We start from the raw sequence: 57,671 nt of genomic DNA, 5'->3' as shown, positions 1-57,671 counted from the left end.
CTACCCGTCGGCCGACAAGGTGTCCCTGGCCTCCCTGGAAGAGGTCGCCACCCTCGACACCCGGGGCGGCGAACAGGTCCTGCACGACGTGTCCTTCCGCGCCGAACCGGGTCAGATGGTGGCACTCGTCGGCTCGTCGGGCGCCGGCAAGTCGACCATCGCGCAACTGCTGCCGCGGCTGTACGACGCCGACGCGGGCGCGGTCCGGCTGTCCGGGGTGGACGTCCGCGACCTGACCGCCGCCTCGCTGCGCGACGCGCTCGGCATGGTCACCCAGGACGGACACCTCTTCCACGACTCGATCCGCGCGAACCTGCTGCTCGCCAAGCCGGGCGCGACCGAGGACGAGCTGTGGAGCGCCCTGCGCCGCGCCCGGCTGGCCGACCTGATCGGCTCGCTGGCCGACGGCCTCGACACCGTCGTCGGCGAACGCGGCTACCGCCTCTCCGGCGGCGAACGGCAGCGGCTGACCATCGCCCGGCTGCTGCTGGCACACCCCCGGGTGGTGATCCTCGACGAGGCCACCGCCCACCTGGACAACACCTCCGAAGCCGCGGTCCAGGAAGCCCTCACCGAGGCCCTGGAGGGCCGCACCGCCGTGGTCATCGCCCACCGGCTGTCGACCGTACGGGCCGCCGACCTCATCCTGGTCGTCGAGGCGGGCCGGATCGTCGAACGCGGGACGCACGACGCGCTGCTGGCGGCCGACGGGCGCTACGCCGAGCTGTACCGGACCCAGTTCGCCGACGCGCCCGGCGGCCCCGACGCCGACCGGGACGCCGCCCCTGAGACCGGCCACGAGCCCGCCGGGGAAGCCGCGCTGGTGCGCTGACGGCCCCCGGGACCGAACCTCCGCCACGCGGCGGTGCCCCACCGGCGCCGCTGCGTGGCGGTCCGCCGTCCGCAGCCCGCGCGATCTTCGCCGGGTCCGCCCCCTGTCGGTCACCGCCCGACGCGCGCACACTGGCCGTCAGCCGTGAAAATAGGCCGGACCTGCAGGCTCTGCCGAAGGGGAGGCGGTATGCGCACACCCGGTGTTCAGCGGACGTGGCGGATCGGCTCCCGCTGGCGGCGGAGCCTGGCCGCGCTGTGCTGCGGGGCCCTCCCGGCGCTCGCCTTCCCCGCACCGTCCTGGTGGTGGCTCGCCTACATCGCCGTCGTCCCCTGGCTGCTGTTGATCAGGACGGCGCCGACGGCCCGACGCGCGGCCCTGGAGGGCTGGTTCGGCGGCACCGGCTTCATGCTGGCGGTCCATCACTGGCTGCTGCCGAACCTGCACGTCTTCATCCTCGTCCTGGCCGCCCTGCTCGGTGCGCTGTGGGCGCCGTGGGGGCTGCTGGTGCGCGCGCTGCTCGGTGGCACCCCGCGGGCGGGCCGGTGTGCGGCGGCGCTGGTCCTGGTGCCGTCCGGCTGGCTGCTGATCGAACTGGTCCGGTCCTGGGAGACGTTGGGCGGCCCGTGGGGACTGCTCGGCGCGAGCCAGTGGCAAGTGCCGCCCGCGCTGCGGCTCGCCTCGATCGGCGGGGTGTGGCTGCTGAGCCTGCTGCTCGTGGCGGTGAACACCGCGCTCGCGCAGCTGATCGCGGTGGAGCGCGCCCGGCTGCCGGCCGTCGTGGGCCTGCTGGTCTGCGCGCTGGCCGGCACCGCCGCCTGGTACGGCGCCCCGGTCCCCCGCAGCGACGGCACGGTACGGGTCGCGGTCGTCCAGCCCGGCACCGACGGCGGGCCCGACGGACGGCTGGCCCGCAGCGAGTCGCTGACCCGCGCCATGGCGGGCCGTGGCGTGCGGCTCGTCGTCTGGGGCGAGAGCAGCCTCACCCGGGATCCGGCCGACCACCCGCGGCTCGCCGCCCGGCTGGCCGCGCTCTCCCGCGAGACCGGCGCCGACCTGCTGGTGAACGTCGACGCGCGCCACGCCGGGCAGCCCGGGATCTACAAGAGCGCCGTGCTGGTCGGGCCGCACGGGCCGACAGGTCAGCGCTACGCCAAGATGCGGCTGGTGCCGTTCGGCGAGGTCATCCCGTTCCGGCCGCTGCTGGGCTGGGCGACCCGGGTCGGCGATGCGGCGGCCGTCGACCGCAGGCGCGGCACCCACCAGGTGGTGATGCCGGTCGCCACCGCTGACGGGCTGCGCATCGGGCCGCTGGTGTGCTTCGAGACGGCGTTCCCCGACATGAGCCGGCATCTGGCGGCCGACGGCGCGCGGGTGCTGGTCGCGCAGTCATCGACCGCGACATTCCAGGATAGTTGGGCGCCCGCGCAGCACGCGTCACTGGCCGCACTGCGGGCCGCCGAGACCTGGCGGCCGATGGTGCACGCCACGCTCACCGGCGTCAGCGCGGTGTACGGCCCGCGCGGCGAGCAGGTCGGCGAGCGGCTGGGCACCGACCGCAGCGCCGCCGCCGTCTACGACCTGCCGCTCGCCGAAGGCACCAGCCCCTACACCCGGCTCGGCGACTGGCCCGTATACGGCGCGCTGGCGGCGCTCGGCCTGTGGGGCGCGACCGCCGCGCTGCGCCGCGTCAGCCGGACTGGGCGAGCGCGTCGGTGACGACCCGTTCGCACAGTTCGTGGGTGCGCAGCGCGTCCAGCGCCGATGGCCGCACACCGGCCCTGACGTCGTCGAGGAAGGACAGCACGATCTGCTCGATGCCACGCTGGCGGGCGACCGGCACCCAGTCACCGCGCCGCCGCACCGACGGCTGCCCCTTGTGGTCGATGACCTCGGCGAGGTTGACGACCTGGCGCCTGGCGTCCTGACCCGAGACGTCGAGGATCTCCTCGGCTGAGCCGCTGAGCCGGTTCATGGTGCCGATGGCCGTGAAGCCGTCGCCGGAGAGCGTCAGGACGACGTGCTCCATCAGCCCGTCCCTGATCCTGGCGCGCACATCGACATGATCGAACTCGCCGGGTGCCAGGAAGCGAAGGGTGTCGATGACGTGAATGAAGTCGTCCAGCACCAGGGTGCGGGGGTCCTCCGGGAGGCCGACGCGGTTCTTCTGCATCAGGATCAGCTCGCGCGGGTGCTCGCGGCACTGGGCGTAACCGGGCGCGAAGCGGCGGTTGAAGCCGACGGCCAGGCCGACACCGCGGTCCTCGGCGAGATGGACGAGGCGCTCGGATTCCGCGTATTCGTAGGAGACCGGCTTGTCGACGTAGGTGGGTACCCCGGCCTCGATCAGCCGTCCGACGATCTCCGGGTGGGCGGCGGTCGGCGCGTGCACGAAGGCCGCGTCGAGCCCTGTGGCCAGCAGCGATTCCAGGTCCGTGTGGCGCTGCCCGCCGGGCAGCCGGTGGGTGTCGCCGACCCGCTGGAGGGTGGCCGGGGTGCGGGTCTGCAGGTGCAGTTCCACGCCGGGCTGCGCTCCCAGCACGGGCAGGTATGCCTTCTGGGCGATGTCGCCGAGCCCGATGCAGCCGACCTTCACGCGTTCTCCCGGGGTAGTGCCGCGGCCCGCATCGGTCGCAGCGCCGCGTGTGCCGGAAGTTTACGGGGCGGGGGGTGGCGGACGGTCGCCGGTCGGCGATGCGTCCAGGCCGCGCAGGGCACGGAACCGCTGAACGCGATGCCGTGCACGGCCGGCGGAGCGCACGGGCAGCCCCACGGCACGGACGCACCCCGAGCGGACCTCTGCACCGCTCCCGTGCCTCGCGTCGCCTTGCCGCCTCGCCGATCACCCCTGCGGGGACTTCCCCCGCGCGCCTGCGGCCAGGAGAGTGGCGGGGTGCACCGTTTGCCCGTAATGACTGTTCTGGCGGTGGTGGTCGTGGCGACCGCCACCGGCTGCATGACCGTCGCGCCCCGCCCGGCTCCCGACGGTCCGCGCCGTGCCGCGCCGCCCCCGCCCTCCGTGGAACCGACCGGCTCGGGCCTGCCCACGCCGGCCGGGGAACGGAGCGGGCCGCGGAAGCCCGGACCGCCACCGGACCGTCCCGGAGCGAAGGACCGCCGGAAGCCGCCCGGCCACGGCCACGGCGCGCGGGACCGCGGCATGCCCGGCGAGGCCACCTCGCACGGCCACGGACGGTTCGTGCCCGCGCCCGGCGGAAACGGTCCGGTGCATCAGGGCGGCGGGGCGGCCCGGCCGGCACCCACCCGCGCACCGCGGCTCGGCGGGTTGCCGGCCGGTGCGGATCCTTGCGCGCTGGGCCGGACGTACGGCCACTGGCAGCAGGGCGGCGCCGCGAACCGGATCTGCCGTCAGACCTACGGCGGGTAAGGCGGCACGGACAGCGGGTCAGGCTACGACGGCCGTCCCGGGGCGGCGCCGATGCGGCCCTCCAAGTGCTCGATCTCGGCGCGGAAACCGCGCCGGTACGCGCCGTCAGTCAGGGCATCGGCCCACACCCGCGCCCGCAGCAGCTGGGCACGGGCGTCGGCCGGGCGGTCGAGTGCGACGTAGTCGGCCGCGAGATTGAGGTGCAGCACCGGGAAGAAGGCGCGCAGGGCGATGACGGGGTGGCGCGGGCCGCGGCCGTCGGCGACCTGTCCCCCGCCCCGCGTGCCGGTGTCCGCTTCGGGCCGCTGGGTGAGGAAGCCTTCGGCGACCTCCAACGCCCGCACATCCCAGTCGAGTTCGTCCTCCGGGTCGTCCTGGGTGTCGGCCATGTAGTGCGCGAGGGTGCAGCGGTGGAAGGCGTTGCCGTACGGACCGAGCTCGTGCCACAGCGCGTGCAGGCGGTTGCGTGCCTCTTCCCTGTCACCGGCCCGGTGCAGCATGATCGCCTGGCCGATCCGGGTCAGCACCCCGTCATCGGATGTCTCCTCCCGCTGCTGCTCCGTCACCGCTCACTCCCGCGTCGGTCCGCCGCTTGTGCCTCCCGACGCTAACCGCCGGGTGACGCCGCCGCGCGGTGTGCGGGACGGCGCGGGGACGGGCCCGACTCAGCCGATGTCGGGGATCCGCCAGTCGATCGGGGTGTGGCCCTGGGCCGCGACCGCTTCGTTGATCTGGGTGAACGGGCGGGAGCCGAAGAACTTCTTCGCCGACAGCGGGGAGGGATGCGCGCCCTGCACCACCGCGTGCCGCTGCTCGTCGATCAGCGGCAGCTTCTTCTTCGCGTAGTTTCCCCACAGCACGAAGACCGCCGGGTCGGGGCGGGCCGCCACGGCACGGATCACCGCGTCCGTGACCTTCTCCCAGCCCTTGCCCTTGTGCGAGTTCGCCTCGCCTTCGCGGACGGTGAGTACGGCGTTCAGCAGCAGCACGCCCTGCTGGGCCCAGGGCATCAGATAGCCGTTGTCCGGCACCGGGTGGCCCAGCTCCTCCTTCATCTCCTTGTAGATGTTGCGCAGCGAGGGCGGGGTCTTGACGCCGGGCCGCACGGAGAAGCAGAGGCCGTGCCCCTGGCCGGCGCCGTGGTACGGGTCCTGGCCGAGGATGAGCACCTTCACCTGGTCGTACGGCGTCGCCTCCAGCGCCGCGAAGACTTCCTCGCGGGGCGGGTAGACCGGACCGCCCGCCCGCTCCTGCTCCACGAAGTCGGTCAGCTCCTTGACGTAGGGCTTTTCCAGCTCCTCGCCGAGGGCGCCGCGCCAGGACTCGGGCAGCATGTCGGTCACCACGTAACAACCTCCGGTGTGCGTTCCGTTCTCGTGTACAGAACTTACCGGCGACCACTGACAACGCAGGAACGGGTGGGGCGGCGGCCTCTGCGGACCGCCGCCCCACCCGTGCCGGGAAGACCGGGCGCCCGGTCGTCAGACCCCGGCGTTGAGGAACAGACCGCCGTCGACGACCAGCGTCTGGCCGGTGATCCAGCCGGCGGCGTCGGACAGCAGGAAGGCTGCGGCCCCGCCGATGTCCTCGGGGACGCCGAGCCGTGCCATCGGGTACCCGGCCGCCGCCTCCTCCTCACGGTTCTCGTAGAGCGCCGCCGCGAACTTGGTCTTGATCACCGCGGGCGCGATGGAGTTGACGCGGGCGACGGGCGCGAATTCGTGCGCGAGCTGCATCGAGAGGTTGACCAGCGCGGCCTTGCTCATGCCGTAGGCGCCGATGAAGGGCGAGGCGTTGACGCCGGCGATCGAGGCGATGTTGACGATCGCGCCGCCGTTGTCCTTCTGCCAGGCGTGCCAGGTGCGCTGCGCGAAGCCGAGCGCCGAGATGACGTTGGTCTCGTACACCTTGCGGGCGACGGCCAGGTCGAGGTCGGCGATCGGGCCGAACACCGGGTTCGTCCCTGCGTTGTTGACGAGGTAGTCGACGCGGCCGAAGGTCTCCATCGTCCGCTCGACGGCGACGGCCTGATGGGCCTCGTCGTGTGCCTTGCCCGCGACGCCGATCACCCGGTCGGCGCCGAGCCGCTCGACGGCCTCCTTGAGCGCGTCCTCGTTGCGGCCGGTGATGACGACCCGGTCACCGCGGGCCACCAGTGCCTCGGCGATGCCGTAGCCGATGCCGCGGCTCGCACCGGTGACCAGCGCCACCTTGCCTGAGGGCTCGGGGAGCGCGCTGTGCTGCTCGGTCATGTGCTGTTCTCCTGGGTCGGTGGGGCGGTCAGTTGAGCGGGCCGCCGGCGACGTACATGACCTGGCCGGAGACAAAACCGGCCGCCTCACCGGTGAAGAAGGCGATGGCGTTCGCGATGTCCTCGGGGCGGCCGACGCGCTGCACCGGGATCTGGGTGGCGGCTGCGGCCTGGAAGTCCTCGAAGCCCATGCCGACGCGCTCCGCGGTCGCCGCGGTCATGTCGGTGACGATGAAGCCGGGAGCGACGGCGTTCGCGGTGACGCCGAACTTGCCGAGCTCGATGGCGAGGGTCTTGGTGAAGCCCTGAAGACCGGCCTTGGCCGCCGAGTAGTTGACCTGTCCGCGGTTGCCGAGCGCCGAGCTGGACGACAGGTTGACGATCCGGCCGAACTTGGCGTCCACCATGTGCTTCTGGCAGGCCCGCGACATCAGGAACGCGCCCCGCAGGTGCACGTTCATGACCGTGTCCCAGTCGGTTTCGCTCATCTTGAACAGCAGGTTGTCGCGGAGCACCCCCGCGTTGTTCACGAGCACGGTCGGTGCGCCCAGTTCGGCGGCCACCCGCGCGACCGCCGCCTCCACCTGCGCCGCGTCGGAGACGTCGGCGCCGACGGCGATGGCCCTGCCACCGGCCGCGGTGATCGTCTCGACCGTGTCCTTGCAGGCCGCCTCGTCGAGGTCGAGTACGGCGACGGCGCGGCCCTCGGCGGCCAGACGGACGGCGGTGGCCGCGCCGATGCCGCGGGCCGCGCCCGTCACGATGGCGACGCGCTGCTCGGTGGTGGACATGCGGGTTCTCCCTACCCTCGAAACCTCGAACGCCGCGACCAGCGGCTGCCGCACCGTTCCCGAAGGTGAGCAACCGCTTAGTCGCTTCAGCAGGGCTGACGCTAGAAGCCCGGCCACCCGCTGTCAACGCCCACCGCCGCGGCGTTGCCCACCTCACCTGCGCAGGACGGCGGAAGGTGGCCCGATGCGCACGGCAACGAGCCGAAAACGGCCGGGCGGCGCCGCGCCGGCCCTCCAGGACCCCTGCGCAGCGCCGCCCGGCCACCCCCGTCAGCGCACCAGCAGTTCCAGCAGCCGTTCGGCCTCGACGGCCGGATCGGTGGTCAGGCCGGTGTGGACGGGGCCCGGCTGGACCACGGTGCTGCGCGGCGCGATCAGCCAGCGGAAGCGCCGCCCGGCGTCGTCCTGCGCCGCCTGGCCCGCGCACTCGCCACCGTGGCAGATGCCTTCGACCGCGCTCAGTGCCGCCCGCACCCCCTCGACGTCAGCGGCCCGGTCCAGGCACAGCAGCCTGGCCTCGTCCAGATGCGTGCGCGCCTCCACGAAGCGCCGGGCGTGGCAGTACACGACCACCCCCGCATTGATCATCTCGCCGCGCTCGACCCGGGGGACGACCTTCAGGAGCGCGTACTCGAACACGTCGCGCCCGTTGTGCAGACCGCTCACTTCACTGCCCTCCGCGGCGGCTTGCCCGCCAGCCACTCCGGCGCCCTGGAGGGCTTGTCCGGGGTGCGTTCGCCAATGGTGATGCGGTCGCTGATCACCGCCGCGCGGACCAGCAGCGTGCGGACGTACGCACTCCGCAGCTCGTCGGCCGACCCGAAGCCGGGCTCGTCGACCAGCCACTCATCGGGCACGTCGGCCGCGATCTCGGCCAGCAGTTCCTCGGAGATCTGCGGCACGAACTCGTCGGCGGCCAGCGCGATATCGGGATCGAAGGTGGCCAGCACGTGATCCGTGGCGTCGTAGGGCTTGGCGGACGCCTTCTCCGCGCCGGGCCAGTTGTGGTGCCAGATCATGGTGGCACCGTGGTCGATCAGCCACAGCTTTCCGTGCCAGACCAGGAGGTTGGGGTTACGCCAGGACCGGTCGACGTTGTTGATCAGGGCGTCGAACCACACCACGCGGCCCGCCTCACGCGACCCGACCTCGAAGGCGAGCGGGTCAAAACCGAGCGACCCGGGGAGGTAGTCCATCCCCAGGTTCAGCCCTCCACTGGCCTTCAGCAGCTCCTGGACCTCCTGGTCCGGCTCCCCCAGGCCGATCACCGGGTCGAGCTGCATCAAGGCCAACTCGGGCACCCGCAGCCCCAGCCGCCGGGCCAGTTCCCCGCAGATGATCTCGGCGATCAGGGTCTTGCGCCCCTGCCCCGCACCGGTGAATTTCATGACGTACGTACCGAGATCGTCGGCCTCGACGATCCCCGGTAGCGATCCGCCTTCACGCAACGGCGTGACGTAGCGGGTCGCGATGACTTCGGTCAGCATTTCCCCAGGTTATACGGCCCAGTAGCCTGAACATCGAAGGTGTGACGTCAGGCACGTGCGACCCGAGAAGCTCCGCAATCAACCCTGGGGAGAACCTGGGGAGTTTCGGCCGGCGCCCGGCTCTCCCGCTCCCCCGAACATTCCGTCGATCGCGGTGCGCCCCCAGCTCCCGGCCTCCGGCATGAAGTGCGCGCAGTAACCGAGCGTAATCATTGACGACGAGTGTCCGAGCCACTGGGCCAACGTGACCACGGACCCGCCCGCCTCCAGCAGGATCGAAGCGCAGGTGTCCCGCAGCACGTAAAAGCCGTCCTTGGGTGATGCCGCCCACTGCCGGGGCTTCACCCCCACGGGACGCTGCGGAATAAGTCCAGCCTTGGCCAGGGCAGGCTTCCACGTGTTGGTGCTCCACGTATTCACCGCGATGGCGTTACCGAACCACGTGGTTAGCAGCAGCGGGAATTTCTTCGTCGGCCTGTCCTGCCAAGGCCGCTCCCAGGGAAATTCCACGTCCGCCAGCGAATACTTCCACCGGTGGATACTTCTTGATGGGGCTCTTCAGCCCTCCGGGCGGGCAGATCGGAGAGCGGGAGTCGGCAGACGGGCCTCCCTGGGACAGACCTGGACGGTGAGACGAATAGGCGGGATACGGAACTCCTGAGCGGCCTACCTGACTGTCCACCGGGAACCGCATCCACTCGGTGCAGCGTCCACTCCTCCGACGGGAGATGCCGGACGAGTCGCGTGAGGCACGGAAGGGGAGGCAATGATGTGGGTTGCCCTGTCGCTGCTAGCAGGTCTCACCGTCCTCGGGTTCGGCACCCGTGAGGCCGTGATCCAGCACCGCCTCCAACGCGAAGGGATCCGCTCCAGGGGCCTGGTGATCCGCCACCACATGAGTAGAAGTGACGGAGACGGCAGCCCTGTTTACTTCGCGGTGGTCGAATTCGTTGATGCGCAGGGCAGTCGGCACGCGTTTCAGTCCGGGTCATCCGGAGTCAAGGGCCTCCCCGTGGGAGGTCGGGTTCCGGTGCGCTACCTTCCCGACGCCCCGGAGACCGCGCGAATCGACCTCATCCGGAGACGGTTTGGGGACGTCGCGTCTCTTCTCGCGGTCGGCAGCCTGTCCACGGCCGCCGGGATCTGGATGCTCGCCACCGGCCGTTGAGCTTGTTCCTCGGTTGCCGCCCTGAGATGCCTCTGCAGGACCCTTCGTTAGTGGGCGAGAGCCAATGGAGGTGGTACGCGCGGGCACCGACCGGGGCCCCGCCGCCGCGAGCACCGGCGGGGCCTCCGTGCGGGTGGCAGGTGGCCAACGGCCTTTAGCCCACCACTGAAATGTTGAGCGGGATCGGCTTTTACGTACGGTTGGTGCGCTTCGCGCAGTGCTTTTTCTTACCACTCCTTTGACGAGACACACCTTTATGATCACCTTTCTGCCTTCCTTCAGGTTCAGATTCTCCGTCCTGAGCTTGCCCTTCCCGCCAGCCTTGACCGAGCTGATGAACTTCCCATTCGCCGTGTAGATACCTGCCCAGGCGGAATAACCGTCAGACTTCTGGTCCAACACCCGCAGTTTGTCGCCCGATGATTCTCAGTATGCCCTGCCGCCTTTATGGCTGTCCGTGGTCGTGAAACTTACACTGGCGAACGCCGGAGCCGCTCCGGCCAGACCGATCGCGACAGCCGCAGTGACCGCGCCGGCGGCCGTACCCAGCTTCATTAGTTTCAACTCTCTCGACTCCCCTGTTGTTCGGCCTGCACTAATGACGCGCCGTCCTTCTCGCGGCGCTGGCAGAACGTCGGATAAAACACTTTGACACAGCACAAAATGTGGGCGCCTGAGTATTGGCGCTTTGGCGCAAAAATTCCGGATCGACGACCTGCGCAGAACGATGAACTGCAATAATGCGCGGCCCGCAGACCTGGGATGGCGCAAATTAGTCGCTGTTGACGGCGTTACAAGTGTCAGGGTTTGGTGCCGAGTGTGCGGCTGCGCACGAATTCCAGGCTGCTCGACAATGCGGCGGCAACGCACGCCAGGTGCAGCTACTGACCAGCACGTAGATGCTCGCCATTGACCTGGGATGGGGCAATTTCAAGGGTTTTCGGGACAACCGACGAATCCAAAAATCGCCGCGTTCAGTAACCGCTCGGTAGGCGCCAGCCGGTGCACGACGTATGGCCGCGCGCCAGCGCAGCATCGTGGTCAGCCGCCCCCGCCTCGCGGGCGCGGGTCGATGTCCCCTCGTCGCCGGTATCCACCGGCAGTTGATCCTCGCGCTGGGCGAGGACCCCGACCGTCCAGGTCTCAAAGGCACACCGCCCGGATCACGCTGGCCGAGCCCGGCTGACCGGCACCCGGCACCCGGCACCCGGCACCCAGCACGCGGCACGCGGCACGCGGCGAAGACAGGACCTAACGCCGCGTCAGGCCGCCGTCCGTCCGGCGTCCTCGCCACAGCGCCGAGCGTCAAGCCGGGGCCGGTGAGCCCGGCGCACCAGATCGCCGGAGAGTGCGGGGCGCGAGTCCGCCCGCGCGGGCGCCGGCCTGCCGGCGCTCTACTCTCCCCACCGAGGTGCGGCTGTTCTGCACACCCCGGCGAGCATGAGGTACGTCAGATCCGTCGACTCGCCCTCGGGAATACGGGTCCGCAGCACCATGGCCGTGGCATGCAGTGTGCTGCCGTCATCAAGGAACTGGATCATGCAGCCGACCTGCAGGGCGCCTTGGGCGTAGGCTTCGCGGGCGCTTTTGCGCGTCTGCCTGATGAGCGAGTCCACGTGCTCGCGCTTGGCCTGCGTCCCCCTCGCCTGCTCCTCGATGCGGCGCCGGATCGCGACGTCCCTGGTGTTCGGGTCGAGGTCGAGGTGCGCCCAACTCGACGGGTATCTCAGTGTGTAGCGCGCCGGAGCGCCCGACGGCCGCTCGTCGGATGGCAGCAGCCGCGGCTGCGCGGTGCCGTCCTGTGTCTCATGCGAGTTCAACCAGCGCCTTTGCAGACTCGTTGTCCGTGTCGGTGAAGTTGTCGACGATGCCCTGCGTGGCCTTGTTGAACGTGTCCACGTTGTCCTGGACCCGTTCCTGGCCGGCCGACCATGCCTCGTCGAAGTTGTTGACGCCCGCGATCAGACCGGAGTCGCCCACATCGTCCGCCGAACCGACCTTGTCCGACTTCGCGGTCTCGTCGATCCGGCCGCGGATCTCCTTCAACACGTCGATGGTTTTGACGAGTTCTTCCACCGGGATGTGAATGCGCGACATGACGTTCCTCCCCTCCTCTCACCGGCCGGGTTCCGCGGCGCCCGAGCACCGCGGAACCCGGCCGTGGTCAAGAAGTCAGCCGATGACGCCGGACGACTGGACGTCGTGTCGACGAACGCGTCGGCGACCTGCTGGATGAACTGGCTGACGCCCTGCAGGCCCTCGATCGCCTCCTGGGTGCCGCTCTTGTACTCCTCCCAGTACGGGCGGAACTTCGTCTCGGAGCCCGGGGTCGCGTAAGCCGCCTCGACCAATTCCTCCATCTTGGTGTTGGCCTCCTGGAGGCTCTGCTGCATCATTTCCTTCTGGTTCTGCAGCCAGGTGGAGGCCTCCCGCATCTCGTCGGGGCTGATCTTGATGTTTCCGGCGGCCATGGCCGTTCCTTTCGTCGTTCTGTCCGTATCCGTGGAGTGCGTGGCCTGCGAGGCACACGCGCACACCGGGCAGTACGGAACGTCCTGCGGCCTGGTTCACCCCTGTTGCAGAACGGTGACAAATCCAGCTCCGCCCCACTTCCGGCACCGGGGCGCGGGACGGGGCAGTGACGGCAGGTCACGCCGACCGGGAGCCCCCTGCACCTGCCCGACGGCGTGGACCGGGGGGCGGACCGGCCACGCCGGCGGCGCACGGTGTCCCCATGCGGCCCCGTCTCCCGGGCGACGCACGCGTTGGAGCGTCCACGCGCGGCGTGCGGCACCACCTGTGGCACGCACCCACAGTCGGTGCTCGGTCTTGTGGCCGTAGGCCATCTTCTTCAACCGCACGCGCTCGGCGGCACTCGGGGCTACCGGACAGGGGGCGCGGACGGGCACGGCAGGCGACCCGATCGGCCGAAGTGGATCACTGGTAGCCGCGGCCTGCCCCGCCCCAGCCCCCGTAAATGACCGGTGCAGGAAGCCACTTGGACAGGGAAAACGCAACTTCGACATGGCCCGCAGAGGCAGCTACCTTCACCTGGTCTTCGGCGATCACCCACGGTCGCACAGGAGTTCCTTCCGGCTGAGCCACCCGCGACAGGGCGAGTTGGTCACGCCCCACGAATCCTCGCCCCCATGCGTAAGCCACCGAACCGGGTCACACCAGGCACCCCCAACCAGGGAGAGAAGCATGTCTCATCTTGCGCTGTACACATTCGGCGTCCTGAAGTCACCTCTCGCCGATCCCGCACCTCTCACGCGCGAGTTCTACGACAGAGGTGAGGCCGTCTACCGGAAGATCAGTCAGCACCCCGGATACCTCGCGCGTGCCGAAGCGGCAGACGGTGACCGGGGCTCACACTTCGACGCGGACTGGGGTGCATGGGGAGAGTTCGCCGTACCGACCTGGTACGGCAAGGGCCGTACGGTGGAAACCACCGCCCTGGCCGCGACCCTCTCGCTCTGGACCGGCCTGCGCCCCGCCTTCGACGCCATCTACACCGGTCAGCACCGAGAGGCGCTGAACAGGCGTTACGACTGGTTCGAGAGGACAGAACACCCAAATTACGTGTTCTGGTGGGTCTCCGACGGCCTGATACCCACCTGGCAGGACGGGGTTTCCCGGCTGGAGCACCTCCACGACCACGGCGCCGCGCCGCACGCCTTCACCTTCCACCACTCGTTCACCCCGGACGGAACTCCGACCAGGTTCAAAGGCATCGGGCCGCAGAGCGACCAGGTCCGCTGAACCGACGGTTCTTCCTTGGACGTCGCACACGACACTGCCGGCGACGGACACCGGCGCCCGGCAGGGCAACGGAGTTGGATGCCGCGGTGAAGCTCCGCGATTCCCTGGTGTCCTGAGTGCGCCCGCCAAGGAGCGCCCTCACGGACGAGACCACCAGCCCAGCGTCAGCGGGAATCGACCGACGTAGCACCCCTCTCACAGGGCATCGACTTCGGCGACCGGGAAGCCGTAGACCTCAGCGCCCAGCGCGAGCAAGACAATCCCCCTCTCCCACCTCGTCACCACGACCGGCGACTCCCACCGAATCGCCGAGGCCCTCGCCGGCAAGGGCGTGATCCGGACAGCGAGTTTGTCGTAGCGGGTGGGTGGCGACGCTGCTGGCCTGCTTCAACAGGTCTCCCGGGACAGGTACGCCCGGTCGGCCAGGACACGGGCGAGCCGGGTGCGCGGGCCGCTTTCCGGATCCGCATACCAGGTATCACGCCACGTCAATCGTGCAGCAAGCGAACCGGACCAATCTCGACTACGCGATGCCCCTGTGTGACGAGCACGTCCCAGGCACGTCATCCGGACGGCACGGACCCGAAGGGACCAGGTTTGGCCATCACTTCACCGTCGCACATTCTTCCGGTTGCCATTCTCTGAGCGCTCGGAGAATATCGCGGATCCCGATGGATCCGAGGAGTTCTGCTGGTGACGGCGAGACTCCAGGGGATAGGATATCGCGCGCTGCTCGCGATGGCGGTCGGTGAGGTGGGGGTGGGGGCGAAGCACCGTGATTGAGCTGCAAAAACACGCAATTCAGGGCGGTCCCGCCCGAGTTCATGAACGTGCGTTTACTTTTCCTGGCCTGCGGCGCTTTCAACTCACCCACCAATTCCCTCACATGATTACCACAACGCGGCCCACGCAACAGTAGTGGGCCCATTTCCCTTCCGTGACGTTCGCGCCTGGGGCACGAAGTGGACGTGTAGCGAGAAGCGAGTGCTTCATTTTCACGACAAGAGAAGTGTGGAGTGTGATGCCATGAACCGACTCGGCAGAGACTCGCGCCGGTCAGCCCGGAGGCTTGTGGAGCCGCCGGCGCGCATCGCGTTATCTGTTCTATTGCTGGCAGGCGGCGCCGTGGGAGCGACGACTGGACCGGCTGCCGCTTCAACCGCCGACGGCACGCTGACGGTTGAGGTGCTGCGCGACTTCTTCGGCACCGGCGTGATCAACGCGACGATGGACGTGCCACAGCGAGGCATGAAGGTGGAGATCTCCGACCCCGCTGGGCACCTAGTCACCGGCGTCACGGATGCCACCGGAAAGGTCGTGGTGTCGCGGTCGACCGTGCTGAGCGGCGGCCAGTACCGCGTCGACGTCAGCGTCCCGGCGCCGTACAGCGGCCATCTGCAGGCAGCGCCTGCGTCGACGGCGGGGGACCACTTCGACAGCTTCACGTCGTACGTGGATGTGTCGGGCGGAAAGAACGCCTCGGTGGTGACGGGGGTGTGGGATCCGGCCGACTACGCACTGCCGGACTCGCGGTACTTCGTGCCGATCCACAACGGCGCCAACGGGACCGACAACCGGGCGTTGGTGGCGTTCGGGACGAAGACCCGGGGCACGTGTCCCACCGATGTGGCGTGCCCGACCACACTGGCCACGCAGGACCAGGTGGGCACGACGTTCGGGTTGGCGTACGACAAGTACCGGACCCGGCTGTTCCAGAGCGCGTTCGCCCGCCGGTACGCCCCGTACGGGCCGCAGGGCGGGGGCGCGATCCACACGGTGCCGGTCAACGGCTCGGGTGCGCCGGAGCTGTTCGCGCGGGTGCCGGACGCCACGGTGACGCGGCACGACACCGCCAACATGATCAAGGATCCCGGGTTCACCGACGCGCCGGGCAAGGAGAGCATCGGTGGCCTGGCCCTGTCGGAGGACGGCTCCACGCTGTACGCGGTGAACCTGCGGACCCGCAGCCTGGTGAGCTTCGACGCGACAGGGGCCACCGCCGCGGCGCCCAAGTCGACGGTCCCGATCCCGGACCCGGGGTGCGCGAGCCCCGACGACTGGCGGCCGTTCGGTCTCCAGGTCCACAACAACACGCTGTACGTCGGCGGTGTGTGCAGCGCGGAGAGCACGCAGCAGCGCGCGGACCTGAAAGCCTTCGTCTCCACCTACGACGGCAAGCGGTTCACCACGGTGCTGAGCCACCCGCTCACGGACAAACGCGGCAGCGTCTTCGGTTCCGGCGACAAGGCCACCCACTGGAACCCGTGGAACACCAGCCTGGACACGTGGGACGACCGGAATACGGGCAGCGTCTTCATCGATCCGCAGCCGGAGCTGGCCTCCCTCGCCTTCGCCCGCGACGGCTCGATGATCCTGGGTTTCCGCGACCGGTTCATGGACGTGCTCAGTTGGGGAGGGCTGGACCCCCGCCTGGGGAACGACACGGCGGAAAACGGCATGTCCGGTGGTGACATCAGCATGGTCTGCGCCACTCCCACCGGTGAATACCAGTGGGAAGGCACCGGGAGCTGCCCCAACCACGCCACCCCCGCCAACAATGGCGGCCAGGCCGCCGATGTCGTCGAATACTTCCCGGGCGACTCTTACGCCAACGCGCACCAGGAAACCGCGCTGGGGTCGGTGGCCTATATCCCGCAGCAACAGTGGGTCGTCAGCACGGAGTTCGACCCGGTCGTCAACGTCGCGACCTCAGGGACCGGGTACCACGACATCACGACCGGTCAGGGCCCGGGCAACAACCCGACCGCCAACGGGTTCCAGTTCGTCAGCCAGGCACAAGGCGGGTTCGGCAAGGCCGGCGGGCTCGGTGACATCGCGTACGCGGCGGCGAACGCGCCGATCCAGATCGGCAACGTCGTGTGGTTCGACGGCGACCACAACGGGATTCAGGACCCGGGGCATGTGCTGCTGCCGGGGGCGACGATCAACCTGCTGGACGCGGACGGCAAACAGGTCGCCACGACCAGGACCAATGCCGCCGGCGAGTACTACTTCGGTGGTGTCGGCGCCGCGTACGAGCTCACGCCGGGCGCGAAGTACACGGTGCAGTTCGACGTGTGCACCGCGGACACCGGCCAGGTGCCCGAGCAGCCCCCGGCGCGCGAGCTGAGGTTCACGCTCCCGCGGGCCGGTGCCAACCGTGGGCACGACTCCAATGTGACCCCGCCGACCACCGGACCGTTGTGCAACGGCTACGCGCCTGTCACGGCGCCGGACAAGCCGGGCGGGGTCGATCACACGATCGACGCCGGGGTGTACATCCCGAAGGAAACCCCGACCCCGACCCCGACGCCGACTCCCACACCGACACCAACGCCGACGCCGCCCGCGGCCTCCACACCGCCGTCACCCGCGCCGCCTGCCAACCACCCGGCCCCGGCCGGTGGAGGCAGGGGTTCGCTGGCGGACACCGGTACGCACGGGCTGGCGGAGATGATCGGCCTCGTCGGTCTGCTGGTGAGTGCGGGCCTGGTCATCGCGTTCGTGACCCGGAACCGTCGCGCCCGGCAACTCTGAACGAACCGCACAACGGTGATGTGCCCGTCCGCGATCCGGACGGCGCGGACGGGCACATCACGTCTCGGCCAATCCACGAGGGCCTTGCCTCGGCGTGGTCTGCCACCGGACTGCCGAGTGCCGCCGCGAGCCCGCGGCGGCCGGACGGTGTGGTGATCGAAAGGATGAATCGGAGAGTGTCAGCGTCGAACCACGTGCGGAGCGTGAGAATCCGGCAAGCCCCACCGGGTCGTCCGGCTGACCGGCGCCGCTGGCCGCGGTCGCGCCGGGCCGCGGCCTTCATCGGCATCGCGGCCGTCGCGGTGGCCGCGGTGGCCGCGTTCCTGGTCGCCGACGGCGGCGCCGACGCCGGCGGTCCGCGCCCGCTGACGACGGATGAGGCGAGCCGGCTGGCGATCACGCGATTCCGTAACTACCAGGCGCAGGGCCGCGCGGTGACGTTCACCGTGCCGGGCACTGCCGGCGGGCTGACCGTCACCGGGTCCGTCGACTATCGGCGCAAGGTCGGTTACGGCGTGGTGCACGGCACCGGGCGTGACACGTCAAGCGACGGGCTGATCCAGTGGACGCCCACCGCGGTGCATGTCCGCCCGATGACGGACGCCCCGGCGCACGCACCCGCGTCGCCGCCCCGCTCGGGCTGGTACGACCGTCCGCTGCTGTCGTCCGGCAGTTCGCTGGACACCTCCCTGTCCATCGCGCTCGGTCTCGGCGGCGACCGGCCGGACAACGCCGAACTGCTGCCGCAGAACGGCGCCGCCTGGCTGGGACGGGATCAGGTGGACGGGCATCGGGTGGACGTCATGACCGGACCGTCATCCCCTGACCGCTCCGGTACGGCGGGCAACGTGCGCTACTGGATCGGCTCCGACGGCACCATGTACCGGGTCCGCGTCAGCGTGGGTTCGCAGCCGGAGCCGGTAGTCATCGACTTCGACACCCACAAGTACGTTCCGGTCAAGCCGGTACCCGGAACCACCCCGACCCGGTAGCCGCTGTTCAGGACATCTGTACCCGCGCGTTCGCGGCGAGCAGGGACACCGGCGGCAGCCTGATGTCCTCCGTCTCCGGCAGGGCCGGGACGGACGGGACAGCGGTGGCGCCCGCGGTGGCGGCGTCGGGGAACTGCGGCTGCGGGGCAGGCGCCGCGACCTCGGTGAACGGGATGCCACCGGGTGCCGTCGGCGCCGCCCACGTGCCGACAGGCGAGGACGCCCCGGCCGGAAGCGGACAGGCCGCAGTGGTCGCGAGCCGGGCGGGCACGGTGGTGCGCAGATCGTTGCCCCGCAGGCAGTTGCCCCGTCCCCGGGTAGCGGTGGGGAACGTCCAGCCGACGTCGACGCCGTTGCCGGTGAACGTGTTGTCCACGATCTGGTTGCCGACCGGAGGTATGTCGGTGGTCGCGGTGATCATCAGCCCGGCGTTGTGGTTGCCGGCGATGCGGTTGCGGATGAACCGGTTGTCGCTGCCACCGTCGATGCCGACGCCGATGCCCCACCCGCCGTCGGCCTGCTCCGGGGTGGCCGTCTGCTGGTTGGCGGCGATCAGGTTGCCCGCGATGACGGAGCCCTTCTGCGGGAGCAGTTTCTCCTGGTGGTCGGAGTTGGTGGTGAGTCCGACCCGGTTGCCGACCAGGCGGTTGCCGACCACGTACATGTCCTCGCTGGCGTTGGTGCCTTCGTAACCGACCGCGTTGAGTTCGGCGACGTTGTGCCGCACCACGATGTGGCAGGGCTTGCACTGGCCGACATAGATCCCCGAGTCGGCGCCGCCCGACGCGTACGAGTGCTCGATGACGCCGTTCCGGGCGGAGAACGCGTAGATGCCGTACAGACCGTTGCGGGTCGCGGTCACGTGGGAGACCAGGAACGACTTCAGGAAGGTGACGGGCTCGTCGCCGGTGTCGTAGCCGCCGCTTCCCCCCGGCAGGCCGGCGGCCGCCTTCGCCGAACCGGTGACCAGGACCCCGTTCTGCGTGTTGTTCTCCACGGTCAGGTTCTCCACGGCCACCCCGGGCGCCGAGACGACGACGCCGTTCGGCTGCTGCAACCGCCCGTCGATGACGACCTTGTCCCGGGACAGACCGCGAAGAGTGACGCGCGCCGTGTCGACCTTCACCGACTCGTGGTACACGCCCGGCGCGACCAGCACCAGGTCACCGGGCCGAGCCAAGGACACCGCATCCGAGATCGTCGGGGCATCGGCAGGTACTCCGATCGTCACATGCGCACCGGCCGGACGCCGGCCTGCGCCCGATCCGCCATCGCCGCCGCAGCCTGCCACCAGTGTCAGCGTGCCCACTACCGCCGCCAACACGCGAAGAGCTAATCGAGGCATGATCCCAGTCTGGCATGAAGCCCAATTCCCCGCCAGAATCCCGAGGTTGACCGGCACGCGCGATTCGGGTGTGGCACTCTGCCCTCCATGCGCCGAGCCGATCACCGCCCGTCACGCCGCACGTTCCTCGATGTCACCGGCGCCATGATGGCCGCCGGTCTGACCGCCGGGTGCACATCGGAATCCCCCCAGCCAGGCCGGCCCGCCCCCACCCCAGGGGCCACGCCGATGCCGGTTCCGGCGACGGGCCGTCATCAGGCAGGCATCACGCTCCCCCAGCCGGCCCAGCCCCACCTGCTCGCCGTGGTGGCCGACCTCGGTGCCACCGTGGCTCCCGGCCCGTTACTGGCCGAACTCGGCCAGGCCATCCGCACACTCACAGCGGGGACCGACACGCGGCTGCTGGGCCTGCCGCCTGGCGACCTCACCGTGACCGTCGGCGTGGGCCCCCGGCTGGTGCGCACGGCCGGTGCCTCGCTGCCCGGCACGGCCGACCTCCCGCGATTCTCCCGCGAGCGGATCGCCCCGCAAGCACGCGGTGGTGACCTGCTGCTACAGATCTGCGCCGGCGACGCGCTGCTCTTACCGGTCGTCGCCGCCGCGCTTCTGGACCAGGCCGGTGACCGCGTCCACGAACGCTGGCGCCAGTCCGCGCGCCGCGGTACGAACGTGTCCGTCGGCAACGGCCTTACCGCGCCACGCAACCTGCTCGGTTTCATCGATGGCATCGTGGGCCCGCACACGACCGCCGAACAACAACGCGACCTGTGGCTGGCGGGGCCCCCTGCGGTCGCCGGCGGCACCCTTGCCGTACTGCGGCGTATGGAACTCGACCTGCCCCGGTTCGCCGCCCTGTCCGTGGCCGAACAGGAAGCGGTCTTCGGGCGGCGCCGGGCCAGCGGCGTCCCCCTCTCCGGCGGCGCCGCCGCCTCGGGCCCGGAACTCGGAGCCAAGACACCAGACGGGCGCTATCTCGTCCCCGCGGACGCCCACGCGCGCAGAGCACACGCCACCGTGGTCGGGGTCGGGCTCATGCTCCGCCGCTCCTACAGCACCGACGAGCCCGCCCCCGGCCTGCTCTTCATCAGCTTCCAGAACGACCTGCGGACCTTCACCGCCACCCTCACCCACATGGACACGTCCGACGCGCTGCTGCCCTTCACCACCACCACCGCCAGCGCGACATTCCTGATCCTCCCCGGCTTCGACCGGCAACACCCGCTCGGTTCCCAGCTGTTCGGCTGATCACAATCAACTTGAGGGCGGGGAGGCCGCGATGCCTCACACTGCCTGTCGATTCGCCTGCGTCACGGGACCAGGCCGGACACCGTCTCCGTCGGGGCCCGGCGGGCGGCCGGCCACCCGGTTTCGACCGCGAAATGCACCAGCGCAGGCACAAGACCGCATGCAGGATCGGCCTGTTGAAGCAGGCCAGAAGCGTGGCCACCCGCTACGACAAACTCGCTGTCCACTACGAGGCCACCGTCCAACTCACCTTGATACGGCAGGCACTGTGACCACACCTCAAACACGCCCCAATGCCGACCCAGCGGTGATCACCGGCTACAAGGCGGCCCGGAACCGGCCCCTGCCCCTGCCCCGCGGCCAGTAGCTGTCCAACAAGGCACTGGCCGCGGGGCGGGCCCCGGTTGAGCACGGCTTCGCCCACGCAAGACCCCACGACGGGATCAGACGGTGAGGACCAGCTTGCCCTGGAGGTGACCTCCGTCGAGCAGCCGGTGCGCGTCGGCGACGCGCTCGAACGGGAACGTCTCCTGCACGTGGACACGGAGCTTGCCCTGTTCGACGAGTTCGACGAGACCTCGCAGAGCGACCGGATCGGGGTCGACCGCGATGCCGCTGAAGCGCATACCGGCCGCCTCGTACTTGGCGACGAGCTCCGAATCCCCCTCGGCGACCGCCGTCACCAGGTGACCGCCCGGTCGGAGCACTTCGAGCGACCGCTCGACGGTGTCGCCGCCGATCGTGTCGAGCACGACGTCCATGTCGCGGACCGCCTCGGTGAAGTCGACCGCCGTGTAGTCGATCACCTCGTCGGCGCCGACCCCCTCGACGAACTTCCGCTTGCTCCCGCCGGCGGTCGCGATCACGTGCGCGCCGAGCGCTTTCGCGATCTGGATCGCGACATGGCCGACCCCGCCACCACCGCCGTGGACCAGGACGCGGTCGCCCTCGGTCACGCCGCCGAGGTCGACGAGGCCCTGCCACGCCGTCAGCCCGACGACCGGCAGCGCCGCCGCCTCGACGTGCGAGAGCGACGCCGGCTTGCGTACCAGGTGCAACGCCGGCGCCGACACGACCTCGGCGTACGCGCTCGCCGCCCGCGGGAACAGCGGCATCCCGAACACCTCGTCGCCGGGCCTGAACCGATACGTCAGCGATCCCTCCTCGACCACGCCGCTGATGTCCCAGCCGAGGACGAACGGCGGCCGGCCGATCAGCGGGGGGAACTCTCCGGCGCGCAGGAGCGCCTCTATCGGGTTCAGGCCGATCGCCTTGACGCGGACGAGAACCTCGGTCGGAAGGGGCTGGGGCTCGGGGGCGTCCACGATGGTGAGCACCTCGGGACCGCCGAGTGCCTGCTGGGTGATGACTCGCATGACTCTCCTGTCTCGGAAGGGGGAGAAACCCAGGCTAGGTTTCCGATAGGAACCAGCAGGTACCTTTGGCGCCATGAGCGGTTTCGGTCCCGGTGATCCCTTCCCCGCCGACACTGAGTAGCCTCTCGGCCGCTACTCGGTCGGTCCGTCCGCGCTCGGTCTGCAGGCTCCCGACGGGTTGGGCGATCTGCCACATCGAGGTGGTGGCCCTGGCCACGATCGCGAGCGTCTCGCCGGTCTCACCCCAGGTGCGGTGCACGAGGTCAAGCGCGTGATCCACCGGCGGTCGGCAAGGCCGGCGGAAGACACCGAAGCGCAAAGGGCGAGCGGGGCGTCTTCACGCATGACAAAGCCGACGGACATCGAGCGCAGGACGTGCGTGCTGATGGCGGTGTCGTCGAACGGGGGCCGGGTGATCGCGTCTGGGCTATGGCAGTCCCGGTCGGCGCGCAGCGCTGATCCCAAGAAGGCGGCGAAGCCGTCTTCTTGGAGGAGGCCGGCCATCGTGGCGGTGAGGACAACACCGCCGCCTACGGGACGGGCTGTACGCGTTCCCCCTTCGGGCCGAACCGCTCGCGCATCAGGTCGGCGAGTTCGTTCCGATACCCCATGAACATGAAACATAAAAGGCGAACCGGGTTATTTGTACATAAGTTGGTCGCTGGCGAGTCGGAGAATGTCTCCGGCTGCACAAACCGAAAGGCGCACCCCATGCGCGTCACCGCCAGCCCCCGGACCCTCCTGATTGCCGCGATCGCCGTAGTCGGCCTCGCCTCCACCCCCGCACTCGCTTCCGCGGCGCCCCAAGCCGACGCGCCCGGCGCCCGGACCCACGTTGGCCTCCGCGCTATCGGCGTCCCCGGTGCCAACGGCGCCAACGGCTTGGGGAGCAATGGCGGTATCGGTGGCCTCGGCGGCGTCGGCGGCGCCGCCGGCGCCAACGGCAACGGCGGTAACGGTGGCGCCGGCGGGAACGCCAACGGCAGCGGAAGCACCGGCGGCACAGGTGGCGCGGGCGGTGCCGGTGGCGCCACCGGCAACGGGGGCAACGGGGGTAACGGGGGTGCAGCCGCTCTCGGTGGCACCGGCGGCAAAGGGGGCGTAGGCGGCGTAGGCAACGCCGGTACCGGCATCGTCGGCGGCAAGGGCGGCAACGGTGGTGCCGCCACGGCCGGCGGCGGCCACAAGGGTGGCACTGGCGGGGCCGGCGGCGCCGCCAGCCCGGTGTGCCCCGGCAAGCCCGGCGGCAACGGAACCGACGCCACGGCCACCGCGGACGGCATCACAGGCGCCACAGGCGCCGCCGGCCACACCACTCTCCCCTGCTGAGCGGCACTCCGGGCGAGGACCAGCCCCGTCCCCCGGCCCCTTAGGGCTCTGGAGGCGGCGGAGCTGCGCAGGCTGGTCGAGCGGCTCGATGCACTGGCCGGCGCCAGTACGTACCGCACCAGGAGCCACCGGCGGCACTGCCTGGCATGTGTGGTGACCACGCCTTACCACTGGGCCCGTGGTGCGTCCGCGGTGGTGACTGCCGGTATGGACCCAGGCGGGGTTGGCATCGCGTCGTTGCGCGTACACGGCGCAGTGATGCTCCGCCGCCTGCGGTGAAGCGTGTGGTGGGCCCGGCTTCCCGGGGAGTTGAGCCCCTCGCGCTCACAGAGGTCAGCAGATTCGTGGTAGCTGCTCCCCGATCGGCAGATCGACCACCCGCGTGCCGCCGAGACCGGTACGGGCGACGACCATGCCGGGGTGGTCGGCTACGCACTCGCCGATGACCGTGGCATCCGCGCCCAGCGGGTGGCAGCGCATCGCTTCCAGTACGGCGTCGGCGTGCGCGCGGGGCACAAAGGCGACCAGCTTGCCCTCGTTCGCCACGTACATCGGGTCCAGGCCCAGCACCGCGCAGGCGTTGGCCACCGTCTCCGGTACCGGCAGGCTCCGTTCCTGGACGACCACGCCGACCGACGCCGCGGCGGCGATCTCTCCGAGGGCGGTGGCCAGGCCGCCCCGGGTGGGGTCACGGAGTACGTGCAGGTCCGGGGTGACGGCGAGCATCGCCTCGACGAGCCCGCCCAGTGCCGCGCAGTCGCTCTCGATGCCGACGCCGAATTCGAGCCCTTCCCGCACGCTCATGACGGCCACGCCGTGCACGCCGATGGGCCCGCTGACGAGCACCACGTCACCGGGGACGGCGCGCTGCGGGCGGATGTCGACGCCGTCCGGGATCAGCCCGATGCCCGCGGTGTTGAGGTAGATGCCGTCGCCGTGCCCGGCTTCGACGACCTTGGTGTCACCGGTGGCGACCTCCACACCTGCGGTCCTGGCGGCGGCGCCCAGGGCCTCGGCCACCCGCGCCACCAGCGACACCTCGACCCCCTCCTCCAGGATGAAGCCGCAGGAGAGGTACGCGGCGCGGGCGCCGCTCATGGCGAGGTCGTTGACCGTGCCGTTGACCGCGAGGTCACCGATGCTTCCGCCGGGGAAGAACAACGGCCGCACCACGTAGGAGTCGGTGGAGAAGGCCAGCCGGGCCCCGCCCAGCGTCACCACGGCGGAGTCGGCGAGTCCGGCGAGCACCGTGCCGCCGAAGGCGGGCGCGAAGACGTGCTCCACGAGTTCGGCGGAGAGCACCCCTCCTCCACCGTGGCCCATGACGATGCGGGGCTGGTCCCGCAGCGGCGCGGGGCAGGCCCAGCCGGAGAAGTCCGGCGCCGGCGGTGCGGCCTCTCGGATGGTGGTGTCAGACAACGGGGTTCGCCTCCAGTGGTGCGGCGGTGCCGCCGAGCCGGCGGTAGAGGTAGTAGGCGGCGCAGGCTCCCTCGCTGGAGACCATGGTGGCGCCGAGCGGGGTGCGCGGGGTGCAGGCGGTGCCGAACGCCGCGCACTCGTGGGGCTTGATCAGTCCCTGGAGTACGTCGCCGCTGCGGCAGTCGGCGGGCTCCTCGGTGGTGATGCCGGTGACCGAGAAGCGGTGCTCGGCGTCGTATGCGCGATAGCGCGCGGAGAGCCGCCACCCGCTGTCCGGGATGATGCCGATGCCGCGCCAGGCGCGGTCGGTGACCTCGAAGATGTCGGCGAGCATCGCCTTGGCCGCGGGGTTTCCCCCGGGGCGTACGGCGCGCGCGTAGGCGTTGTCGACACGGTGTTCGCCGCGCTCCAGCTGCTGCACGGTGCGGCGGACGCCTTCGAGGATGTCCAGCGGCTCGAATCCGGTCACCACGATGGGCACCCGGTGGCGTGCGGCCAGCTCCGGGTATTCGTCCATACCCATCACGCTGCACACGTGCCCGGCGGCGAGGAAGCCCTGGACGCGGCAGTCGCCGGACCGCATGATCGCCTCGATGGCCGGCGGCACCCGTACGTGCGACACGAGCAGGCTGAAGTTGCGGATGCCCAGCCGTCGCGCCTGGTACACGGTCATGGCGTTGGGCGGCGCGGTGGTCTCGAAGCCGATCCCGAAGAAGACGACTTCCTTGTCCGGGTTGTCCTGGGCGACCTTGAGCGCGTCCAGCGGGCTGTAGACGACGCGGACGTCGCCGCCCTCGCTGCGTACCCGGAAGAGGTCACGCCCGGTGCCCGGTACCCGCAGCATGTCGCCGAAGGAGCAGAAGATCACGTCCGGGCGGGAGGCGATCTCCAGGGCCTTGTCGATGACGTCGAGCGGGGTGACGCACACCGGGCAGCCGGGCCCGTGAATCAACTCCACCTGTTCCGGCAGGAGTTGGTCGATCCCGTGCCGGATGATGGTGTGTGTCTGGCCGCCGCACACCTCCATCAGGGACCACGGCCGGGTGACGGTGGCGTGGATGTCGTCCAGCAGCCGCCGTGCCAGATCCGGGTTCCGGAATTCCTCCAGGTACTTCACCGCTGTGCCTCCTGCGCCGCGTCTGCCGTGGGCCCGCCGCCTGATGCAGGGGCGGCGTCCTCCCCGGCGACCGCTTCCCACGGGTCGCCGAACTCCTCCTCCAGCAAGCCGAGATCACTGAAGAGTGCGAGGGTCTGCCGGGCCGATTCCTCGTCCAGCTTCTGGAGCGCGAAGCCGACGTGGACGATGGCGTACTCCCCGACCTCCAGGTCCGGCAGATATTCCAGGCACACGTCCTTGAGCACGCCGCCGAAGTCGACGGTGGCCATGCGCGTACCGTCACGCTGCCGGATCTCCAGCACCTTGCCGGGTACCGCGAGACACATGGGGTTCTCCTCGCTCTGCGGGATCGGGTTTCTCTAGGGGGTGGTGTCCGCGTCCTGCCCGCGGGGGCGGTCCGCGCGGGCGGCGACCATCAGCTGGCCGAGTGCCAGTCCCCCGTCGCCGGGCGGGACCAGCCGGTGGCGCAGCACGGTGAAGCCGTCCGCGCGCAGCGTGCGGGCGCAGGACGCGGACAGCAGCCGGTTGGCGAAGACGCCGCCGGTGAGGGCGACGGTGTCCAGGCCGTGCCGGTCGCGGGCGGCGGCGCAGACCCGGCCGACCAGGAGCGCGACGGCGTGGTGGAAGCCTGCCGCGATCCGCTCGGCGGGGACGCCGGCCCGCACATCGCCGGTGATGGCGGCGAGGAGCGGTGCGGGGTCGGCGGTCGCGGTGCCCGACGGCGCGTCGCGCAGGGCGAACGTGTAGCCCTGCGGCAGGTCGTGCGCCGCGTCACCGGGGGCACGGCAGGCCGCCGCTTCGAGCGCGACGGCGGCCTGTGCCTCGTATCCGGCCGTGTGGCAGACGCCGGACAGGGACGCGACGGTGTCGAAGAGGCGGCCCATGCTGGAGGTGGGGGCGCAGTTCAGTCGGCGCGTCAACTGGCGGGCGAGCAGCGGTAGTTCAGCCGGCGGGCAGGCCCGGGTGCAGGGCAGGTCGGCGCTCCAGGGCAGGCCGGCCGCGTGCAGGTGGGCCAGGGCCATCCGGTAGGGGTGCCGTACGGCCGCGTCGCCGCCGGGCTGCGGTACGTACGTGAGGTGGGCGAAGCGGTGGAAGCCGGCGTAGTCGGCGAGCAGGAACTCGCCGCCCCACACCGCGCCGTCGTCGCCGTAGCCGGTGCCGTCGAAGGCGACGCCGATCACCTGTCTGCGGCCGTCGAGGCCGTGTTCGGCCATGGCGGAGGCGATGTGGGCGTGGTGGTGCTGGACCTGTCGTACGTCGTGGGTGCCCGCGGCGCGCCGGGCCCGGCTCAGCGAACGGTAGCCGGGGTGCCGGTCGGCGGCGACGAGCCGCGGGCGGACGCCGGTGAGGTCTTCCAGGCTGCTCTCGGCCCGGTCGAAGGCGGTGAGGGTCGCCAGGTCGTCCATGTCGCCGATGTGCGCGGACAGCCAGGCCCGTCGGCCTTCGCCCAGGCAGAAGACGTTCTTGAGGTCGCCGCCGACGGCGAGTGCCGGAGTGACGGGGAGCGGCAGCGGCAGCGGGAACGGCGCGTAGCCGCGGGATCTGCGCAGCAGCACCGGATCGCCGTCGATCATCCGCACCACCGAGTCGTCACAGGGCACGTGGATCGGCCGGTCGTGGGTGAGCCAGCCGTCGGCCAGGGGTGCGAGGGTGGTGAAGGCGTCCTCGTCGTCGGTGACGATGGGCTCGCCGGAGCGGTTGCCGCTGGTCATGACGAGCAGCGCGGGCCCCGGCGGGTCGCCTGGCAGGCCGAACAGCAGGTGGTGGAGCGGTGTGTAGGGCAGCAGGATGCCCAGGTCGGGGCTGCCGGGTGCGACGGCGTCGGCGACGGCCGGGGCGTGCGGCAGGCCGTCGGTGCCGGCCCGCCTGCGGAGCAGGACGATGGGCCGGCGGCGGCTCGTGAGGACGTCCCGCTCCGCGGCGGAGAGGTGTACGAGTTCTTCGACGGTGGCGAGGTCCCGGGCCATGACGGCGAACGGTTTGTCGCCGCGGGCCTTGCGCTCCCGCAGCAGCCGCACGCTGCGGGCGCGGGTCGCGTCGCAGGCGAGGTGGTAGCCGCCGAGGCCCTTGACCGCGATGATCGCGCCGTCGGCGAGCATCCGCCGCGCCGCGGCGACCGGGTCGGTCTGAGCACCTGCGTCGGCGGCGGCGCCCGGGTGGCGGCGCAGTTCCAGTCGGGGGCCGCAGTCGTGGCAGGCGACCGGCTGGGCGTGGAAGCGCCGGTCTGCGGGGTCGGCGTACTCGCGGGCGCAGCGTGCGCACATCGGGAAGCCGGCCATGGTGGTGGTGGCCCGGTCGTAGGGCAGGCCGGTGACGATGGTGAAGCGCGGCCCGCAGTGGGTGCAGGTGATGAAGGGGTGCCGGTAGCGGCGGTCTTGGGGGTCGGCCAGCTCGGCCCGGCAGTCCTCGCAGGTGGCCGTGTCGGGCGCGACGAGGGTGCGGGCGTGCTCTCCGGTAGGGGTGGCGGCGATGCGGAACCCGGCGTCGCCGCCCGGTGCGACCGTCTCGTGGGCGACGGACTCGACGACGGCGAGCGGCGGTGCGTCGGAGCCGACCCGGCGGCAGAAGGCGTCCACCGCGGAGGGGGCTCCCTCGACCTCGGCGACCACGCCGTCCCCGGTGTTGCCGACGTGGCCCGTCAGTCCCAGCTCCGCGGCGAGGGTGAAGACGAACGGGCGGAAGCCGACGCCCTGAACGACACCGCGGACGGTGACCCGTCGGCGTTCGGTGCCGGGCGGGGCCGCGACCGCTTCCTGATACGCGGTCATGAGTGGCTGTGCGTGACACCGTCGTGGTGGTGGGGGTGATGGTGGCCACCGCCGGACGGTGCCTGCCTGGCCATGACGGGCCGGTGGCCGGCTGCGCCTCCGTGGGCGGCAAGCGCGTGTTCCAGCAGGATGCCGATGCCCTCGCCGGTCCGTACGGAGGTGAGGACGGTTTCGACGCCGGGGTTGACCTGCTGGACGTGTGCGCGGAAGGCGGCCTCGTCGAAGCCGACGGCCTGGGCGAGGTCGCTCTTGGTCACCAGCACGAGGTGGGCGAGCCCGAAGGCGGTCGGGTACTTCAGAGGTTTGTCCTCGCCCTCGGTGACCGAGCACAGGGCCACCCGCAGCGATTCGCCGAGGTCGTAAGAGGCCGGGCAGACCAGGTTTCCCACGTTCTCGACGAACAGTGTTCGGGTGTCGTCCGGCAGCCAGCCGTCGAGGTGCGCCCGGAGCATGTCCGCTTCCAGGTGGCACAGCCCATCGGTGAGGACCTGCTTCACCGGCACGCCGGAGCGTCCCAGGCGGATGGCGTCGTTCTCGGTGGCCAGGTCGGCGGTGAGGGCGGCCACCGGGATGCCGCGGGAGCGGGCGAGGGTGAGTTCGGCCTCCAGCAGCGCGGTCTTGCCGCTTCCCGGGCTGGACAGCAGATTGACCACCGTGGTGTCGCGGGCGGCGAGTTCGGTGCGCAATGCCTGGGCGCGCCGGTCGTTCTTGGCGAGCACGGCTTGCTGGAGATCGACGACTCGGCACATGGCTTCAGCTCTCCTCGGATGCGGGGGCGGGCACGACGCCGCGGTCGGCCCGGTGCACGCTGACGATCTGCAGTTCGCGCCCCGAGACGAGAGCTGCGGTGGTGCCGCGGCAGGCCGGGCAGGACAATTGGGGCGGCATGCCGGTGGCCCACTCCTGTCCGCACGGCGCACAGCGGGCGCGCCCCGGCACGGTGTCGATGTGCAGGGCGGCGCCTGCCAGGGCGGTTCCCTCGCAGGCGAGCCCGAACGAGAAGTGCAGGGCGTCGGGGACGACCCCGGCCAGCTCGCCGACCTGGAGGCGGACGGCTTCGACGGTTCCGTCCGGCTCGTCCTGCAGGGCGCTGCCGACCTGTTCGACCACCGCCAGTGCGAGGGACATCTCGTGCATCGGTCTCACTCCGGATCGCGTGCCGGACCGCGCGTGCCGTCCGGGCCGCCTGAGCGGCCGGTGTCATTACAGAGGGCGGGGTGGCGGTGGGTGTTCCGCCACGCCGCCGTCGGTACCGCACCGTCCGCCGTTCGGGCGTCCGCACCGACCAGCGGTGCGCGGCGGCTCACATGGACCGGATCTTCAGGTAGCGCTTGATGTCGGGCAGCAGCAGGGCAATCGCGCCGCCCGCGGCGACAGCGGCCACGGCTGCCCCTACCAGCAGGGTCTTTCGCATGGGTGACTCCTTCGTCTCAGGGGCAGGCCCCGGGCCCGCTCGCGGGTGCCGGCGCGGCGGGGCGCACGGCCGTGGCATCGGACAGGATCCGGCGGAGCAGCCGTACCGCCTCCTCGACAGCCGCCGCCACGGGGCCGCTGAGACCGATGCCCTCGTCCAGACACTCCGGGACGCATCCCACTACGAGCACCCGGCGCGGCTTGCCGCCTCCGGTGCTCTCGCTCAGGTGGTCCAGCAGCGCCAGCACCGCATCAGGTGTCATGTGGTGGCCATCGATGACGGCCGGGCCCGGTGGCGCCTGGGCGCGTTTCGGTTCGATGAGGCGGACCGTGCCCGGCGGGCCGTCCCCAGGCACCGCGTCCACCAGGACGACGGTGTCGTAGCCGTCGAGCATCCGGTAGGCGAGATCGACACCGCGTACGCCGGTGTCGACGAGTTCGGTGTCCGGCGGGAGGGGGTGTGCGGCCAGGCGGCGGATGGTCTCCACGCCGAAGCCGTCGTCACCGAGGAAGATGTTGCCGATGCCGGCCACGAGGACGCGGCGCCCGGCCGCCGGTGGCGGGGTGCGGTTCACGCGTCCTCCACCGGGGCGAGCGGAGCCAGTTCGTCCGGCTGGAAGTACAGGAAGCGGCCCTGGTCCCTGCGCACGTCGGCACCGGGGTCGCCGTCCACGGTGACCGCGAGATGCACCCCGCCGTCGACGTCGTGCAGCACCGCTTCCACCACCGCCGCGCGGCCGTGCAGGAACAGGTCCTGGGCGTCGGTGCGGCGCAGTCCTGGACGCAGTACGACCCGGCTGCCCGCGCCGACCGGGGTGCCGTCGACGACGACGCGGTCGCGGACCGGGTCGACCGCGGCGTCGGCGGCCGGATCCCACCAGGGTGCGCCTGGTGTCCCGCCCTCGAACGGGGCGGGGGTTGCGCCCGCTGCCCGAGGCGGTGCCGGGGGTGGCGGCGGCTGCTTGCCGGTGACCTCGCGCAGCGCCCGGACCGCGCCGTGCAGCCTTTCGAGCACTTCGGGCGGCATCGAGTCGGCGAGGTCGATGACCGCAGCCGCCCGGTCGTCCGTGCCGCGTGCCTCGCGCTTTTCCTGGTCGGTCAGGGCGGCGGTGCGCAGTGCGAGGATTTCGTCGATCTCCGTGGCGTCGTACAGGGTGCCGGGGCTCTCCGGGGCGATCTGCGGGTGGTCCTCCAGGATGATCGGGGAGGACAGCACGGTCCTCGCGTCGCCGTCGGCGCCTGCCAGGACGGGCCAGGTGTGCTCGTTGCGGCAGGCGGCGACGGCGCCCGATGCCCACTCGGGCGGGTCGGTCATGGAGAGGAAAGCGCCGGAGGTGAGACCGAGCAGCAGGTGCGCGGAGACCAGCGAGTGCGGCAGCGCCGCCGCCCGGTCCGTGCGGCCCGTTCCGTTCCCTTCCCCGGTCCAGTCGCCGGTGTTGCGTACGGTCGCGGTGAGCCGCAGGACGCGGCAGGGGCCGTCGAGTTCAGTGGCGGTCAGGTGCAGCTCCCCCGCCACGCGTTCCCGGCGCCGGACCTGGCGGCCCACCAGGAGGCCGTTGTCGTAGAGGGGTTCGGTGTCCTCACGGGCCGGCAGGGAGAAGGGCAGGCGCACCCCCTCGCCGGTCAGCCGGGAAACGTCGACGGCGAGGCCGGCCTGCTCCGTCACGCCCTCGTCCCAGGGCTGTACGACGCGGTCCGTCAGCTCCAGCGAGGCCACGGTTCGGTACGTGCCGTCGTCCCGCACCCGCTGGACGGTGCGGCGCTGGGCGTGCAGGAAGCGGACCTGTGCGTGGAGGGTGGGGTTGCCGCGAGGTTCCAGCAGGCACTCGGTGCGCTGCCGGCTGTGTTCGGATGCGGCACCGCGCCACTTCGGTGGGACGAGAACGCCGAACTGCCAGCGCATGCGGTTCTTCGCCGCCGAGGCCCGGTACGGGTAGAGCACGTAGCCTTCGAGCAGGACGGCGTCGGCGATCTGGCGGGCGTGGGCGAACAGTTGCTCCGTCGCGGGCTCGGGCGCGGCGGATGTCATGACAGTGCCTCCTGGGAGCGTGGGGGTGTCCCCGGTACGGGCGTGGTGCGCGGGGCTTCTCCTGCGGCGGCGAGGAGCGCCAGGACGGTCTCTTCCCAGGAGGGCAGCGCGCGCCGGGAGCGGTAGGCGCTGAGTGCGTTCATGGTGGCGCGCGGCAGGCGGAGCCAGCCGCAGCCGGGAAAGTGCTGCTCGATCATTTCCTTCCAGACGCGTACGGGCATCCGGCACGTCGCTTCTTTGTCCCAGGGCACCGGCTGTACCCGGAAGCCGCCCGCACCCCGGAAGGCCGTGCCGGAGAAGAGCAGCAGCAGCGGTACTTCATCGGCTTCGAGTGCGGCGAAGTACTTCGCCGATGCGACGTCGGTGTCGTAGGTGCAGGGCACCGGCAGTTCCACTTCGGTCTCGCCGGTGAAACCGGGGACCACCACGGAGACATGGGCGAACTGGAGAGGGTTGAGGGTGCTCCCCCAACGGGCCCGCTCACCGAACAGGTCGCCGAGGTGCGCGGCCTCCTCGTCCGAGTAGCGCCGCCGGGCCGGTTCGATGCGGAACTGGCAGCGGAGAGCGAGGGCGTGCACCCGCTCGGTTCCTGACGCGGTGATGCGCAGACGGAAGACGAGGGTGGGGCCCGCGGCGTACGGGTCGGCGTGCACGCCGGTGCAGGAGAAGGCGAGGTCGCTCACCGGTGTTCCGCCTCCCTGGGCACATCGGTGGCCCGCTTCGTCAACTCACCGAAGAAGGAGTCGAGTTCGGCGCGGGCCTCGGCGCCGCCGTCGAAGCCCTTCCAGTGCAGCCGCATCCGGCCGACGAGTTCGTAGGCAAGATCGACCGGCACGAGGTAGCAGTCGCTGCGTTCGCCGGCGCGCCGGACCAGGAGCGCCTCGACATCGGGTTCGAGCAGCTCAGCGAGGGCGGAACCGGCGAAGGCCGCATCCCACGCGGCAGGGTCGATCTCGCTTTCGGTGGCACCCGCCGGGCTGGGGTACAGGGCGACGGGCCGGCCTAGCGCGGAGTTGCGGAAGAAGAAGGCGATGCTGACCGGGATGTGCAGGGCGTTCCAGGCGTCGGTGGCCGGTGTGGTCCCCGGGTCGGCCAGGACGCGCCCCGGCACCGTGCGGAAGCGTCCGCTGCCCGCGCCGGGGCGGTCGAAGAGCAGTGCGCAGGGCGGGCAGGCGCAGGCGAGCGAACGGTGTTCGGTGTCGACGAGGTGCCGGTGCCCCGCGGTCAGGTCCGCGCCGCACAGTTCGCAGCGTTCCGGTTCGGGCGGCCGGGGCCGGGTGAAGCGGTGCAGGCCACGCGGTGGGGATCCCGGCCGGTCCTGGGCGGTGTGCGGTGTGTTCACGGCGCTGTTGTCCGAACGGGGCCTGCGGAGCCGGCCTGCGCGGGCTCCGGAGGGCGGTTGCCGATCTGCAGCAGCGGTGCCTCGGGGGCGGGCGCGGCGGGCTGCCGCAGTTCGACGCCGGTCACTTCCGGTGCGTAGCAGGCCAGGGCGCTCTCGATGCGCTGCCGGGTGGCCTCGCCGGTGCTGGGGCAGCCGCAGCCGCCGCCTTCCTGACGAAGCCGGAGGGCGCCGGTCCCCTCGTCGAACTCCTCGACGCCGACGTCCTGTGCCCCGGCGGCGTGCAGGGCCCGCGTGATGCGGGCGGGGACGTCCTCGGGGTGCAGGCCGTGCAGCGCCAGCAGTCCGGCGACGCGCTCGTCGTCCAGCAGCGCCGGCAGTGGTGTGCCGTCCGCCGTGCGGAGCAGCGCGACGACGCGGGCGAGTCCCGCGCCGTAGAAGTCCATCAGGACGCGGACGAGTTCTTCCGCTGCGGCGCCCACCGTGGGGTCGCTGTGCGCCGCGAGACGGTCGAGTACCTCTTCGACCTTGCGGCCGGCCTCATCGGCGCTCATCCGGCCAGTCCGCTCAGCCCGGTGGGCAGGTGCGTCTCCTGCACGGTCCTGCCGCCGCCGACGTACATGTGGACTCCGCACGGCAGACAGGGGTCGAAGCTGCGTACGGCACGCATGATGTCGATGCCCTTGAAGGTGTCCGGCGGGTTCTCCTCGAAGATCGGGGTGTTCTGCACGGCGTCCTCATAGGGGCCCGGGGTGCCGTAGGTGTCACGGACGCTGGCGTTCCACGGTGTCGGCGGATAGGGGTGGTAGTTGGCGATCTTGCCGTCCCTGATCACCATGTGGTGGGAGAGGACGCCGCGGACCGCTTCGGTGAAGCCGCAGCCGATGCTCTCGTCCGGCACCTCGAATTTTTCCCAGGTCTGGGTGCGTCCGGCGCGGACCTCTCCGAGCGCCTTCTCCGCGAAGTGCAGGGCGACGGCGGCGGTGTACGCCTGGAAGTAGGTCCTGGCGCGGTTGCGCTCCAGCGCGTTGCTCCACTTCGGGATCTTCCACTCGAAGCTGGTCTCCGGCTTGGTGAGCGAGCGCGGCAGGTTGATGACGACGCTGTGCCCTGTGGACTTGACGTAGCCGCAGTCGACGAGCCCGGACAGGGCGGTGGACCACAGGCGGGCGAGGGGGCCGCCGCCGGTGTCCAGGGCGAGGTGGTCCGTGCCGTCGAACCAGCGCGGGGACATCACCCAGCTGTACTTGTCCTCGAAGTTCCGCTTCTGCGGGGCGGGGATGGTGTGCTGGTTCCACGGGTGGCGCGGGTCGACGGGATTGCCGAGCGGGTCGTGCGTGACGAACTGCTCCTGGCCCGCCCAGTCGTCGTAGTAGGAGCTGCCGAGCAGGATCCGGATGCCGAGGTTGATCTCGGTGAGGTCGTTGGTGACGAGTTTGCCGTCCACGACGATGCCGGGGGTGACGAACATCCGCCGGCCCCAGTCGGTCATGTTGCGGTAGGTGAAGTCGCAGTGGTCCGGGTCGTTGAGGGCGCCCCAGCAGCCCAGCAGGACGCGTCGGCGGCCGACCTCTTCATAGCCGGGCAGCGCTTCGTAGAAGAAGTCGAAGAGGTCGTCGTGCAGCGGCACGACGCGTTTCATGAATTCGACGTAGCGCATCAGCCGGCTGAGGTAGTCGGTGAAGAGCTGGACGGAGGCGACGGTGCCGACGCCGCCGGCGTACAGCGTGGAGGGGTGGACGTGTCTGCCTTCCATGAGGCAGAACATCTCCCGGGTGTAGCGGCTGACCTGGAGCGCTTCGCGGTAGAACTCGCCTTCGAGCGGGTTGAGGGAGCGCATGATGTCGGCGATGGTGCGGTAGCCGTGCTCGGCGGCGTGCGGCGCCTCGGTGCGTTCGGCGAGGTCGAGGACACCGGGGTTGGTCTCGCGGACCATTTTCTCGCAGTAGTCGACCCCGACCAGGTTCTCCTGGAAGATGTTGTGGTCGAACATGAACTCCGCGGCTTCGCCGAGGTTGATGATCCACTCGCCGAGGTGCGGCGGCTTCACGCCGTACGCCATGTTCTGCGCGTAGACCGAGCAGGTGGCGTGGTTGTCGCCGCAGATTCCGCAGATGCGGCTGGTGATGAAGTGCGCGTCACGCGGGTCCTTGCCGCGCATGAAGACGCTGTAGCCGCGGAAGACCGACGAGGTGCTGTAGCACTCCGCCACCCGCTTCTGCTTGAAGTCGATCTTCGTGTGGATGCCGAGGCTTCCTACGATCCGGGTGATCGGATCCCAGGACATCTCCGTCAGGCCGCTGCCGTCTGCGGACGTCTTCGTCGTCGGTGCCATCGTGTCTGCGGTGCCCTTCGCCTTCGTCGAGCGGGGATGTCAGCCGGGTCGGGGGTGTCGGCGGGGCGTCACCAGGGTGCGCGGTAGCCGGTGGTGAGTTCGGTGCCGGTGTGGCGCCAGCGCGGCTCCTTGTCCACCGTCTTGACGGTGATCTCGCGCAGCCTGCGGATGACGCGGCCGTAGATGCCGCTGGCCGTGCTGGAGACCTTGCCGCCGGGCGGTTCGTCCATGAACGGCATGAACTTGTCGGGGAAGCCGGGCATGGTGCAGGCGATGCAGATGCCACCGACGTTGGGACAGCCGCCGATGCCGTCCATCCAGCCGCGCTTGGTGACGTTGCACTTCACCACCGGCCCCCAACACCCCAGCTTCACCAGGCACTTGGGCGAGTCGTAGGTGGTGGCGAACTCCCCCTGCTCGTAGTAGCCGCCGCGGTCGCAGCCCTCGTGGACGGTGGCACCGAACAGCCAGGTCGGGCGCAGCTTGTCGTCCAGCGGGATCATCGGGGCCGAGCCTGCGGCCTGGTAGAGGAGGTACGTCAGGGTCTCGGCGAAGTTGTCCGGCTGGATGGGGCAGCCCGGTACGCACACGATCGGGATGCCGGCGCCGGACTTCCAGTCCCAGCCGAGGTAGTCGGGTACGCCCATCGCGCCGGTGGGGTTGCCCTCCATGGCGTGGATGCCGCCGTAGGTGGCGCAGGTGCCGATGGCGACGACCGCGAGGGCCTTGGGGGCGAGGCGGTCGATCCATTCACTGGTGGTGATCGGCTGGCCGGTCTCGGGGTCGTCGCCGAAGCCGCACCAGTAGCCCTCGGGCTTGATCGACTCGTTGGGGATGGATCCCTCGACGACCAGCACGAACGGCTCGATCTCGCCGCGCTCCGCCTTGAAGAACCATTCGATGAAGGTGTCCGCGCCCTGGACCGGCCCGCATTCGAAGTCGATCAGCGGCCAGTGCACGGCGATCTTGGGCAGTCCGGGCAGCGCCTGGAGGGCGATCTGTTCGATGCTGGGCTGGGTGGCGGCGGTCAGCGACACGGAGTCGCCGTCGCAGCTCAGGCCGGCGTTGATCCAGAGGATGTGGATCGGGGCTTCCTCATCCGCACCGGCAGCGGGCTCAGCGGCGGTGGGGCCGTGCAGAGTCGAAGATGCTGCATCCATGCGGATGCCTCCTCTGGTTCCGGATCCGGAAAATCCACATCAGGCACATAACGCCCCTTGGTGTCCGTCCTAGCAGCTGACACGCCGCGGGGTGCCGTCGGAGGGGACCAGTCCAGTGACGGTCCAGCGGCGTCCGGGTGGGGGGCCGGGCAACCGCTCAGCGACCACGGTCGGACCGCAGGTGCATCGGGGTGGCGCGCGGCGGTTCCTTGTGCACGAACGCTCCGCGCAGCGCGTGGTACGGCGCGGCCGGGTCGAAGAATGTGCGGCGCATGCGGGCCAGCTCCGCCGCGCGGTGGGCGGCGAGCGGACGGAGCGCGTTCTGCCGCTCCAGCGCGGCCTTCTTTCCGGCGATGCGGCGCTGCACGTCCGGCCCCTCGGCCGTCCTGGCGGCCAGATGGGCGACCTCGGCGGGGAATTCCCCGGGGCGGCACTCCAGCAGCCGGTCGACGAGCCCCAGACCGGCCGCCGCGCGGGCACTGAGGGGCAGGGCCTGCTCGGTCAGCCGCCGGGCAGTGTCTTCACCGACCCGTCGGGGCAGCGTGTAGGTCCAGTACTCGGAGCCGTACAGGCCCATGAGGCGGTAGTGCGGGTTGAGTACGGCGCCTCGGCGGCACCACACCTCGTCGGCGGCCAACGCGAGCATCGCGCCGCCGGCCGCCGCGTTGCCGCCCAGCGCCGCGACCACGAGCCGGTCGGTGGTGGTCAGCACCGCCTCGACCAGATCATCCATGGCGCCGATGTTGGCCCAGGACTCGGCAGCCGGGTCAGCTGCGGCCTCGATGACGTTCAGCTGGATCCCGTTGCTGAAGAAGTCCCGCTCGCCGCCCAGCACCAGGACGGAGGTCGGCCGGGTGCAGGCCACCCGATAGGCGGCGAGCAGGCGGCGGCACTGCCCGGTGTCCATCGCGCCTCCGGGGAAGGAGAACGACAGGAAACCCGCCGGGCCCACCTCGTGGTAGCGGATGTCACTCCAGGCGGGCCGCTCTCCGTCCTGGTGGACAGGCGCGGGGACCTCGGGGAGCCGCGGCAGCCGGTCGCCCAGCGCGAGAGTGGCGGGCAGGCCGAAGGGGGCGGGGCCGCCCGGCACACGGCACGGGCGCAGTTGGGGGATCCAGACCGCGCCGTCCACCGTCGCCCGGCACACGGCACCCGCCCGGGTGGCCAGCAGCCGTCCGGGACGGCCGGACAGCCGGCTCTCGGCATGTCCGCCGCACAGGAACCAGGTGGAGCCCAGCAGTTCGTCGCGTACCCCCGGCCGGGAGTCGGCGGCGCGCAGCTTGCGCAGCACCGTCGCGGTCGGGTCGCGCTCCCAGTCGATGCGGCGGGTGGCCTGGGTCATCGGCGGCCTGGTCCGTACGGCGCCGCGGAGCGCGGGGTCGGTTTGCCGCCGCGGGACGAAGGTGCCGGAGGCGAACCGTTCCACGGCGATGAGTACGGCTTCGAGCGCGGCGTCGGCGATCTCGTTGCGGTACAGGTCGCTCTTGCCGACGGGCGGCACGTCGCAGGGCACGGACGCCCAGACGGGTCCGGCGTCCATCTCGGCCTCGGCCTGCAGCACGGTCACGCCCCAGCGGCTCGCACCCTCGTGGATGGCCCAGTCGAGCGAGGACGGGCCGCGGTCACCGGCTGGTCCGGGGTGGACGATCAGGCAGGTGTGCGTGGACCAGATGTCGTACGGAACGGGGGACTTGAGCATCGGAGCGATGATCAGATCCGGCCGGTACCGCTGCACCGCCGCACGCAACGAGGCGTCTCCCAGGGCGAGTTGAACCGCTACATGGTGTCCGTGGTCACCCAGTTCAGCGAAGACGCGTTGGGTCAAACTGTTGAACGCGCCGGCCAGCAGCAGGATCTGCATGTCGTCTCCCGGCCGCCGGGTCGGGAATCTCCGCTGCGGCCAGAGGTGAGCATGCCGACCGCACGCCCCGATCCGGAGCGGCCGGGCCGCGGGGTCGCCCGATTGCCACTCCGGGTAGCGGCCGGTCAGGTCCGCGCGTGCACGTCCGACACCCCCATACAGCCCGCCCCATGGCCGTCGTTCCGCAGCGGGTGTGAGCATCATGCTCCAACGCCGGGTGGGGTGATCGTCCGCATCCCGGAGACGGTATCCCCGTCAGGCATCGGGACCGGGCGGCCATGGTGGCTGGGGAGCTGGGACGTCAGCCGTAAGAAACCACGGCCACCGGATCCGGGCAGCGGTACAACTCCGCGTGGGTGACGTGGCCGATACGGAAGGGTGCGGTCGTCGAAGTGCGGGTGCTGTGGCCGATGGCGGCGAGGTCGGCGTCGACCCCAACGTCCAGCAGAGCCTCTCTCAGGGGGCGAGGGCCATCGGAGCTGGGCTCCGGCACGGGCACATCCCGAGCCTGGCAATCCGGTCGGGGGCCGGAGTTGTAGCAGGTCAGGGTGGCGGCCAGGCCGAGGAAGGCCAGGAAGGGTGAGCCCTTTCGTTCGTATCGGACGGTGAGACGGAGGTGGCCGAGGAGCCAGGCGATCGACCGTTCGATCTTCCAGCGGTGCCGACCGAGGCGTTCGCCGGACTCGATGCCGGGCCGCGCGTTGGGCGCGACGAGCCCGCGCTCGCGCAGCCGGGCCCGATGTTCGGCGGAGAAGTACGCCTTGTCCGCGTGGAGTTCGACGGGTCGGCGCCGCTGTGGTCCCCGGCGGGACCGGACGGCGGGTATGCCGCGGATAAGCGGTTTGAGGGCGCGGCTGTCGTGCATGTTCGCGCCGGATACGGCGACGGCGAGCGGGATGCCTGGGCATGGGACAGCACGTGCAGCTTGCTGCCTTTCTTGCCACGAGCAGCGAACGACGGCAGCAACGGGGCGGCCAGCTCCCGGAGTTCACCAGGAACCAGACGCTTCGATAGGTCAGCGCCCACGACCGGCGGCATGCCGCACGGACATCACGTCACGTGAGACGCCCTCTAAGCCTTGATTGGTGCGGCCGACCTGGCGGCCTGCTCGATCTTCGCGCAGTGGGCTGCACGGGCTTCCCCGTCGATCTGCTGCTCGTGTTCGGCGCGCACCCCGGTCCGGCCGTCGAGGCCCTCGCGCAGGATATCGGCGTGCCCGGTATGCCGGATGGATTCGCCGAGGACATGGACCATGATGGCGAACAGGTTCGTGTTGGGATAAGGCTCCGGCCACCACGGCACGTGGCCGGGGGCGTCGAGGGGAAGCTCGTTGATCGTCGCGTCCGAGTGTTCCCACGTGCGCCGGTAGAACCCGATGATCTGATCGCGGGTCTCGTCCTCGGTCGCCCACAGATCGCTGCCGTTGGCGTCCTGCCACCGAGGCAGCGGTTCCGGGGAAGGGCGGTCGAAGACCTCGCCGAAGTACCTGGCCTCGACGGTGGCCACGTGTTTGACCAGGCCGAGGAGGTTGGTACCGGTCACTGTCAAAGGCCGGCGGGCGTCGTATTCGGACAAGCCGTCGAGTTTCCAGAGCAGCGCCTCGCGGTCCCGCCGCAGTCTCCCGTGCAGGTTGTCTTTCGCGAATTCATCGATCATGCGGCATGAGCCTGCCATGGGCTGCTCGTGGTCTCAAGATCCCGTACGTGGTCCGCAACGACTGACAGAGCCAGGGCCTGGCCGCCGCCCTGACCTGCTACAAGAAGCTCGCGAAACTTGCCACGTGAGACACCCTCTAATACACACCGCCACTCACGGAAACAAGAGGACGGGGAGAAAGCGTCCGCGACCGGAAATCCCATCGGAGCCTGGAACGTGAGGTTCCAGAGAAAGCAGCGCCGAATGGGAAGCAAGTGCACGATGCGTTGCACTGCAGAGTTCACATGCAACGTTCCGCCGACCGCTACGGGGGCACGCCGTCGGCGTCCGGATAGACCACGGCCTCGACGCGATGACCGAACTCCCCTCCGAGCGAACCGAGTTCATGCGACTCGTCCGGTGCGGCAAGCGGCGTTGCCAACACCCCGCACGCCACGCCCTCAGGCGGATAGGTCAGGCCGGTGGGGTGAGGAATTCCTCCCAGGTGAGGAGGCCGGCTGTCACCTGGGAGCGGGGGTAGCCGCTGGGGCCGATGGAGTTGGCGTCGAGTGCCGTGTCCAGGGCTGTCGTTGCGGCGAAGGCCACGTCCGGCTGGTGGGGTCGGTCCCTCAGCCGGACCAGGACGCAGCCGTAGACGGGCAGGCCCGTGGTCTCGGTGAAGACGCGCATGGTCGGGTAGGCGGCGGCGCGGGGGTGGACGGGCACGGTGCCTGCGCTGATCTCCCAGTAGTTCTCGGCGCTGATGGGGGCGTCGGCGGCCAGGGTGTAGTTCTGCCCCTTGAAGGCCGCGATGAGCTCGGGGCCGGCGGTGGGGGCGTTGAGGTACTGGACGTCGGCGGCGGGCAGTTTGAAGAGGAAGTGCGCGGTGCTGTCGTCGAAGACGCGCAGTTCGGTGCGGAGGAGCGTGACGCGGTAGGTGCGGGGCGCGGCGGTGTTGGGGTCCTTGGAGTTGTCCAGGAGGCGGGCTTGGACGCTCTGGATCTTGGCGCCGTCGCCGAGCGGCTGACCGGCCCCGGTGAACGCGTCGGCCAGGGCATGGAGATCCCCGGATTCCAGGGATGGCCGGGCGGTGGTGGGGAGCGTGAAGAGCGGGACACCGCGGCTCGTCGCCACTGCGGCGTCGACGAGCAGGGCCGAGCGCAGCGTGGTGTCGCCGAAGTCGGCCCCGTGCAGCAGGGCCCCGGCGAGGGAGAAGGGCCGCTGGTCGTCTCCCGGTGTGGCATGGCAGCCGGACAGCTGGGCCTGGATCAGGACGCAGTCGCTGAGGTCCGTACCGGAGAGGTACGACTGGGTCAGCCGGATGCCCTGGAGGTAGCCGCCCGCGAGTACGGCCCCGTCGAAGTCGACGTGGTCGGCCGTGGCGCCGGTGCCGTACCACTGGATGCCGCGCAAATCGGCTCCGGCGAGGTTGGCCGCGGTGGCCCGGGTGCCCTCGCAGACCGCGCCGCGCAGCACGGCAGGCCGTACCTGGTCGGTGAAGACGTCGATGCCGGAGCCGCCGGCGTGGGTCTGCAGCGTGTAGCGCTCGATGCGCCAGCGGGTGCCCTTGAGTACGGATACCACCTCGTCCTCCGGAGAGAGGGTGATGCCGTGCTTGGCGAAGGCGGTGACCACGTCGTCGGGGGCGTACTTGGCGGCGTCGAGCTGTTGCGGGGTGACCGAGTCCAGGGTGAACAGGTATGCCTTGCCGCCGAGTTGGGCGTTGGACAGGTCCGCACCCGACAGGTCGGCATGCGCGAGGTTCGCTCCCGGGCCGTTGACGTTGCACAGGGTGGCCTTGCGCAGGTCGGCGCCGACGGCGACGACTCCGCTCAGGACGGCATTGTCGAGGACGGATCCGGTGAGCCGGGCAGCTGCGAGGAGCGTTCCCGAGAGCTGGGCGCGGGACAGGTCGCAGGAGGACAGGGTCGCCGCACGGAGGTCGGCGCCGGAGAGGTTGGCGCCGGTGCAGTCGAGGAGGTGCTGACTGCCAGGCCCGGTGCCGAGGGTCGCGCCGCGGGCGTGACTCTGCGCGAGCACGATGCGGGAGGCGCTGCGCAGCGTGGTCCATGACACCGCTTCGAGCCGGGCACCGGTCAGGTCGGCGTCGTCCAGGAGCGTGTTGTCGCAGCGGGTGCCGGTCAGGGTGGTGCCGGTGAGGGTGGCGTGGCTCAGGGTGGCGGACGAGAGATCGGCGCCGGTCAGATCGCTGGAAGTGAGGTCCGCTGTGCCGAGGTTGATGCCGGCGAGGTCGGCGCCGGCCAGGATCAGCTGCCGCAGATCGGCTCCGGTGGCGGATTTCGTGCGGCGGATCTCTTCCAGGCCCGGGGTCACGGTCTGCGGTGCGAAGACGCCCGGGGCGTCGTCGGTCGTGGTGAGGAGCGGGGCGAGCTTGTCCGTGCTGTAGGTGATCGCTTTGGGGCCGCCGGGGGTTCGGATCTTCCACGTCGTGCCGGTGGCAGGACCTGACAGTTCGAAGGCGTCGGCTGCGGCGGCGTCCTCGGTGAGCGCCAGCCAGCCGGTGTCCGGGGCCAGCCGGATCCACAGCCGGCTCGCGAGCTGGATCCGCGTTCCGCCGTCGGCCCCCTGATAGAGGGTCACCCGCTCGTCCGGCGTGACGTCCGTCGCTGCCATGCCGGGCATCGGGATCTTCTTCCCACCGCTGCCACGGACCTCGAACGTGGTCAGGTAAACGGTGTCGGATCCTCCGGTGGAGGCGAAGAGCAGCTTGCCCGCGAACTGTCCAGGTCCTGTCATGGCGTGCTCCCTACGCGTTCTTGTACTGCACGTTGGCCAGGACGGACACGTAGTGCTCCTGGATGCTCAACTCCGCCTGCTCGAACAGGAACGTGAAGTCCTGCACGATCGGCAGCGCGACGCCGGTCTTGCCGAGGTCCTCCAGGACCTGGTCGTAGTGCGGCTCACCGACGATCGGCCACACCATGCCGCCGAAGTCCAACTTGTCGAAGTGCGGGACGTCGGATGACTTGAGCGTGGCCAGGAACTTCACCTTGTGGAAGCCGTACTGCATCGTCTGGGCATTTCCGGAGGCGCCGAGCTTGAGATCCCGGAGGATGTCGGTGCGGAGCAGATCGAAGACGATCTTCGGCTTTTCGTCGTCGTCCTCGATGGTGAGGGTGAATTCGAGGTTCTGGGTGACGACCATGCCCATGATGTCGGTGGCCTTTTTGATGGCCGCGAAGTACTGGTCGGGAATCTTGCAATCGCTCAGATCCGCTGTGAGGTCGCTTTCCGCTGTGTAGGCATTGCCGTCCAGGTGTTTGACCACCTTGGTGTACACGTCGGACGGCAGCTGATCCTTGAGGAGATTCTCGGTTTCCGCGGTGAATTCGTAGACCTGGGCGAAGGTGTAGTTCTGCGGGATTTCCTGGTTCGGCAGTGCCAGCGGGGTGATTCGGGCGGTCATACTGCAGCCCTTGTACGGCTTGAAGGCCGGCACCAGCGTGAGGTAGGTGTCCACCTTCAGGCTGTCGGGGTCCGGTACGTCCTTCGGCGTGAGCGTGGCGTCGAGCTTCCCCGCCTTCCAGTAGGCCCAGTGCAGTGCGCTCACCGTGTAGTCGGAGACGTAGACCTCCAGGTGGTGGTCGTCCGCGGGCGGCGTCGGCACCGGCAGGGCCGCGGGCCGCGGGCCGGGGTACGCGGTTCCCTGGTAGGTCACTTCGCCGGTGACGCCGACGGTGATGCCGTTGTCGCCGGGGAAGGCGAGTTTGGAGTCGCCGACGGCGAAGCCGAAGGTGATGTCCTCGGTGAGCTTTCCACTGGCGGGGATGGACGCGATCATCGGGTTGATCGCGTTTTCGACCGGCTTCCCGAAATCGACGGTGCCGATGGCCTTCACGGCGTCCGTGTTGAGATGTTCGCTGTGCCAGAAATCCTGCTCGTGCTGAATGACGCTGTCGCCCGGCGGCGGGCCGGAGGTGTCCGATGGGGTCGCGGACGAACTCTGGTACTTGATGTCGTAGGAATTGTGCCCTGAGTCATAGGAGAAGCTCACGGTCACGGTCGTATCGAGCTTGCCGATGCTGGGCTTGTAGTCGAAGGAGTCCGGGCCCTCCGGTTTGTGGTCGTGCCCAGTCCTGGGGGTGAACGTGTCCTTGGTCCACGTTTCCTTCCAGGTGTAGGGGACCGAGAAATTATTGGCGTCGTAGGTGAGGGTGAACGTCCCGTCCGACTGCTGCTTGACGTCCTTGTACACGGGCTCGAAGCCCTGCAGCTTGCCGTCGGTCAGATTCACGTCCAGCTTTTCGCAGGTGATGATGGTGCTGCCGGTGTCCTCGATCGTGAAGTCCGCGATATCCGGGACATCGTGGTCCGGGAACTTCATTCCCTTGAGGTCGTTCGCCAGCACGTCCGTCACATAATGCCGGGTGAAGAAGTCGATGCCCTTCGGGCCGATGGCCACGGTGAGTGTCTGCATCTGCGGTACTCCGTATCTCGTCAGGCGGGGATGGTGTAGACCTGCAGGCCGTCGCCACTGCGGTAGAGGTGGTAGATCGTGGCGCCGTCCTGGACCTGCCATGCACCGCCGGGGACGGTCACGGTGACGGCGGCGGCGTTGGTGAGCGTGATGTCGTGCCCGGCGAAGTCCGCCCTGACGGCCGAGATGTTCTGGCTGTCGTAGTGCGGCTGTGCGGTGAGCGGGAGCGTGAAGAGCGGCGGTGTGGGGGTCCAGTGGGCGAAGGACGGGCCGTTGCGGGTCTCGGCAAGCGGCGCGTAGCCCAGGGCGTACAGATTCCGCCAGACATCCACGGCGATCTTCGCTGCGACGATGTTCTGAGGGGTCTTGGTGACGGTGGTGTCGGGCGTGCGCACGAGGAATCGTCCGTCGGGACCGTAGACGTCCAGCAGGTAATCCTCCGGCCGGGAGCCGGCTCCGGAGTAGGACAGCACGTAGAGGTACCCCTGGGACTCGACAGCCATGTCGAGGAAGGTGACGGAGTCGCCGGCGGTCACGCCGTCGCCCCGCAAGGGGAAGGATGAGGTGCACGCGTACACCTCCGTCCGGGTCGCGTCGGCCGGGTCCGGGACGAGCTTCCAGGCGTTGCCGCGGTCATCGTCCAGCACGAGCCACTGTGCGCCTGCGCGTTGGACGCGGATCGTGGTGGCGGTCGGACGGTGATGGACACCGAGCCCGTGCGCACCGCTGCGCACCTGCCAGGCCATGCCGCGCGGGTCCGAGAGGAGCCAGGAGTGCCCGGCCTCGACCACCGTGATCTGCGTACTCTTCGCAGGGTCGGTCATGTGGTCCGGGTCGTAGGCCGGCACGACGCCGTTCGCGGCGAGCGTGTCGATCAGCGGGTCCTTCTCGGGCTGGAACCGGGCCGAGTCCAACTGTCCGGCGAAACCCGGGTCGAGGGGGAAGAGCAGGGTGGCGTTCGCCTCCTGCAATGCCGTGTGCAGTGCCTCGGGAACGCGGCCGGCGTCGAGACCGTCGGCGAGTTGTGCCGTGGGAACCCGGCACACGGCTGCCCCGGTGGTGAAGGACGGCACCGGGTTGCCCTTGGTGTCGAACGCCTGGATCCGGTTGTTCAGTGACTCCAGCACCAGGATGCGGCCGTCCGGTGCGACGGCGAGTGCCTTGGGGCCCTTGAGCAGCCCCTCGCGGATGCCTTGCCCGGAGACGAGCAGCGCCTCGGGGGCCTTGTCGTCGGTGGACGGCTGTGCCGGGAGGGACAGCAGCATCAGCTTGTGATGCTGCCAGGAGCAGGCGACCAAGGCGTTGCTGGGATGGACGGCCAGCGCGTCCACGTTCTCCAGAGGGAATCGGCCCCAGCTCGGGAGATCCTTCTGGTCGAATCCGAAGTCCCGCACTCCGTCGTCGAGTTGCACCTGGCGCAGATGCATGCCGCCGTCGCGCGGGTCCAGAACGAAGTTCGTCTCGTCGATGGCCCCGGCATTGGGGGACGGCGCGTACGCGATGGCAGGACGGGCGGTGAAACCCACCGCGGTGGTCTTCCGCCGCGAGTCGGGGTCGGCCAGTACGGAGATGTTCTGCACCGCCCACAGCTGTTCGTCGGAGACCGGAGCGTCCGGGCGGTCCGGGTGCAGTTCCTGTCCCGAGGCGCGCCAGGCGTAACCCGCCTGGAAGGCGCTGTTGTTGAGCGTCACGTCGGCGATGTCGCACAGGCCGGACGCCCCCTGGCAGTCGAGGCCGGCCTTGGTGGCGCGCGGCGGAGTGCCATCGGCCCGCCAGACCGGCTTGCCGCCGGGCAGCGCGAGTTGCTCCTTGTAGACGTACTGGGTGTCGGGCGCGAGCGGTACCAGGTTCTCGGTGATCGGGTGGTCGCCGAGGTCGAGCACGTCGTCCGCGGTGGGCTTCGAGGCGGTCCAGTCGCTCTGCCAGGATCCGGCCAGCCAGCCGTTGGCGCTGTAGACACCGGCGACGATCCGCAGGTCGCCGCCCGCCGGCACGTCCGCGAACCGGAGCTTGAGCGGATCACTGCTGGTCACCTGCGGCAGCTCGCCGGTGAGCTGCCTGCTGGCGCCGCCCCGGTACTGCAGCGTCACGGCGTACCGGGTCGCCACCGCCGGCCACACGGCCGTCTCGGGGTGGCCGGCCTCGCCGTGCCGCGGATCGGGGTGCAGGGTGAGGGACACGTCCAGCGACCGGCTGGCCTTGACGGTGACGCAGGCAGGGGACGACAGCACCTCGCCCGTCGTGATGGCGATCTGTTCGAAGTCCATGCCGGCGGCCACCAGCTTCAGCGCCCAGCCGACCGGCCCGAAAGCGTTCGCCAGCGCGCCCTCGCCGACCTGCTCGACCAGCCACTCGCCCAGCTTCTCCAGTCCCTTTTGCACCACGATGCCGAGGATGAAGTCGGCCGCAGCGGTAAGGAACTTGGAGGACCGGGTGAGCGCGGTGCCCACGGCGACCGTTCCCCCGGCGAGCGGGATGCCGACGCCGAGTGCGGCGGCGACGAGGTCACGGTCGTTGACGATGCGGTTGAAGAGCTTGGTGCTGGTCAACGCCTTGCCGGCGGCCAGGCAGACCAGTGGAACGCCGTACTCCCACAGCGCCGTGAGCAGGGCACCCTCGGTGCTGACGGCCCCGTTCCAGTCCGAGGTGCCCAGGCTGCCGAAGTACAGCTTCACCGAGGCGGCCTTCCCCAGCGCGAACGACACCTTCGCCGGATCCGGGGGCACGGGGATGCCGATGATGGTGTCCACCGCCGAGACCGAGCCCCACTTGGCGACCGGGCCGAGCGATGTCCCCGACTCGTCGAAGAGCTCGTACCCCAGGTAGAGGGTGCGCAGATAGGAGTTGGACGCGTCGATGCTGAAGGTGCCGCTGCCGTCCACGCCGGGGGTGCCCACGTTCACGCCGTGGTGGGAAGTGGGCTCGTCGACGGTCCAGCGGTAGGCGGGAGTCCGGGGCGCGAAGGTGCCGGCGGCCGGCTGCCCGTCGGAGACGAGCACGGACGTGCCGGGGCGGCTGCGCCAGGTCTTTCCCCGCAGCAGCTCGTCGTCGGAAGACGTGCGCCGCGCCCCCGCGATCACCGGACGGCTCTTGTCCAGGACCTGGTCGTGCAGGTCGTAGGTGTACAGCTGGTCGCCGGCCCGGATGCCGTCCACCGAGTACCCGGCGGACAGCGGGGTGCCTGCGGCGCTCCGGCAGGGTACCCGGCGCGACCAGTCCTGGCCCAGGTCGCGGATGGTGCCCGCGAGTTCGGACATCGCGTTGAACTGGTCGGGGTCGATCTCCTCGGGAGGATCGATGTGGTCGTCCCGCAGCACCTGCGCCGTGTACGGCTCGGTGTTCGCCAGTTCGGGGTGGTGGGCGATGAGGCTGACGGCCGTGTCGTGGTCCGTGACCAGCGTCTCGGCCTGGACGCGCAGTTCGAGCGCGGCATCGCCCGCGCAGTCGCCGACGCCGAGCCGGGCCAGCTTGCCGCTGCGCGCGATCTCCCGGCCGTCGCGGTCCCGGCGGGCGAGCAGGGCGGCACGCACCTGCCGCGGCGCGAGGTACTGCGCGATCATGACCACCTCGGGCAGGTGCACACCCGCCGGTGCCGGCCGCAGGACCCGGATCCACCGCACGGCACCGGTGTCGAGGTCCGCGTCGTCGACCTCGGCGTAGTGCGTGAACACGGCGGCCGGCGCCGCCTGTTGATCCGTCGCTGCCGTCCGCAGCGCCGCGAGTACGGCGTGCTCCCGTCGCGCCGTGGTCAGGGTCTCCTCGGTGTGCGGGCGTAGGGCGTACGCCGATCCGTGCACGTCCGCCTGTAAGCCGCCGGCGGCCTGGGCGTGGCGAAGGTCGAAGTGGAAAACGGTCAAAGGGGATGCTCCTGGCCTCGTGGATGTGCAGCCGCCGCCGGTGGGAGGAGGGGCGCTGGGACCGTCCCTGCCCGGCCCGGCGGCGGCAGATCTCGGAGGTTAGGGAGGGCGGCGGACGGGCCGCAGCTCCGTGATCCGGCCATGGGGCACTTATCCGCCACAGCAGTCGCCACGGCCATGCCTACCGTGGGTATCGGCTGCCGCGTCAGGGGAGAGCCGTCCGTTCGTCTCGTACCTGCTTTCGACGCCGGCAGGCGGTGGGGGCTGCAGAAACGTCGCAGGCGATGGCGGTTCGGCCAGGCCAGGTCACGAGGAGCGGCCGGATCACTGCCGTCGGTGCTTCCGTGACGGTGCGAGCACTCGCGCGATGGCGTGTTTCCGCGCCGTGACCGACGGACCTGCATCGGGGGGCCGCTAGGGTGTTCGCTTCCGCGTGCCGGTCAGCGCGAGCCGGTTGAGTGCACGGCGCAGGGCAGGCCGTCGGTCAGCGAAACCAGTAGCCCAACACGCCGCTTCCTGCTCGGCTCTTCACCAGCGGACGGCCGGTGGAGAGCTTCGCGGCCGACGGCGTTATCAAGTGCAGGTGTTGTGCTCCTAGTTGATGTGCTCGGCCCGCGAGAGGCTGCGGGCAGGACGATCCGGTCGGCCGTCCAGTTCATCGCCTGTCCGGCGGGCTCCGGGGCACAGCCGAGTGCGTGGCTGATCCTGGTGGGGGCAGCTCTGCGGAGGGGAGGGGCAGGAACAGCGGTTGCTGTTCTGTGAAGGTGGCGGCGACCGGAGACCCGGCTGCCGCCGAATAGTCTGCCGATGCCTGCTGAGGGGAAGGAAGTGGCATGTCTGAACAGCCACGGGTGCGTACTGCGGAGGGTGTGGTTGAGGGGCTCCGGCGGCGGGGGCACGCGGTGTTCCGCGGCATTCCCTACGCCCAGCCACCAGTAGGTGCGCTCCGCTTCGCCGCGCCCGCCCGGCCTCGGCGCTGGGAGGGGACACGGCAGACGGTGGAGTTCGGGCCCGTGGCGCCGCAGTCCGTGCCGGTTCACGCGAGTCCGGCGGAGGGCACGGATTGGCTGACGCTCAACGTCTGCACTCCGGATCCGGGCGCGGCGGGGCTGCCGGTGCTGGTGTGGATCCCCGGCGGCGGCTACATGGCGGCGGCATCGAGCGACCCGATGTACGACCCGACGGCACTGGCCGGGGCGGGGCTCGTCGTGGTGAGCGTCAACTACCGGGTGGGCGCGGAGGGTTTCGCCCTCTTCGAAGGCGCTCCGCCCAACCGCGGCTTCCTTGACCAGATCGCGGCGTTGCACTGGGTGCGGCGGAACATCGCCTTCTTCGGAGGAGACCCCGATCTGGTCACCGTGGCCGGGCAGTCCGCCGGGGCGGGGTCGATCGCCGCCTTGCTGACGATGAAGCCGGTGCGCGGGCTGTTCCGACGGGCCATCACGCACTCGGTGCCGGGCTTCCACTGCACCCGCGCCCTGGCAGCGCAGGTCGCCACCGTGCTCGCGGACCGGCTCGGCACGGCCCCCACCGTCGCGGCCCTCTCCGATGTCGCCCCCCAGCGCCTGGCTGAAGAGGTCACCTCCCTGTGCGTCGACCTCCCTCACTACCGGCAGCGCTGGGGACGGCTCGCCCAGCTCGGTATCGCCGTCTGCCCCGTGGTCGACGGCGAGGTCCTCTCCGAAACACCCTGGACCGCGCTGACCAGTGGCCGTGCGAGCGGAATCGACCTCCTCGTCGGCCATACCCGCGATGAATTCCGGCTGTTCAGCGTCATGACCGGACGGCGTGGCACGTTCACCGAACAGGACACCCGCACCGCCCTGGACCTGTTCGCCCCGGCACCGGACGGTCCGGACGCCTATCGTGCCGCCCACCCGCGGGCCACCCCGGAAGAACTGCTGGAGACGGTGTACTCCGACAGCACTTTCCGGATGCCGTCACTGCTGCTGGCTGAGGCGAACGCCGCAGCCGGCGGCAGCTCGTTCCTCTTCGAGTTGCATCTCGCCTCCCCGGTGCTCGGAGGGATCATGGGCGCCTGCCACAGCCTCGACGTCCCCTTGGCGTTCGGCACGATGGACAGCTCCACCGGCAAGCAGCTCTTCGGCGACCAGCCCGCTCCCGAGGCCGTAGTGGTGTCGCGGGAACTCCAGCAGGCATGGGTCCGGTTCGTCACCAGCGGCTCCCCCGGATGGGCCGCCTACCACCCCGGCCGGCAGCTCAGCCGCGTCCTGGCCGCCGAATCGAAGACCCTGCCGTACACCGGGCAAACCTCCCGCCAGATCTGGCAGGGCCGCCCTCCCGCCCCCTTCGACCTCACGTAGAACCGTCGGAAGCAGGCTCTCAGCTGCTGCTCGGGGAGTGACGTCTTCGAGGTCCGGCCGGGCCGGCGTCGCTCAACCGAGGCCGTCGAGCAGCAGGTTCGCGGCCACCGCCGCTCCATCGGTGTGAATCTTGGTGCCCAGGGCTTTTGCCCGTTCCCGGGTTTCGGGCGCCAGGGCCGTCCTGAACGCGATGCTCAGGGACTCGACGGTCGGAGCCGGACCGTCGAGTGCCGCACCGATGTCCAGGTCCGCCACCCGGCCGGCCCAGTACGGGTTGTCCGACATCTGGGCAGGTAGCACCACTTGCGGCACGCCCGCCCGTGCGGCCGTCACCGTCGTGCCCGCGCCGCCGTGGTGCACCACGGCGGCCACCTTGCCGAACAGACGTTGTTGGTTGACCTCGCCGATGGCGAAGCAGTCGTCCCGGTCGTCGATCAGGCCCAGGTCCGCCCAGCCGCGGGAGACGAGTGCGCGGTGGCCCTGTGCGCGCAGCGCCTCGATGGCCCCGCGGGCGATGTCCTGCGACGTGCTCATGCTGCCGAAGCCCACGTAGACCGGCGGCGCGCCCGCCTCCAGGAACGTCACCAAGTCGGCCGGGAGCGGGCGTTCGTCCGCCAGGCTCCACGCACCCGTCTGGATCACGTCGAGGCCCGGCGTCTCCCGCCACGGTGCCAGGGCCGGGTCCGCCGCCAGCCACGGCTGATCGGTGAAGACGTGGTCGCGGACGTTGTCCACCGGTGGCAGGCCGAGCGATGCCCGGTGGCCGTTGAGCGTCTCGCCGAATTGCGCGTTCACGTGGTGGGCGTCCAGCTCCCACAGCGTCCGGTTGTCGTTCATCTCCGGCTCCGGCCAGCCCGGCCGTGGCGGCGGCGCGTGGTGCGGCGACGGCAGGTGGACCGCCGCATAGCTCGCGTATACGTAGCGGATGCCCGCGGCCTCGGCCACGGACCGGGCGGCTATCTGTGCCAGACCGGCCGCCACCAGCGCGTCACATCCGTCGACCGCCACGGGGAAGATGTCGAACTGTGCGTCAACCAACTCGGTCCGGTACCGGGCCAGATCCGCCGCCGACGGCAGAGTCGCCCCGCGCATCAACTCCCGCACCGGTGGCCCGACCGGCACCAGTTGCACGCCGATACCCGCCAGCCGCTCCACGAACTCCTCGTCCGGCGGGGCGCACATCCGTACCTCCGCGCCGAGATCCCGTAGCCGCACCGCGAGTGCCACCAGCGGTTCGACATCGCCACGCGTCCCGTATGTCGACAACAGCACCCGCATTCCGCGCCCTCTTTCGTTCTGTCGTCCCATGAGTCCGGTCCCGGTCCGTGCCGGCTCAGCCTTCGAACGGTCCCCCCATCGGCGGCGATACACCTGCCGTGGCAGATACGCGGGCAGCAGTGTACGTCGCGGTGTGCTCGGCGCAGAGGTTGTCCCCGAACGCCAAGGTGCCTGGGGCCCACGCACGCCTTGCCCTCGGTCTTCGGCCTGGCCCTGGCCCAAGCGCGTGCGCGGATGAACGCCGTCGGCCCGGAGTTGGACGTGGCCGACGACAGGACCGCCGGGACGCGCTCGGTGGCGGCCCGGCCCCGTCCCCCTAAGGTCCAACTCTGCTCCGTATATGCCGACTTCTTCCCCCGAGGCAGCGGCGAACGTCCGCCGGGCCTCCTCGCGGACAATCTCGTCGATCAACGCTCCGGTCTCGCGTGGAGCCGTCCTCGGTGATTACGGTGAGCGCCCCGCGCGCTTTCCGGCCAACGTTGCAGCGTCGGCCTTGCAGCGTCGGTCTTGGGCCGCCCGTAGCCGGCGAGGCGCGCAGGGTTCCGATCGTCCGCACAACCGGAGAGCCACTCGATGCCCAGATCGTCCGTGCCCGTCCCTGATGTTTCGATCGTCTTGCCCTGCGCCGGATTCGGAACCCGCTTCAGCGCGCCCTACTCGAAGGAACTGCACTCTCTGGCTCCTGGGGTCACTGTGCTCGACCGCAGCCTGGAAGCCGTTGTCGAACTCGCCAAAAGCGGGCTCAACGTGCGCCTGGTCGTGGTGTTCAGGGCACACAAGCTCGACACGGTGAGTTATCTCGCGCGCTACGCTCAAATCTTTCAAATGGTCTTTGTCTACCAAAATGATTCGTTTGAATCGGGCCTCGACGGCGCGATCCGGTCCGCCTTGCCGATGACGCAAGGGCCGGTGGCCCTCGTCCTGCCTGACATCGTCATTACCGGCGCGGACAGTACCGGCAGTCTGCTCGCCGCATTGCGACGAAGAGGGGCAACGGGCTGGAGCGTAGTGGCTGCCGAGGAGCGGGATCCCGACACGCTGCAGCAGGTGGGCGCGCTGGCCGTGGTCGAGGAGAACGGCGTAATGACAGTCAGGTCGGCCGTCGAAAAGCCGTCAGATCCTGCGGGCTTCAACGCATTCTGGGGCATCGTGACAGCCACCGAGGAAGAGGCACACCGGTTGCCCGACGTGGTGAGCAAAGGAGCGGACAACCCACTGGCCGGGGCGACCGCTCTCATGGTGGAGGGAATCGCCAACTACAACACCGCCGTTGGCTGACCCCAGGCGCCAACGAGCCCAGATGTGAGGGGACTTCCGCAGCGACAACCACAACCGGCGGCCCGGCCCGCCGCGCACCAGGACCTCATTGCCGGCAGCCGGCCGGCACGGGACTCGTAGCGCCGGAACACGGCGACGATCAGTCCGTCCTTCACCGGGGCACGATGACGGCCTCCGCTACCCCAGCGGATCTGCGCGACCGGATCTTCCAGCCGCGCAGGGGACTTGTCCCGGGCGATGTCATGGCACAGCTCCCACACCCGGCGGGATGGCGCGCCCTCCGCCTTCGGGGCGGGCCGCGGAGCCGTGTCATACGCCGTCACACCGGGCCCGGCGAGCAGCCGTGCGACAGGACTTCACCTGCCGCACGGCCACAGACACCAACTGACCTGGGAAATCAGGCGCACGGCCCTGGGTGACCCGGGGCGTCAGCCCTTGCTGAGCGCGTCAGTGAAGGCGAACGGCGACTGCGAGACGCCGCTGCACACCGGCGAGGCCGCCGCCTTGATGGTCCGCGCGGCGTCCATGCCGCCCTTGGCCGCCGCCTTCGCAGCCGAGTTGCACGCCTGGTCGCGGCTGACGGACCAGTGGGACATCCGGCCGACCCCGTTGCTCGCTGCCCAGCTCGCCACCGAGGCGGCGTCGGCCAGGCTGAAGGTGGAGCCGTCGTCGTTCACGCCGATCATCGGGGTAATGCCGAGGTTGGCGTAGGTGTAGCTGGGGTCCACGGACTGCATCTGCGCCAGGGTGGCCTTGCTCGCGCTGATTGCCGCCGCGCCCATGTCGGTGCCGGTGCCCTGCCCGTAGTCCATCGTCATGATGTTGACGTTGTCCAGCGTCACGCCGGCGGTCTTGGCGGCCTTCAGTACGTTGACGCCGTCGGCGGTCAGGCCGGTGGGCAGCACCGGCAGCGTCACCGATGCGGTCAGCCCGGAGTTCTTCGCCTTCAGGTCCTTGATCGCGGTCATCTGCCGGGCCACGCCCGCGGTGTCAGCGACGGCCGCGCCCTCGATGTCGAAGTCCAGGGATTTGGCGCCGTAGGCGGTGATCTCCTTCTGGTAGCCCGCGTCGATCTTGCTCTGGTCGGTACAGGTGAAGGCCAGCGGCTCACCACTTGCTCCGCCGGAGGAGATGATCACGTCGGCGCCCTCGGCCTTGGCCTTGGCGATCTTCGGATCGGTGTAGGGGTCATCGCCGACAGGGAGCGTGTCGCCCCAGATGTTGTTGCAACCGGCGCCGATGGTGAAAGCGGCGGTGTAGGTCTTCACACCATGGTCGGTGATGGCTGTGTCGAGCATGCCTGCGGCGGAGTTGCTCATGTCCACGTACGGAGCGAACTGTCCCGCCGCGTCGAAGCGGGCGGCCGGGCGGATCACCTGCGGGTACGCGGTACTCGCGCCGGCGGCGGTGATTCCGACGACGGACAGGGCGCCGGCGGCTGCCGTTGCCAGGGCTATACGGGTCGGCTTCCTCATCAAATGTCCGGTCCTTCCGAGGGGGAGGAAGAGAGAAGAGCATGACCGTTCACCGACAAAAAATGGACTAGACCAAAGCCGCCGTCAAGAGCCCGCAGGCCCCAACTACCCATTCTTTGACACTGCTTGGCATTCCTGGAGCACAGGTTGACGGCTCTGCGGCCGGGAGTGCCGTCTTCGTGCATGGTCATCGTTTGACCGCGGCCACAGCGGGCGGTTCAAGCAGTTGCCGCAGCGGAGGGTGCTCGACGACGATGCGCGGGGGTGCGGCGCTGCACAGGGCGGCGCCGGTGTCGATCTCGTCCTGTGTCCAGCTGGTGATGTCGAGCAGCAGGCCGTCCAGCGGGCCACCGGCCACCACGTCGTGGCGAGGGAATCGGATGCCCAACTCCGCGGGTCCGGCCGGGTTCTGGCCTGCTCGGGCCCCGGTGCGCTTGCCGGGCTTCCGCGGCCCGGCGCAACGGCCGGCTCATCAGCGTGCCGGGGCAGGAGCCGGACCTGCGACACGGGCGGTCAGTTCGTCGATGTCACGCAGGTCCACGAAGCGGAAGCCGCGGTGTTCGAGGGTGAGGGCTTCGTCGGGGTCAGTTCCTTGCGATAGCGACGCCCCGCTGAATCTTGCGGCCTGGCGGTCGGCCGACGGCCCGCCGCCAGGTCCGCAAGCGTCTCCAGGCACATCTCGGCCCCAGCTTGTACAGCATCGGCAGGTGCCACAGGATGGGCCGGTCCCGGTCGAAGGTGAGCGTCCGGCTCGCGATCACCGGGCCACTCTCGATGCCGGCATCCACCACGTGGAGGGTGCACGTCAGGTCCGGCTCGCCGGCGAGCAGCGTGTGCGCGTACGCGGACAGCCCGGGATGGGCGGGCAGGGCGCCGGAGCGGGTGTTGAAGATGCCCAGCGGCGGCAGCGAGAGCGTCGGCTCCCTGAACAGCCGGCCGAACCGCAGGAAGAGGATCGCATCGCGACCGCCCTCTCCGCTCAGGCATTGGACGGTCACTGATTCTCGCTCGTTCCACCCCGCAACGCCGTGGGTGCCGGTGGTTCCGAGCCCCCGTGGACAGACCGATCGCAAGGTAGTTGGGACAGCTGGAGCAGTTAGGGCAGTTGGGAGCAGAGTGAAGAACGGGGCCTGACGAGCCAGGACCTTCCTGACAGCAGAGGTTCAATGAGCGGACCCGCAACAGCGTCCGCGTCGTCATCACCTCCCACCTCGGGGAAGCCGCCGGCGGGCGGGCGTATCGCGGGGCGAGGGAGCGGCCGAACCAGGGTGATATCCCCAGGAGTTGACGGTGTGAGAGCGGCCGATTGCTGACTTGTAGAAGTCGTTGCCTGCGTGGTGGCCTTATCGCTTGCGGGGCAACTGATGCTCAAGGAGGCGCACGAGTCTCATGATCAAGCGAATAGCCGCCGTGGCGGCCCTGATACCGGCCATGCTGGGTACTACGGCCGGAAGTGTTTCCGCGCAGTCCGCGCCGAAGGCGACCACAGCAGTGGTCACCCTGACCTACGACGCCAGTCAAGCAGGGCAGTGGGCGGACGCGATCAAACAGGCAGCGCAGAACTGGAACGACGCGGTGCACAACGTGCACCTGCAGCCGGCCAGCTCGCCCGGATCGGCCGACTACGTTTACCAGGCGACCGACGGCTGGCCCCAGTCGACGGTGGGGCCGGTGTTCCCGGGCGGTAGCGGTGAGGTGCAGCTGGGCCAGGAAGCGGTGAACGAGGGCTACGACCTGACCCGGGTCGCGACGCACGAGACCGGGCACATCCTCGGGCTGCCCGACGACTACGACGGCCCGTGCTCGGAGATCATGTCCGGCCACGGCCCCGGCCCATCGTGCAAGAACACCAAACCGGACGCGGCCGAGGCAGCGCAGGTCGACCAGAACTACGCCGCCGGCGGCGCGTCGGCAACGCGTCCGAAGCCCCATCAGGTCGTGATCGACATCTGGCACAATCCGGCCCTCACCCCCTCACACTGACCAGCCGGCAGACCGGCAGGCGGACACCGGCCCCCGGAGACACCTCACCGCTCCTCGAAGGGCTGCGTTGCGCCGCTCCCGTGCGAGGTAGGTCCGACGCCGGAGCCGGGTGCGCCTTCTCGGCCTCATCTCCCCCGCCCTTGACCTGTCTCACAGGTTTTCGAGGTCGTCGGCCACCGTGGAGGTCGGGGTGTTGAGGATGGCGTCGAACGCCTCGATGACGGGGGTGTGCAGGTAGGCGCTCTGGATCCGGATGCGGTCGGGGCCCTGGGCAAGGCCGGCGTTCTCCTGGGCCTGCGGGCGCGCCTGATGGAAATCGGCAATGCTGAGCCCGAGTTCGGCATCGGCGAAGGCAGCCTCGATGCTTCCCGGCTCGGCCGGCTCCAGCGCGGTGGCGTCGATGGTGAATCCGAAGCATGTGTTCTCGTCTCTGGGCATGTCTGCGGTGTGTCCGGTGGT

General features: G+C 70.2%; 50 protein-coding genes (2 of these 50 cut by a window edge). 12 read left to right on the top strand and 38 right to left on the bottom strand.

The features are described 5' to 3' along the window. On the top strand, positions 1–832 hold the 3' portion of the coding sequence (locus ACGFNI_RS26750; RefSeq protein ID WP_393687199.1) for an ABC transporter ATP-binding protein. It extends 1,109 nt beyond the left edge of the window; the window shows 832 of its 1,941 coding nt (coding positions 1,110–1,941); its start codon lies off the left edge, out of view; it ends in the stop codon at positions 830–832. Positions 833–1,021: 189 nt separating this feature from the next. Further along, positions 1,022–2,551 (top strand): apolipoprotein N-acyltransferase, encoded by a 1,530-nt coding sequence (lnt, locus tag ACGFNI_RS26745; RefSeq protein WP_393687198.1) that lies wholly within the window; start codon positions 1,022–1,024, stop codon positions 2,549–2,551. Here lnt and ACGFNI_RS26740 read toward each other — a convergent pair. Further along, complete coding sequence (locus ACGFNI_RS26740; RefSeq protein ID WP_393687197.1) at positions 2,523–3,428, bottom strand: Gfo/Idh/MocA family protein; 906 nt, start codon at positions 3,426–3,428, stop codon at positions 2,523–2,525. The two genes, lnt and ACGFNI_RS26740, sit on opposite strands and share 29 nt — an antisense overlap. A gap of 315 nt (positions 3,429–3,743) precedes the next feature. Here ACGFNI_RS26740 and ACGFNI_RS26735 point away from each other — a divergent pair, with 315 nt between their 5' ends. Next, positions 3,744–4,220 (top strand): hypothetical protein, encoded by a 477-nt coding sequence (locus ACGFNI_RS26735; protein WP_393687196.1) that lies wholly within the window; start codon positions 3,744–3,746, stop codon positions 4,218–4,220. A 23-nt stretch (positions 4,221–4,243) separates the two neighbouring features. Here the strand turns inward: ACGFNI_RS26735 and ACGFNI_RS26730 are convergent, their stop codons facing one another. The 7 genes from ACGFNI_RS26730 to ACGFNI_RS26700 form a co-directional block, all read right to left on the bottom strand. Further along, a complete protein-coding gene (locus tag ACGFNI_RS26730; protein ID WP_393687195.1) occupies positions 4,244–4,786 on the bottom strand; it encodes a hypothetical protein in 543 nt (180 codons plus the stop codon). 99 nt (positions 4,787–4,885) lie between these two features. Beyond that, positions 4,886–5,554: a uracil-DNA glycosylase gene (locus tag ACGFNI_RS26725; protein WP_393687244.1), complete on the bottom strand. Its 669-nt coding sequence runs from the start codon at positions 5,552–5,554 to the stop codon at positions 4,886–4,888. A 147-nt stretch (positions 5,555–5,701) separates the two neighbouring features. After that, a complete protein-coding gene (locus ACGFNI_RS26720) occupies positions 5,702–6,472 on the bottom strand; it encodes an SDR family oxidoreductase (RefSeq protein ID WP_393687194.1) in 771 nt (256 codons plus the stop codon). Between the two features lie 28 nt (positions 6,473–6,500). After that, positions 6,501–7,262 carry a 3-oxoacyl-ACP reductase FabG gene (gene fabG, locus ACGFNI_RS26715; protein ID WP_393687193.1) on the bottom strand — a complete coding sequence of 254 codons (762 nt, stop codon included), beginning with the start codon at positions 7,260–7,262 and terminating at the stop codon, positions 6,501–6,503. Between the two features lie 270 nt (positions 7,263–7,532). Beyond that, positions 7,533–7,928: a DUF3037 domain-containing protein gene (locus tag ACGFNI_RS26710; RefSeq protein WP_393687192.1), complete on the bottom strand. Its 396-nt coding sequence runs from the start codon at positions 7,926–7,928 to the stop codon at positions 7,533–7,535. Beyond that, entirely contained in the window at positions 7,925–8,749 is an 825-nt protein-coding gene (locus ACGFNI_RS26705) for a HipA family kinase (RefSeq protein ID WP_393687191.1), read from the bottom strand. The genes ACGFNI_RS26710 and ACGFNI_RS26705 overlap by 4 nt, the downstream gene beginning before the upstream one ends. Positions 8,750–8,827: 78 nt before the next feature. Beyond that, positions 8,828–9,259, bottom strand: a complete 432-nt coding sequence (locus tag ACGFNI_RS26700) for a hypothetical protein (protein ID WP_393687190.1) — start codon at positions 9,257–9,259, stop codon at positions 8,828–8,830. 256 nt (positions 9,260–9,515) lie between these two features. On the opposite strand from ACGFNI_RS26700, the gene ACGFNI_RS26695 reads away from it, so the two are divergent. Next, positions 9,516–9,917 (top strand): DUF3592 domain-containing protein, encoded by a 402-nt coding sequence (locus ACGFNI_RS26695; RefSeq protein WP_393687189.1) that lies wholly within the window; start codon positions 9,516–9,518, stop codon positions 9,915–9,917. A gap of 1,394 nt (positions 9,918–11,311) precedes the next feature. Here ACGFNI_RS26695 and ACGFNI_RS26690 read toward each other — a convergent pair. Genes ACGFNI_RS26690 through ACGFNI_RS26680 form a run of 3 tightly spaced genes read right to left on the bottom strand, consistent with a single transcriptional unit; the run spans position 11,312 to position 12,388 of the window. Then, complete coding sequence (locus ACGFNI_RS26690) at positions 11,312–11,737, bottom strand: hypothetical protein (protein ID WP_393687188.1); 426 nt, start codon at positions 11,735–11,737, stop codon at positions 11,312–11,314. Beyond that, positions 11,724–12,014 (bottom strand): hypothetical protein, encoded by a 291-nt coding sequence (locus ACGFNI_RS26685; RefSeq protein WP_393687187.1) that lies wholly within the window; start codon positions 12,012–12,014, stop codon positions 11,724–11,726. Before ACGFNI_RS26685 ends, ACGFNI_RS26690 begins: the two co-directional genes overlap by 14 nt. Continuing rightward, positions 11,960–12,388, bottom strand: a complete 429-nt coding sequence (locus ACGFNI_RS26680) for a WXG100 family type VII secretion target (protein WP_393687186.1) — start codon at positions 12,386–12,388, stop codon at positions 11,960–11,962. Before ACGFNI_RS26680 ends, ACGFNI_RS26685 begins: the two co-directional genes overlap by 55 nt. A gap of 733 nt (positions 12,389–13,121) precedes the next feature. Between ACGFNI_RS26680 and ACGFNI_RS26675 the strand changes: the two genes are divergently transcribed. The 3 genes from ACGFNI_RS26675 (at position 13,122) to ACGFNI_RS26665 (ending at position 18,208) form a co-directional block, all read left to right on the top strand. Continuing rightward, positions 13,122–13,679, top strand: coding sequence for a DUF3291 domain-containing protein (locus ACGFNI_RS26675; RefSeq protein ID WP_393687185.1), 558 nt, complete (start codon positions 13,122–13,124; stop codon positions 13,677–13,679). Between the two features lie 1,125 nt (positions 13,680–14,804). After that, the gene (locus tag ACGFNI_RS26670; RefSeq protein ID WP_393687184.1) at positions 14,805–17,216 is read left to right on the top strand and encodes an SdrD B-like domain-containing protein; all 2,412 of its coding nucleotides are present in this window, start codon (positions 14,805–14,807) and stop codon (positions 17,214–17,216) included. Positions 17,217–17,527: 311 nt separating this feature from the next. Further along, entirely contained in the window at positions 17,528–18,208 is a 681-nt protein-coding gene (locus tag ACGFNI_RS26665; RefSeq protein WP_393687243.1) for a hypothetical protein, read from the top strand. Positions 18,209–18,215: 7 nt separating this feature from the next. Here ACGFNI_RS26665 and ACGFNI_RS26660 read toward each other — a convergent pair whose 3' ends face one another. Further along, positions 18,216–19,553, bottom strand: a complete 1,338-nt coding sequence (locus ACGFNI_RS26660) for a right-handed parallel beta-helix repeat-containing protein (RefSeq protein WP_393687183.1) — start codon at positions 19,551–19,553, stop codon at positions 18,216–18,218. Between the two features lie 87 nt (positions 19,554–19,640). Between ACGFNI_RS26660 and ACGFNI_RS26655 the strand changes: the two genes are divergently transcribed. Then, positions 19,641–20,798 carry a Dyp-type peroxidase gene (locus ACGFNI_RS26655; RefSeq protein ID WP_393687182.1) on the top strand — a complete coding sequence of 386 codons (1,158 nt, stop codon included), beginning with the start codon at positions 19,641–19,643 and terminating at the stop codon, positions 20,796–20,798. A 443-nt stretch (positions 20,799–21,241) separates the two neighbouring features. On the opposite strand, the gene ACGFNI_RS26650 is transcribed toward ACGFNI_RS26655, so the two are convergent. Then, positions 21,242–22,174 (bottom strand): NADP-dependent oxidoreductase, encoded by a 933-nt coding sequence (locus ACGFNI_RS26650; RefSeq protein ID WP_393687181.1) that lies wholly within the window; start codon positions 22,172–22,174, stop codon positions 21,242–21,244. Between the two features lie 711 nt (positions 22,175–22,885). Here ACGFNI_RS26650 and ACGFNI_RS26645 point away from each other — a divergent pair. Then, positions 22,886–23,503 (top strand): hypothetical protein, encoded by a 618-nt coding sequence (locus ACGFNI_RS26645; RefSeq protein WP_393687180.1) that lies wholly within the window; start codon positions 22,886–22,888, stop codon positions 23,501–23,503. Between the two features lie 333 nt (positions 23,504–23,836). On the opposite strand, the gene hypE is transcribed toward ACGFNI_RS26645, so the two are convergent. The 20 genes from hypE to ACGFNI_RS26545 form a co-directional block, all read right to left on the bottom strand. After that, positions 23,837–24,922: a hydrogenase expression/formation protein HypE gene (gene hypE, locus ACGFNI_RS26640; RefSeq protein WP_393687179.1), complete on the bottom strand. Its 1,086-nt coding sequence runs from the start codon at positions 24,920–24,922 to the stop codon at positions 23,837–23,839. Beyond that, entirely contained in the window at positions 24,915–26,039 is a 1,125-nt protein-coding gene (gene hypD, locus ACGFNI_RS26635; RefSeq protein WP_393687178.1) for a hydrogenase formation protein HypD, read from the bottom strand. The genes hypE and hypD overlap by 8 nt, the downstream gene beginning before the upstream one ends. Beyond that, a complete protein-coding gene (locus tag ACGFNI_RS26630; protein WP_393687177.1) occupies positions 26,036–26,365 on the bottom strand; it encodes a HypC/HybG/HupF family hydrogenase formation chaperone in 330 nt (109 codons plus the stop codon). The genes hypD and ACGFNI_RS26630 overlap by 4 nt, the downstream gene beginning before the upstream one ends. Positions 26,366–26,398: 33 nt before the next feature. Further along, a complete protein-coding gene (hypF, locus tag ACGFNI_RS26625; RefSeq protein WP_393687176.1) occupies positions 26,399–28,807 on the bottom strand; it encodes a carbamoyltransferase HypF in 2,409 nt (802 codons plus the stop codon). Then, the gene (hypB, locus tag ACGFNI_RS26620; RefSeq protein WP_393687175.1) at positions 28,804–29,556 is read right to left on the bottom strand and encodes a hydrogenase nickel incorporation protein HypB; all 753 of its coding nucleotides are present in this window, start codon (positions 29,554–29,556) and stop codon (positions 28,804–28,806) included. Before hypB ends, hypF begins: the two co-directional genes overlap by 4 nt. 4 nt (positions 29,557–29,560) lie before the next feature. Next, the gene (locus ACGFNI_RS26615; protein WP_393687174.1) at positions 29,561–29,944 is read right to left on the bottom strand and encodes a hydrogenase maturation nickel metallochaperone HypA; all 384 of its coding nucleotides are present in this window, start codon (positions 29,942–29,944) and stop codon (positions 29,561–29,563) included. A 166-nt stretch (positions 29,945–30,110) separates the two neighbouring features. Continuing rightward, entirely contained in the window at positions 30,111–30,221 is a 111-nt protein-coding gene (locus ACGFNI_RS26610) for a DUF6893 family small protein (RefSeq protein ID WP_393687173.1), read from the bottom strand. Positions 30,222–30,237: 16 nt separating this feature from the next. Next, a complete protein-coding gene (locus tag ACGFNI_RS26605) occupies positions 30,238–30,795 on the bottom strand; it encodes a hydrogenase maturation protease (protein WP_393687172.1) in 558 nt (185 codons plus the stop codon). Continuing rightward, entirely contained in the window at positions 30,792–32,249 is a 1,458-nt protein-coding gene (locus ACGFNI_RS26600) for a hypothetical protein (RefSeq protein ID WP_393687171.1), read from the bottom strand. The genes ACGFNI_RS26605 and ACGFNI_RS26600 overlap by 4 nt, the downstream gene beginning before the upstream one ends. Then, positions 32,246–32,932 carry a DUF6084 family protein gene (locus tag ACGFNI_RS26595; RefSeq protein WP_393687170.1) on the bottom strand — a complete coding sequence of 229 codons (687 nt, stop codon included), beginning with the start codon at positions 32,930–32,932 and terminating at the stop codon, positions 32,246–32,248. Before ACGFNI_RS26595 ends, ACGFNI_RS26600 begins: the two co-directional genes overlap by 4 nt. Further along, positions 32,929–33,591: a DUF5947 family protein gene (locus tag ACGFNI_RS26590; protein ID WP_393687169.1), complete on the bottom strand. Its 663-nt coding sequence runs from the start codon at positions 33,589–33,591 to the stop codon at positions 32,929–32,931. Before ACGFNI_RS26590 ends, ACGFNI_RS26595 begins: the two co-directional genes overlap by 4 nt. Then, the gene (locus ACGFNI_RS26585; protein WP_393687168.1) at positions 33,588–34,142 is read right to left on the bottom strand and encodes a hypothetical protein; all 555 of its coding nucleotides are present in this window, start codon (positions 34,140–34,142) and stop codon (positions 33,588–33,590) included. The genes ACGFNI_RS26590 and ACGFNI_RS26585 overlap by 4 nt, the downstream gene beginning before the upstream one ends. After that, positions 34,139–35,923 (bottom strand): nickel-dependent hydrogenase large subunit, encoded by a 1,785-nt coding sequence (locus ACGFNI_RS26580; protein WP_393687167.1) that lies wholly within the window; start codon positions 35,921–35,923, stop codon positions 34,139–34,141. The genes ACGFNI_RS26585 and ACGFNI_RS26580 overlap by 4 nt, the downstream gene beginning before the upstream one ends. A 68-nt stretch (positions 35,924–35,991) precedes the next feature. Next, the gene (locus tag ACGFNI_RS26575; RefSeq protein ID WP_393687166.1) at positions 35,992–37,083 is read right to left on the bottom strand and encodes a hydrogenase expression protein HypE; all 1,092 of its coding nucleotides are present in this window, start codon (positions 37,081–37,083) and stop codon (positions 35,992–35,994) included. 157 nt (positions 37,084–37,240) lie between these two features. After that, positions 37,241–38,944, bottom strand: coding sequence for a hydrogenase maturation protein (locus ACGFNI_RS26570; RefSeq protein ID WP_393687165.1), 1,704 nt, complete (start codon positions 38,942–38,944; stop codon positions 37,241–37,243). A gap of 301 nt (positions 38,945–39,245) precedes the next feature. Beyond that, on the bottom strand, positions 39,246–39,842 hold the full coding sequence (locus ACGFNI_RS26565; RefSeq protein ID WP_393687242.1) for a transposase: 597 nt from the start codon (positions 39,840–39,842) through the stop codon (positions 39,246–39,248). Between the two features lie 173 nt (positions 39,843–40,015). Then, complete coding sequence (locus ACGFNI_RS26560) at positions 40,016–40,600, bottom strand: DinB family protein (protein ID WP_393687164.1); 585 nt, start codon at positions 40,598–40,600, stop codon at positions 40,016–40,018. A 453-nt stretch (positions 40,601–41,053) separates the two neighbouring features. Beyond that, a complete protein-coding gene (locus tag ACGFNI_RS26555; RefSeq protein WP_393687163.1) occupies positions 41,054–43,336 on the bottom strand; it encodes a pentapeptide repeat-containing protein in 2,283 nt (760 codons plus the stop codon). Positions 43,337–43,346: 10 nt separating this feature from the next. Further along, positions 43,347–45,017, bottom strand: coding sequence for a hypothetical protein (locus ACGFNI_RS26550; RefSeq protein ID WP_393687162.1), 1,671 nt, complete (start codon positions 45,015–45,017; stop codon positions 43,347–43,349). Between the two features lie 20 nt (positions 45,018–45,037). Next, a complete protein-coding gene (locus ACGFNI_RS26545; protein WP_393687161.1) occupies positions 45,038–48,874 on the bottom strand; it encodes a hypothetical protein in 3,837 nt (1,278 codons plus the stop codon). Positions 48,875–49,707: 833 nt separating this feature from the next. Here ACGFNI_RS26545 and ACGFNI_RS26540 point away from each other — a divergent pair. Continuing rightward, entirely contained in the window at positions 49,708–51,198 is a 1,491-nt protein-coding gene (locus ACGFNI_RS26540) for a carboxylesterase/lipase family protein (protein WP_393687160.1), read from the top strand. 72 nt (positions 51,199–51,270) lie between these two features. Here the strand turns inward: ACGFNI_RS26540 and ACGFNI_RS26535 are convergent, their stop codons facing one another. Continuing rightward, a complete protein-coding gene (locus tag ACGFNI_RS26535; protein WP_393687159.1) occupies positions 51,271–52,476 on the bottom strand; it encodes a glycosyltransferase in 1,206 nt (401 codons plus the stop codon). A gap of 693 nt (positions 52,477–53,169) precedes the next feature. Here ACGFNI_RS26535 and ACGFNI_RS26530 point away from each other — a divergent pair. Beyond that, positions 53,170–53,754, top strand: coding sequence for a hypothetical protein (locus ACGFNI_RS26530; RefSeq protein ID WP_393687158.1), 585 nt, complete (start codon positions 53,170–53,172; stop codon positions 53,752–53,754). A gap of 428 nt (positions 53,755–54,182) precedes the next feature. On the opposite strand, the gene ACGFNI_RS26525 is transcribed toward ACGFNI_RS26530, so the two are convergent. The 3 genes from ACGFNI_RS26525 to ACGFNI_RS26515 all read right to left on the bottom strand — a co-directional run bounded on the left by ACGFNI_RS26525 (position 54,183) and on the right by ACGFNI_RS26515 (position 56,227). Further along, positions 54,183–55,229: a chitinase gene (locus tag ACGFNI_RS26525; RefSeq protein ID WP_393687157.1), complete on the bottom strand. Its 1,047-nt coding sequence runs from the start codon at positions 55,227–55,229 to the stop codon at positions 54,183–54,185. Positions 55,230–55,416: 187 nt separating this feature from the next. Continuing rightward, positions 55,417–55,617: a hypothetical protein gene (locus tag ACGFNI_RS26520; protein ID WP_393687156.1), complete on the bottom strand. Its 201-nt coding sequence runs from the start codon at positions 55,615–55,617 to the stop codon at positions 55,417–55,419. 196 nt (positions 55,618–55,813) lie between these two features. Then, positions 55,814–56,227 carry a formyltransferase family protein gene (locus ACGFNI_RS26515; RefSeq protein WP_393687155.1) on the bottom strand — a complete coding sequence of 138 codons (414 nt, stop codon included), beginning with the start codon at positions 56,225–56,227 and terminating at the stop codon, positions 55,814–55,816. A gap of 391 nt (positions 56,228–56,618) precedes the next feature. On the opposite strand from ACGFNI_RS26515, the gene ACGFNI_RS26510 reads away from it, so the two are divergent. After that, positions 56,619–57,212, top strand: coding sequence for a snapalysin family zinc-dependent metalloprotease (locus ACGFNI_RS26510; RefSeq protein WP_393687154.1), 594 nt, complete (start codon positions 56,619–56,621; stop codon positions 57,210–57,212). 150 nt (positions 57,213–57,362) lie between these two features. Here the strand turns inward: ACGFNI_RS26510 and ACGFNI_RS26505 are convergent, their stop codons facing one another. Next, positions 57,363–57,671, bottom strand: the 3' portion of a protein-coding gene (locus ACGFNI_RS26505; RefSeq protein WP_393687153.1) for an erythromycin esterase family protein. 990 nt of this gene lie beyond the right edge of the window; 309 of the gene's 1,299 nt are visible here — the last part of the coding sequence; the start codon falls outside the window, past its right edge — the gene reads right to left on this strand; the stop codon is at positions 57,363–57,365.

It is taken from the genome of Streptomyces sp. NPDC048644 (assembly GCF_043199105.1).
Classification (GTDB): domain Bacteria; phylum Actinomycetota; class Actinomycetes; order Streptomycetales; family Streptomycetaceae; genus Streptomyces.
This window is presented reverse-complemented; position numbering and strand designations above follow the sequence as displayed.

Bases quoted from the DNA above. Each gene is read 5' to 3' on its own strand.
- ACGFNI_RS26580 (WP_393687167.1), bottom strand. From the start codon at position 35,923: ATGGCACCGACGACGAAGACGTCCGCAGACGGCAGCGGCCTGACGGAG.
- ACGFNI_RS26550 (WP_393687162.1), bottom strand. From the start codon at position 45,017: ATGCAGACACTCACCGTGGCCATCGGCCCGAAGGGCATCGACTTCTTC.
- ACGFNI_RS26650 (WP_393687181.1), bottom strand. From the start codon at position 22,174: ATGCGAGTCATCACCCAGCAGGCACTCGGCGGTCCCGAGGTGCTCACC.
- ACGFNI_RS26685 (WP_393687187.1), bottom strand. From the start codon at position 12,014: ATGTCGCGCATTCACATCCCGGTGGAAGAACTCGTCAAAACCATCGAC.
- ACGFNI_RS26645 (WP_393687180.1), top strand. From the start codon at position 22,886: ATGCGCGTCACCGCCAGCCCCCGGACCCTCCTGATTGCCGCGATCGCC.
- ACGFNI_RS26570 (WP_393687165.1), bottom strand. From the start codon at position 38,944: ATGCAGATCCTGCTGCTGGCCGGCGCGTTCAACAGTTTGACCCAACGC.
- ACGFNI_RS26555 (WP_393687163.1), bottom strand. From the start codon at position 43,336: ATGACAGGACCTGGACAGTTCGCGGGCAAGCTGCTCTTCGCCTCCACC.
- ACGFNI_RS26585 (WP_393687168.1), bottom strand. From the start codon at position 34,142: ATGAGCGCCGATGAGGCCGGCCGCAAGGTCGAAGAGGTACTCGACCGT.
- ACGFNI_RS26695 (WP_393687189.1), top strand. From the start codon at position 9,516: ATGATGTGGGTTGCCCTGTCGCTGCTAGCAGGTCTCACCGTCCTCGGG.
- ACGFNI_RS26615 (WP_393687174.1), bottom strand. From the start codon at position 29,944: ATGCACGAGATGTCCCTCGCACTGGCGGTGGTCGAACAGGTCGGCAGC.
- hypF (WP_393687176.1), bottom strand. From the start codon at position 28,807: ATGACCGCGTATCAGGAAGCGGTCGCGGCCCCGCCCGGCACCGAACGC.
- lnt (WP_393687198.1), top strand. From the start codon at position 1,022: ATGCGCACACCCGGTGTTCAGCGGACGTGGCGGATCGGCTCCCGCTGG.
- ACGFNI_RS26720 (WP_393687194.1), bottom strand. From the start codon at position 6,472: ATGACCGAGCAGCACAGCGCGCTCCCCGAGCCCTCAGGCAAGGTGGCG.
- ACGFNI_RS26540 (WP_393687160.1), top strand. From the start codon at position 49,708: ATGTCTGAACAGCCACGGGTGCGTACTGCGGAGGGTGTGGTTGAGGGG.
- fabG (WP_393687193.1), bottom strand. From the start codon at position 7,262: ATGTCCACCACCGAGCAGCGCGTCGCCATCGTGACGGGCGCGGCCCGC.
- hypB (WP_393687175.1), bottom strand. From the start codon at position 29,556: ATGTGCCGAGTCGTCGATCTCCAGCAAGCCGTGCTCGCCAAGAACGAC.
- ACGFNI_RS26705 (WP_393687191.1), bottom strand. From the start codon at position 8,749: ATGCTGACCGAAGTCATCGCGACCCGCTACGTCACGCCGTTGCGTGAA.
- ACGFNI_RS26735 (WP_393687196.1), top strand. From the start codon at position 3,744: ATGACTGTTCTGGCGGTGGTGGTCGTGGCGACCGCCACCGGCTGCATG.
- ACGFNI_RS26655 (WP_393687182.1), top strand. From the start codon at position 19,641: ATGCGCCGAGCCGATCACCGCCCGTCACGCCGCACGTTCCTCGATGTC.
- ACGFNI_RS26525 (WP_393687157.1), bottom strand. From the start codon at position 55,229: ATGAGGAAGCCGACCCGTATAGCCCTGGCAACGGCAGCCGCCGGCGCC.
- ACGFNI_RS26630 (WP_393687177.1), bottom strand. From the start codon at position 26,365: ATGTGTCTCGCGGTACCCGGCAAGGTGCTGGAGATCCGGCAGCGTGAC.
- ACGFNI_RS26575 (WP_393687166.1), bottom strand. From the start codon at position 37,083: ATGGATGCAGCATCTTCGACTCTGCACGGCCCCACCGCCGCTGAGCCC.
- ACGFNI_RS26675 (WP_393687185.1), top strand. From the start codon at position 13,122: ATGTCTCATCTTGCGCTGTACACATTCGGCGTCCTGAAGTCACCTCTC.
- ACGFNI_RS26600 (WP_393687171.1), bottom strand. From the start codon at position 32,249: ATGACATCCGCCGCGCCCGAGCCCGCGACGGAGCAACTGTTCGCCCAC.
- ACGFNI_RS26510 (WP_393687154.1), top strand. From the start codon at position 56,619: ATGATCAAGCGAATAGCCGCCGTGGCGGCCCTGATACCGGCCATGCTG.
- ACGFNI_RS26535 (WP_393687159.1), bottom strand. From the start codon at position 52,476: ATGCGGGTGCTGTTGTCGACATACGGGACGCGTGGCGATGTCGAACCG.
- ACGFNI_RS26660 (WP_393687183.1), bottom strand. From the start codon at position 19,553: ATGCCTCGATTAGCTCTTCGCGTGTTGGCGGCGGTAGTGGGCACGCTG.
- ACGFNI_RS26560 (WP_393687164.1), bottom strand. From the start codon at position 40,600: ATGATCGATGAATTCGCGAAAGACAACCTGCACGGGAGACTGCGGCGG.
- ACGFNI_RS26680 (WP_393687186.1), bottom strand. From the start codon at position 12,388: ATGGCCGCCGGAAACATCAAGATCAGCCCCGACGAGATGCGGGAGGCC.
- ACGFNI_RS26610 (WP_393687173.1), bottom strand. From the start codon at position 30,221: ATGCGAAAGACCCTGCTGGTAGGGGCAGCCGTGGCCGCTGTCGCCGCG.
- ACGFNI_RS26725 (WP_393687244.1), bottom strand. From the start codon at position 5,554: ATGCTGCCCGAGTCCTGGCGCGGCGCCCTCGGCGAGGAGCTGGAAAAG.